Source organism: Adlercreutzia sp. ZJ473, from assembly GCF_013185065.1.
In the GTDB taxonomy this organism is placed as follows: Bacteria; Actinomycetota; Coriobacteriia; order Coriobacteriales; family Eggerthellaceae; genus CAAEEV01.
In genome coordinates, this window is record NZ_JAAVTO010000017.1 from 1 (window position 1) to 43,585 (window position 43,585).

General features: G+C 63.5%; 34 protein-coding genes, 2 tRNA genes and 1 pseudogene. 10 read left to right on the top strand and 27 right to left on the bottom strand.

All coding sequences use genetic code 11. The features are described from left to right. Both HRL41_RS04680 and HRL41_RS04685 read left to right on the top strand, forming a co-directional pair. Positions 1 to 301 (top strand): hypothetical protein (locus HRL41_RS04680; protein ID WP_172135775.1); only part of this gene is annotated, 301 nt, incomplete at its 5' end. Between the two features lie 60 nt (positions 302 to 361). Further along, positions 362 to 2,098, top strand: a complete 1,737-nt coding sequence (locus tag HRL41_RS04685) for a phospho-sugar mutase (protein WP_172135776.1) — start codon at positions 362 to 364, stop codon at positions 2,096 to 2,098. A gap of 788 nt (positions 2,099 to 2,886) precedes the next feature. On the opposite strand, the gene HRL41_RS04690 is transcribed toward HRL41_RS04685, so the two are convergent. The 3 genes from HRL41_RS04690 to tadA form a co-directional block, all read right to left on the bottom strand. Beyond that, positions 2,887 to 3,252: a guanylate cyclase gene (locus HRL41_RS04690; protein WP_253904704.1), complete on the bottom strand. Its 366-nt coding sequence runs from the start codon at positions 3,250 to 3,252 to the stop codon at positions 2,887 to 2,889. A 324-nt stretch (positions 3,253 to 3,576) separates the two neighbouring features. Next, entirely contained in the window at positions 3,577 to 4,629 is a 1,053-nt protein-coding gene (locus HRL41_RS04695) for a 4-(cytidine 5'-diphospho)-2-C-methyl-D-erythritol kinase (protein WP_371808800.1), read from the bottom strand. After that, the gene (gene tadA, locus HRL41_RS04700) at positions 4,626 to 5,153 is read right to left on the bottom strand and encodes a tRNA adenosine(34) deaminase TadA (protein WP_253904705.1); all 528 of its coding nucleotides are present in this window, start codon (positions 5,151 to 5,153) and stop codon (positions 4,626 to 4,628) included. Before tadA ends, HRL41_RS04695 begins: the two co-directional genes overlap by 4 nt. Before the next feature lie 221 nt (positions 5,154 to 5,374). Here tadA and HRL41_RS04705 point away from each other — a divergent pair. Further along, positions 5,375 to 5,462, top strand: a tRNA-Ser gene (locus HRL41_RS04705). A gap of 212 nt (positions 5,463 to 5,674) precedes the next feature. Here the strand turns inward: HRL41_RS04705 and HRL41_RS04710 are convergent. From HRL41_RS04710 to HRL41_RS04725, 4 genes are all read right to left on the bottom strand, one after another. Then, complete coding sequence (locus HRL41_RS04710; protein WP_172135777.1) at positions 5,675 to 6,448, bottom strand: zeta toxin family protein; 774 nt, start codon at positions 6,446 to 6,448, stop codon at positions 5,675 to 5,677. Further along, the gene (locus tag HRL41_RS04715; RefSeq protein WP_165171088.1) at positions 6,448 to 7,017 is read right to left on the bottom strand and encodes a helix-turn-helix domain-containing protein; all 570 of its coding nucleotides are present in this window, start codon (positions 7,015 to 7,017) and stop codon (positions 6,448 to 6,450) included. The genes HRL41_RS04710 and HRL41_RS04715 overlap by 1 nt, the downstream gene beginning before the upstream one ends. A gap of 304 nt (positions 7,018 to 7,321) precedes the next feature. Then, positions 7,322 to 7,570, bottom strand: coding sequence for a hypothetical protein (locus tag HRL41_RS04720; RefSeq protein WP_165171086.1), 249 nt, complete (start codon positions 7,568 to 7,570; stop codon positions 7,322 to 7,324). A gap of 320 nt (positions 7,571 to 7,890) precedes the next feature. After that, the gene (locus HRL41_RS04725) at positions 7,891 to 9,243 is read right to left on the bottom strand and encodes a citrate/2-methylcitrate synthase (protein ID WP_172135801.1); all 1,353 of its coding nucleotides are present in this window, start codon (positions 9,241 to 9,243) and stop codon (positions 7,891 to 7,893) included. A gap of 339 nt (positions 9,244 to 9,582) precedes the next feature. Here HRL41_RS04725 and HRL41_RS04730 point away from each other — a divergent pair. The 3 genes from HRL41_RS04730 (at position 9,583) to HRL41_RS04740 (ending at position 12,640) form a co-directional block, all read left to right on the top strand. Then, positions 9,583 to 9,659: transfer RNA gene (locus HRL41_RS04730), tRNA-Arg, on the top strand. A 226-nt stretch (positions 9,660 to 9,885) separates the two neighbouring features. Next, positions 9,886 to 11,253, top strand: coding sequence for a magnesium transporter (locus HRL41_RS04735; RefSeq protein WP_172135778.1), 1,368 nt, complete (start codon positions 9,886 to 9,888; stop codon positions 11,251 to 11,253). Between the two features lie 4 nt (positions 11,254 to 11,257). Next, positions 11,258 to 12,640, top strand: coding sequence for an NRAMP family divalent metal transporter (locus HRL41_RS04740; RefSeq protein WP_172135779.1), 1,383 nt, complete (start codon positions 11,258 to 11,260; stop codon positions 12,638 to 12,640). Positions 12,641 to 12,744: 104 nt separating this feature from the next. Here the strand turns inward: HRL41_RS04740 and HRL41_RS04745 are convergent, their stop codons facing one another. The 3 genes from HRL41_RS04745 to HRL41_RS04755 all read right to left on the bottom strand — a co-directional run bounded on the left by HRL41_RS04745 (position 12,745) and on the right by HRL41_RS04755 (position 15,197). Then, the gene (locus tag HRL41_RS04745) at positions 12,745 to 13,137 is read right to left on the bottom strand and encodes an Rrf2 family transcriptional regulator (protein WP_165171081.1); all 393 of its coding nucleotides are present in this window, start codon (positions 13,135 to 13,137) and stop codon (positions 12,745 to 12,747) included. A 208-nt stretch (positions 13,138 to 13,345) separates the two neighbouring features. Beyond that, positions 13,346 to 14,896 carry a sodium:solute symporter gene (locus HRL41_RS04750; RefSeq protein WP_172135780.1) on the bottom strand — a complete coding sequence of 517 codons (1,551 nt, stop codon included), beginning with the start codon at positions 14,894 to 14,896 and terminating at the stop codon, positions 13,346 to 13,348. 127 nt (positions 14,897 to 15,023) lie between these two features. Beyond that, complete coding sequence (locus HRL41_RS04755) at positions 15,024 to 15,197, bottom strand: hypothetical protein (RefSeq protein ID WP_172135781.1); 174 nt, start codon at positions 15,195 to 15,197, stop codon at positions 15,024 to 15,026. A gap of 383 nt (positions 15,198 to 15,580) precedes the next feature. Between HRL41_RS04755 and HRL41_RS04760 the strand changes: the two genes are divergently transcribed. Then, complete coding sequence (locus HRL41_RS04760) at positions 15,581 to 16,813, top strand: Fic family protein (protein WP_172135782.1); 1,233 nt, start codon at positions 15,581 to 15,583, stop codon at positions 16,811 to 16,813. Positions 16,814 to 16,941: 128 nt separating this feature from the next. Then, a complete protein-coding gene (locus HRL41_RS04765) occupies positions 16,942 to 17,406 on the top strand; it encodes a hypothetical protein (protein WP_172135783.1) in 465 nt (154 codons plus the stop codon). On the opposite strand, the gene HRL41_RS04770 is transcribed toward HRL41_RS04765, so the two are convergent. The 13 genes from HRL41_RS04770 to HRL41_RS04830 all read right to left on the bottom strand — a co-directional run bounded on the left by HRL41_RS04770 (position 17,403) and on the right by HRL41_RS04830 (position 36,434). After that, complete coding sequence (locus tag HRL41_RS04770) at positions 17,403 to 18,638, bottom strand: phenylacetate--CoA ligase family protein (RefSeq protein ID WP_172135784.1); 1,236 nt, start codon at positions 18,636 to 18,638, stop codon at positions 17,403 to 17,405. The genes HRL41_RS04765 and HRL41_RS04770 overlap by 4 nt on opposite strands. 479 nt (positions 18,639 to 19,117) lie before the next feature. Further along, positions 19,118 to 19,393 carry a helix-turn-helix domain-containing protein gene (locus HRL41_RS04775; protein WP_165171069.1) on the bottom strand — a complete coding sequence of 92 codons (276 nt, stop codon included), beginning with the start codon at positions 19,391 to 19,393 and terminating at the stop codon, positions 19,118 to 19,120. A gap of 489 nt (positions 19,394 to 19,882) precedes the next feature. After that, the gene (locus tag HRL41_RS04780) at positions 19,883 to 20,428 is read right to left on the bottom strand and encodes a signal peptidase I (RefSeq protein ID WP_172135785.1); all 546 of its coding nucleotides are present in this window, start codon (positions 20,426 to 20,428) and stop codon (positions 19,883 to 19,885) included. Between the two features lies 1 nt (position 20,429). Then, complete coding sequence (locus HRL41_RS04785; protein ID WP_172135786.1) at positions 20,430 to 21,416, bottom strand: MucBP domain-containing protein; 987 nt, start codon at positions 21,414 to 21,416, stop codon at positions 20,430 to 20,432. Between the two features lie 73 nt (positions 21,417 to 21,489). Next, positions 21,490 to 22,434, bottom strand: a complete 945-nt coding sequence (locus tag HRL41_RS04790) for an LPXTG cell wall anchor domain-containing protein (protein WP_172135774.1) — start codon at positions 22,432 to 22,434, stop codon at positions 21,490 to 21,492. 13 nt (positions 22,435 to 22,447) lie between these two features. Next, positions 22,448 to 23,281, bottom strand: a complete 834-nt coding sequence (locus HRL41_RS04795) for a hypothetical protein (RefSeq protein WP_172135787.1) — start codon at positions 23,279 to 23,281, stop codon at positions 22,448 to 22,450. Beyond that, positions 23,281 to 23,898: a hypothetical protein gene (locus HRL41_RS04800; protein ID WP_172135788.1), complete on the bottom strand. Its 618-nt coding sequence runs from the start codon at positions 23,896 to 23,898 to the stop codon at positions 23,281 to 23,283. The genes HRL41_RS04795 and HRL41_RS04800 overlap by 1 nt, the downstream gene beginning before the upstream one ends. Before the next feature lie 15 nt (positions 23,899 to 23,913). After that, positions 23,914 to 25,095, bottom strand: a complete 1,182-nt coding sequence (locus tag HRL41_RS04805) for a DUF5979 domain-containing protein (RefSeq protein ID WP_172135789.1) — start codon at positions 25,093 to 25,095, stop codon at positions 23,914 to 23,916. Then, positions 25,085 to 26,050 (bottom strand): class C sortase, encoded by a 966-nt coding sequence (locus tag HRL41_RS04810; RefSeq protein WP_172135790.1) that lies wholly within the window; start codon positions 26,048 to 26,050, stop codon positions 25,085 to 25,087. The genes HRL41_RS04805 and HRL41_RS04810 overlap by 11 nt, the downstream gene beginning before the upstream one ends. A gap of 332 nt (positions 26,051 to 26,382) precedes the next feature. Then, positions 26,383 to 27,933: a SpaH/EbpB family LPXTG-anchored major pilin gene (locus tag HRL41_RS04815; protein WP_172135791.1), complete on the bottom strand. Its 1,551-nt coding sequence runs from the start codon at positions 27,931 to 27,933 to the stop codon at positions 26,383 to 26,385. A gap of 198 nt (positions 27,934 to 28,131) precedes the next feature. Continuing rightward, on the bottom strand, positions 28,132 to 28,746 hold the full coding sequence (lepB, locus tag HRL41_RS04820; RefSeq protein WP_216662514.1) for a signal peptidase I: 615 nt from the start codon (positions 28,744 to 28,746) through the stop codon (positions 28,132 to 28,134). Beyond that, positions 28,743 to 29,894 carry a hypothetical protein gene (locus HRL41_RS04825; protein WP_172135792.1) on the bottom strand — a complete coding sequence of 384 codons (1,152 nt, stop codon included), beginning with the start codon at positions 29,892 to 29,894 and terminating at the stop codon, positions 28,743 to 28,745. Before HRL41_RS04825 ends, lepB begins: the two co-directional genes overlap by 4 nt. 126 nt (positions 29,895 to 30,020) lie before the next feature. After that, positions 30,021 to 36,434, bottom strand: a complete 6,414-nt coding sequence (locus tag HRL41_RS04830; protein ID WP_172135793.1) for a SpaA isopeptide-forming pilin-related protein — start codon at positions 36,432 to 36,434, stop codon at positions 30,021 to 30,023. A gap of 1,019 nt (positions 36,435 to 37,453) precedes the next feature. Between HRL41_RS04830 and HRL41_RS04835 the strand changes: the two genes are divergently transcribed. Both HRL41_RS04835 and HRL41_RS04840 read left to right on the top strand, forming a co-directional pair. Beyond that, positions 37,454 to 37,735 carry a hypothetical protein gene (locus HRL41_RS04835; RefSeq protein WP_165171049.1) on the top strand — a complete coding sequence of 94 codons (282 nt, stop codon included), beginning with the start codon at positions 37,454 to 37,456 and terminating at the stop codon, positions 37,733 to 37,735. Next, positions 37,728 to 38,144, top strand: a complete 417-nt coding sequence (locus HRL41_RS04840) for a PIN domain-containing protein (protein ID WP_172135794.1) — start codon at positions 37,728 to 37,730, stop codon at positions 38,142 to 38,144. Before HRL41_RS04835 ends, HRL41_RS04840 begins: the two co-directional genes overlap by 8 nt. 82 nt (positions 38,145 to 38,226) lie before the next feature. On the opposite strand, the gene HRL41_RS04845 is transcribed toward HRL41_RS04840, so the two are convergent. The 4 genes and pseudogenes from HRL41_RS04845 to HRL41_RS12090 form a co-directional block, all read right to left on the bottom strand. Further along, on the bottom strand, positions 38,227 to 38,832 hold the full coding sequence (locus HRL41_RS04845) for an indolepyruvate oxidoreductase subunit beta (RefSeq protein WP_172135795.1): 606 nt from the start codon (positions 38,830 to 38,832) through the stop codon (positions 38,227 to 38,229). After that, positions 38,829 to 41,138, bottom strand: coding sequence for a thiamine pyrophosphate-dependent enzyme (locus tag HRL41_RS04850; RefSeq protein WP_172135796.1), 2,310 nt, complete (start codon positions 41,136 to 41,138; stop codon positions 38,829 to 38,831). Before HRL41_RS04850 ends, HRL41_RS04845 begins: the two co-directional genes overlap by 4 nt. Positions 41,139 to 41,517: 379 nt before the next feature. Further along, entirely contained in the window at positions 41,518 to 41,988 is a 471-nt protein-coding gene (purE, locus tag HRL41_RS04855) for a 5-(carboxyamino)imidazole ribonucleotide mutase (RefSeq protein WP_172135797.1), read from the bottom strand. A gap of 139 nt (positions 41,989 to 42,127) precedes the next feature. After that, positions 42,128 to 43,468, bottom strand: a pseudogene (locus HRL41_RS12090) (DUF6020 family protein); the annotation flags it as partial. Positions 43,469 to 43,585: the final 117 nt, after the last annotated feature.

Consider the following 43,585-nt stretch of genomic DNA (forward strand, 5'->3'; position numbering starts at 1 on the left):
GCTGGCCGAGCCGGCGGGCGCGACAGCCGGCGGGGCCCCCGAGCCGGCGGGCGCGACGCTGGGCGCGCGCGACCTTTTGAGCGTGGTCGAGGGGCTCGACCCGCTGGCGATCGTGGCCGCCGACGCCGAGGCTGCCGCGCTGCTCGGGCGCGCCTACCGCTGCGAGCTCGCGCTCGACGCCGCCACGCGCGTCATGGGCCGCACGGTGGTGGCCTTTCGCCGCTTCGAAGACCTGCTCGAAACCCCGGATGAGAAGCAGAAAGCGTGGGCTCTGCTGAAAAAGATGCCCAAACTGGGATAATATGGGCTTCACCTGCGGCAGCGCCGCGGCGTGCACGCTCTTGATCGGAAAGGACCCCTCATGGAAGACATGATGAAGCTGCTCGACCTGTGGATCGCCAAGGCGGACGACCCCGTCGTGCAGGAGCAACTCCAGCAGCTCAAAGCCGGTGACGAGACCGCCGTGCGCGACGCCTTCTACCAGGACCTCGCCTTCGGGACGGGCGGGCTGCGCGGCATCGTCGGCGCAGGCCCCAACCGCATGAACGTCTACACGGTCGCGAAGGCCACGCAGGGCCTGGCGAACTACCTCAACGCGAGCTTCGACGCGCCCAGCGTCGCCATCGCGCGCGACAGCCGCAACATGGGCGAGACGTTCGTGCAGGTGGCGGCTGGCGTCTTGGCCGCCAACGGCATCCACTCGCACTTGTACCCGCGCATCGAGCCCACCCCCGCGCTCAGCTTCGCCGTGCGCGACCTGGGCTGCGCGGCGGGCATCTGCATGACCGCGAGCCACAACCCCGCGCCCTACAACGGCTACAAGGCGTACGGCCCCGACGGCTGCCAGATCACCACGCAGGCGGCACACGACATCCAGGCGGCCATCAACGCCGTGGACATCTTCGACGACGTGAAGCGCATGCCGTTCGACCAGGCCCTCGCCGAGGGCTGGGCCAGCTACACCGACGAGGGCACGCTCGACCGCTTCGTCGACGCCGTGTTCGCGCAGTCGCTCGAGGAGCCGGGCGCGAACGCCGACGCCGGCTTCAAGGTGGTCTACACGCCGCTCAACGGCACGGGCCTCGAGTGCGTGACGCGCATCCTCGAGCGCGTGGGCGTGACCGACGTGACGCTCGTGGAGGAGCAGACCGCGCCCGACGGCAACTTCCCCACCTGCCCCTACCCCAACCCCGAGATCCGCGAGGCGCTCGAGCGCGGGCTGGCGCTGTGCGAGGACGTCCGCCCCGACCTGCTGCTGGCCACCGACCCCGACGCCGACCGCGTGGGCGTGGCGGCGCTGCATGACGGCGAGTATCACCTGATCAGCGGCAACGAGATGGGCATCCTGCTGCTCGACTACATCTGCCGCACGCGCGCCGCGCGCGGCGAGGACCTCTCGCGCGCCGTGGCGCTGACCACCATCGTGTCAACCGCCATGGTCGACGCGCTGGCCGCCGAGCACGGCTTCCAGCTGCGCCGCACGCTCACGGGCTTCAAGTACATCGGCGAGCAGATCGGCCTGCTCGAGGCCGCGGGCACGCCCGAGCGCTTCATCTTCGGCTTCGAGGAGAGCTACGGCTACCTCTCCGGCACGCACGTGCGCGACAAGGACGCCGTGAACGCCAGCATGCTCATCTGCCAGATGGCGCGCGACTGGAAGGCGCGCGGCGTTGACCTGGTGGAGGCCATGGACGCGCTCTACCGCAAGCACGGGTACCACCGCAACGCCACCATCAGCCTGGAGTATCCCGGCGCCGCCGGCGCGGAGAAGATGGCGGGCATCATGAGCGGGCTCTCCGCGAACGCGCCGCAGGAGGTGGCGGGGCTGCGCGTGACCGCGTGCGTCGACTACCAGAAGGGCGTGGCCATGCCGTACGTGGGCTCGGCGGGCGCCGACGGCGAGGCCGACGCGCCGCAGACGCTCCCCGCGGCGGGCGTGTTCGAGATGCAGCTCGAGGGCGGCAGCAAGCTCATCGTGCGCCCGAGCGGCACCGAGCCGAAGATCAAGGCGTACCTGTTCGCCGCCTGCCCCACCCCCGAGGAGGCCGCCGACCTGCTGGCGAAGATGGACGAGGCCGCCCGCGCGATCCTGGCATAGGCGCGCTCGGGCAGCGCGCGAACGCCCAGCGCAGAAGAATCCGGCGCACGAGGCTCTGGCTCTTCGTGCTCGTTTCGCGCCCACAACACTGCCCGCGCTTGAGAGCACCGGGCCCCGCGAAGACTCGCATCCCGCGATCTTCGCGGGGCCTTTTCGCAACGGAACGGATTTGTGAAGAACTTGTAAATACAGGCTAACTTTTAATGACAACGTCTTGTGCTGCGCTGAAAGTTACTCTAAGATAACTTTTGTCGAAAGGGAAGGGCGCCGGAGAGCAGAGGCCCGAGCGAGACGTCGCGAAGGGCGCGAAGCTCGAGGGAGCCCGAACCGATCGCAACTCCTCCTCTCTTTGCTTTACAGGGCGGCAAGCATTCCTCGTCTTGCTTCGCCGCAAACAAGGCGAGCCCGCAGGATCCCCCTCCTTGCGGGCTCAACTTGTCTTTGCTTCCGCAACGGCCCCAAGTGGTGGGCTTCATGCAGCGGCCCTCCAAGCGGGAGGCTTCATGCAGCGGCCCTCCAAGCGGTGGACTCTTCCACTTTCCTCGAGGCTGTTTCGCAAAACACGTATTCGGAAAGCGCTCGAAAGGCTCGAGCCCTTCGAGCAAGAACCTCCGTGCTTGTCTATGACCCTCAGCGCTTTCTTCTTGAACTCCGGACTGTGCATGCGTTCTTCCTTTCCACGCAATCACGTGTCCAGGAAATCGTCCAGAACCTCCATAGAGGCAGAGAAGCGCGTCTGCGATTAACCGATTGCGCAAGCGATGCCTCGTGGGCTCGCCTCTCGCCTTCTAGCGCTCCCAGGGCCAGCGAAGCTTGGTGGTCGCCTTCTGCGACTTCTTCTTGTAATGCGGGTTGTGCTTGAGGAACACGTGGTTGCACCAGCGCGTGACCAGAAGGCCCACGACGCCCACCGCCACGCAGCTCGCCGCCAGGTCAAGCACGCCGCTGTTGTTTTCGAAGAGCGCGTAGAGCGACGCCAGGCCGAAGAACACCGTGATCGCGCCGCACAGCCACGTGAACGTCGTGATGAGGGCTTCCTTCGCGCGCGCCGGCGAGTGCCGGTACGTGACCACCAGGTAGATCACCGCCGCGATCACCGCCATGGCCAGGAGAAGCGGAACCATGCGCGACAGCCGCGCCATCAAACCCAGCATCCTCGCCTCTCCTTCCGCGTCTTGCGCGCCCTGCGTGTTTCACGCCCTGCGTCACGCCTCGTACGCTGCGTTCCGCGCGCCCATCTCATGTCGTCGTACTGCGTTTCGCGCGCCCGCGTGATAGCGGCCACGCCACGCCTCACGTGCCGCACCTCACGTTGCCGAGTTGCCCACACCGCGTCTTACGTTGCCGTCCCTGCGCGCCCTGCGGGTCACGTCACGCGCTGCGCTGCGCGTTACCGCTCGAACATATCACACTCTTGCCGCTCGCCGCGTCACGCGGGAGTGTTTCACGTGAAACATTTCCGCCACGCGAGCCGCCCGTTACCGGCGGGGCAGCTTCGCAGAACGCAACGACGAGAACGTCGTGGCACGCGCCCACCATCCGCGCGCCTGCGCGACGGCGGCCACGGCGCAGGCCGCCGCGAAGTCCTCCGTGACGGCGAACGTGGTGGCCCCGCTTCCGCACAGGAGCACCTCGCCTGCGCGCACGCCGGGCTGCGCCTCAAGCCAGGCGCGCACCTCAGCGAGCTCAGGGGAGAGCCCCTCCGAGACGGGCGCCAGGTTGTTCACGAGCGGAACCTCCGCCGCGCTTGCGGCGGCGAGCGCCTGCTCGGAGAGGCGCGCGGGAACGAGCTGCGGGTCCTCGTCAAACGCATGGTACGCCGCCGCCGTGGAGACGCCCGCAGGCGGCTTCACCAGGACGACCGGGTCCTTCCGCGGGGAAAGCGCATGGTCGAACAGCTCGCCTGCGCCCGTGAACAGCGCGCATCCGCCGTGGAGGAAGAACGCCACGTCGGCACCGAGGCTGCGCGCCACGTCGGCCACCGCGGCATCGTCGGGCGCAAGCCCCCAGAGGCAGGCCATCGCCACCAGCGCGGTAGCTGCGTTCGACGAGCCGCCTCCCAGACCGCCCTCGTGGGGGATGTTCTTCTCGAGGCGAACGGAGACCTGCTCGCGCTGCGTGCGGCCGAGCGCGCAGGCCAGCGCGTCGATCGCCTTGAAGATGATGTTCTCGCGCGCGGGGATGCGCAGCGGCTCTGACCCCGCGGCCGCGGTCTTGTCGGTCAGGTCGATGCTCACGAGCACGTTCTGCTCGGGCCCGCCGACGGCGAGGTGGTCCTTCCCCTCCATGTCCTCGAACGCCTCCCCGTCCGCAGGAGCGCAGCGCACGTACATCACGTCGTGCAGGGCCACCGCGTGCATGACGTTCACCACGTCGTGGTAGCCGTCTGGCCGACGCGCGCCCACGCCCAGAAACAGGTTCACCTTCGCAGGCGAGACCAGCTTGATCGACCCCGCTCCCAAAAACGTGTCGGCCGACCACTGGGCGTCGCGGGCAATCGCGAGCATGTCAACTTTCGGCGTTTCGCTCACTTCTTCTTCCTCCTGCTTGCAAAGAAATCACGCAGCATGCCGACGCACTCGTCTCGCAAGACGCCCGGCGTTACCGCGAACTGGTGGTTAAGTCGCTCATCGGCGTGAACGGAGTACAGCGTGCCGAGCGCGCCGGCCTTCTGGTCAGGCGCTCCGTACACGCAGCGGCTGACGCGCGCCTGGTGCATGAGGCCCGCGCACATGATGCACGGCTCGAGCGTCACGTACACCGTGCAGTCCGTGAGCCGCCACGCGTCGAGCACGCGCGCCGCCTCGCGCAGGGCGAGAAGCTCCGCATGGCCGGCGGGATCGCGCGTCGTCTCGCGCAGGTTGTGGGCGCGCGCGATGACGCGCGGCTCGGCGATGGGACGGCGCGTGCCGCGGTCGACGGGCTCGTGCACCACCACCGCGCCGATGGGGACCTCGCCCGCGTCCGCCGCCGCGCGCGCCTCCTCGAGCGCGAGCCGCATGTAAGCCGCGTCCGCCGCGGCGTCGATCCTGCTTGTGTTCTCCTGGTTAGCCATGAGGTGATTATATCCGTTCGCGCGGGGCTTACAGGGCGCAAGCGCGAGCCAGACGCGCGGCGCAGCCGAAGCGCCGCTGTTGCCCGAGGCGCTCTGGCGCAAGCGCGGCAGGCAACGCCCTCGATGGAGTGACGGCACGAAGGGCTTGCGGGCCAAGCGCAAGGCGCAGCGTCCGAGGCATCGCGAGACGTTGCGAGAATGTGGTATCCTGTAACGCGCACGGAGGCGTGGCCGAGTGGTTGAAGGCGGCAGTCTTGAAAACTGTTGTGCCGCGAGGTACCGTGGGTTCGAATCCTACCGCCTCCGCCATGTGCGACCTCAGGGCCCCGACGATGGGGCCCTTCTCGTTGCGAAATACCTCTCAGAGGGTCCTAGACAAGGGCGAGCGCCGTCAAGAACCGCCGCACCCGCTGAGAGAGTAGCGGACGCCCCAGGCAGAAACACCCGCTGAGAGAACAGCGAACGCTCAGGCGGAAGCACCCGGGCACCCCAGGCAGAAGCGCCCGGGCGCCGCGCAAACGTCAGGGACGCTTCTTCAGCTTCGCCAGCTCCTCCTCCAGGTGGGCGTAGTGCTCCTTCTCCTCCCTCGTCCAAGGGCCGAACAGCACCTCCCGCAGCGCCTCGCTGGCCGTGCGCGTCTCGCCCTCCACGGGATACAGGCGCTCACGCGAGCGCGCGTACAGGCAGACCTCGTCGAACAGGCCCGTCTGCTCCAAGGCGCTGAGGTTGCCCACGATGTCGCGAACGATCTTGTCATGGTGCCTCGGATCGGTCGCGCGGGGGACCGTGCCCGCGATGCGCATGAGCTCGTAGCGAACCTGGCAGCTGACCAGCGAGATCTCAGGCTTCACTGCCATGAGCGCCAGCGAGACGCCGTAGCCGCGCGCGCGGAGCAGCGTGGCCGTCCTGACGGGGACCTCCGAGGTGCGCAGCGTCCCCTCGATGATGAGGTTGTACCCCGCAAGCGAGAACTCGTCGATCAGGGCTTCTGTCATCTTTCCCGCCCATGCGGCAGTGTACGCCACTGCCTCAGGACCGTAAGCCTGGTCAAGCTCGCGATAGTGCGGGTGGAAAGACCGATACTCGTCGCCGTTTATGATGATGACGTTCCTCCTGAACGCATCGCGATAGATGCTGTGCAGCGTCGTCTTGCCTGCGCCACTCTGCCCGCCAAGCAAAACTGCACGCGGCCTCTTGGGAATCGACAAGCTGGAAGAGCTGGATCGATCCGCTACCAACGTCTGGAGCTCACCTTCGAACTCTTCTTGCGTGAAGCGCGCGAGAGCGGCGGTCATCAGGCGGCCCTCACGCTGCTCTTCGCGACGAATCGCGCGAGCCCTTCGATCTGCCCGCGAATCTCCGCAAGCTTGACCGGGTTTTCGTTTTCCTTGTCCGTGATAGAGTCCTTCGCGATCCAAAGCTGCCTCGCGACGTCTTCGTAAACCGTTTCACGAACCTCGTCTCCCGCCTCGCGGGCGGCGCGACGAAGCCTCGAGAGATCCCCGAGAATCTCAGCCGCCTGCTCGTTCAGGATCTCCTGCGTGAGGGTGATCTCGTAGATGTCGTTGATGTCCATGACTTCACCGTCCTCGTCAAACATGACCTCGGAATAGATGATCCGCTCGGTCCGCTCGCGCTGGTCCTGCGTGATGCGGCTGCCGTCACGCTCGAGGCAGTCAAGCATGAACGCCGGGATGTTGGCCGCGCGGATGAGGTTGGCGTTCGCGCGCGTGGGCTTCTGCCCGTTCTCGTAGCGCACGATGCTGGCCTCGCCGATGCCGAGAACGCGCGCGAACGCCTGCTGGGTCAGGCCGTACCTGCCGCGAATGCGCTTGATGTCCTGCGGGGTGAGCTCGTCTCCCATGGCTTCCTTCTTTCTATCATTTGATAGGTTACGCTATGTCCTATGATAGCACCTTGGGAAACGAAAAAGGAGCCCGCAGGCTCCTCCTCAAAGTATTTTCGCGCCAGCTTCACATACGGATGGGAGGCAGACGAAACGGCAAACAGAACAGCAAGCGGAACGGCGAGGCGCCGCGCTCGCAGCGCGCCCCGCGCTGCACGATGACGGGCGCCGCCGCGCCCACGGCTCGCCAGCGCCGCGCGGACGACGGGCCTCTCCCTCGCCGCCTCCCGCCCAGCGCCCCGCGCAAAGCCCTCGTCGCGCCCTACAGATCCTCGACCAGCAGCGCGTCCGAGTACTCGATGCCGTCGCGCTCGCACTGGAGCTGCTTGCGCCGGCGCATGCACACCGACGCCACGCCGCCGGCCGGGTTCAGGAAGTAGCTCTTGTAGCCGCAGTTTCCGTAGCCGCTGCACGAAAGGCACTTGATCTCCTTGAGCTCGAAGCCGTCGAGCACCGCATCCGTCAGCGTCCTGACCTTGCCTCCTGCCGGAGTCTTCGGCGCATCTGCCATGTCAATCCCCTCACACTCAGGTTGTTTCTCGCTGCGGGGTATTATAGCGCGCTCGAGGGAGACGAGGGAGAACGTGGCGGCAAATGCGCCCGCCACCGCAGGTCAGACGCCCGCGGAACAGCCGAACGGGAGGCGGCGGGGAGAGCGAAGGCCACGAGAGCGCGGGAAGCGCGCCGACGCCCCAGCGCCCGCCTGACGCACCAAGCGCGCCGCCGCTCCACCGCCCGCTTGGCGGCAGGGCGGCGCGCCAACGCATTCGCACCAGCGCATTCGCACCAGCGCATCCGCGTCGGCGCATCCACTTACCGCTCGCGTTCCGCTTACCGCTCGGCGATGGGCTTGTACTCCCGGCGCGTCGTGTGGGTGTTCTTGTACGCGGGGCGGATGATGCGCTTGCCCGCGCCGATCTCCTCGAAGCGGTGCGCCGCCCAGCCCGCCATGCGCGCGCAGGCGAACAGCGGCGTGTAGAGGTCCTCGGGAATGCCCATCATGGAGTACACGAAGCCCGAGTACATGTCCACGTTCGCGCACATCGTCTTCTTCGTGCCGCGCTCGCGCACGAGCACCTCGGGCGTCAAGCGCTCGATCGCGCACAGAAGCTCGTACTCGGCCTCGTACTCCGTGCCGCGAGCGAGCTGCTCGGCGAAGCGCTTGCAGATCACCGCGCGCGGGTCGGACAGCGTGTACACCGCGTGCCCCATGCCGTACACGAGGCCCGTCTTGTCGTACGCCTGCTTGTTCACGATGCGCGCGAGGTAGGCCGCCACCTCGTCGTCGTTGTCCCAATGCTCGACGTTCTCCTTGATCTCGGCCTGCATGGCGCGCACCTGGTGGTTCGCGCCGCCGTGGCGGTGCCCCTTGAGCGAGCCGATGGCCGCCGCGTACGCCGAGTACGGGTCGGTGTCGGCCGAGGACAGCACGCGCGTGGTGAAGGTGGAGTTGTTGCCGCCGCCGTGCTCCGCGTGCAGGCACAGCATGATGTCGAGCATGCGCGCCTCCTCGCCGGTGAACTGCCGGTCGGAGCGCAGCATGGACAGGATGGTCTCGGCGCTCGACTGCCCCGGGATGAAGCGGTGCATGATCATGGACTCGTGCTCGTAGCGGGCGCGCTTGGAGTAGTACGTGAGCACCATGATGCGTGGCAGGCGGCTGATCAGCGACAGCGCCGTGTGGATCTCGTGGCTGGGCGTGCGGTCCTCGGCGTGCTCGTCGTAGGCGTACAGCTGCAGCACCGAGCGCGCGAGCACGTTCATGATGTCGGGCGGCGTGTCGCGCATGAGCATGGAGCCCGTGAAGCCGTCGGGAAGCTCGCGCTGCGAGTCGATCACCTCGATGAAGCTCTTGAGCTGCGCCTGCGTGGGCAGCTCGCCCATGAGCAGCAGGTAGCACAGCTCTTCGTAGCGGAAGCGCTGGCCGGAGATGTGCTCGCCCAGAAGGTCGTACAGCTCGTAGCCGCGCAGGCGCAGCGAGCCCTCGTCGGGGCGGCGCTCGCCGTCGCTTATCACGTAGCCGTGCACGTTGGAGATGTTCGTCATGCCCACCAGCACGCCCGTGCCGTCGGCGTTGCGCAGGCCGCGCTTGACGTCGTAGCGCTCGTAGAAGCTCGGGTCGATGCGGTTGACGTCGCGGAAGTTGTCGTACAGGCGCACGCGGCGCGCCTCTTCCTCGCTGATCTCGATGGGCTCGACCTCGTCAACGCTCGCAGGGTTCACCACGCGAATGGGCGTCTCGTCAATAAGCAGCGCCACGGCGGCCTCCTTTCGTCTTTTCTCGCAATTCTACCGAAGCACGGGGCGGCCTTGCGCCAACCCATAACTTGCGCAGCAAAAAACCAGCTTGGCGTAACGCGGCCGAAACGTTTCCGCAGACGGGGAGAAGCGGGCGCGCGTAAACCGCCGCCTCCGACCCACGCCCGCCGACACTCAACGGTAACGAATGCGAGGAAATCTTCACAAAATAACGGTTGACTTACCCACAGGGGGATGTTTTAATACTCCTTGCTGTTCGGAAGTGCGCCGTTACCTCAGCTGGATAGAGGGACTGACTACGAATCAGTACGTCGGGGGTTCGAATCCCTCACGGCGCACCACTTTTTCAGCAAGCAGAACCCGCAACGACTGACATTCAGCACGTGCGGTTTTTTTGTATCTGAACGAGAAGGAGTCGTACTTGAAGGTTCGAAAATCGAAGCCTCACAGTATGTAACCTTCCGACTTCCCTCCCTTCGCGTCGGCAGTCGGAAGACGACTGCGGCGACATGACCTGCGCCAGCGCGCGCAAGACTCATGCCATTCAACACGTAAGGGACTTATCACATGCTCTATCTGTCGCAAATGGCGGGAAAGCCCGTCGTTGACCAGTCAGGCGAGAAGATCGGCACGATCTCCGACCTGGCCATCTCAACGGGCGAGGTGTTTCCGCGCATCACGAGCCTAGCCTTCCAGGGGCCGGGCAGAGTGCCGTTCATGATCTCGTGGCGCAAGTACGTCGACAAGTTCGACGAGGACGGCATCACGCTCTCCGTCGACGCGCACGACATCCGCTTCAGCTACCTGCAGCCCAACGAGGTGCTGCTCGCGCGCGACCTGCTCGACCGCCAGATCGTGGACACGCAGGGCATGAAGGTCGTGCGCGTGAACGACCTCAAGCTGTCGCAGTCGGGCACGCAGCTGCGCCTGCTCGGCGCCGAGGTGGGCGTGCGCGGCATCCTGCGCGGCCTGCACCCGCTCATCGAGCGCGGCGTGGTGGCGGTGGCGAAGCTGTTCAAGAAGCGCATCGACGAGCAGATCATCGCGTGGAACTACATGGACCTGCTCGACCGCGACCTCTCCAAGGTGCAGCTGTCCGTCACGCACCGCCGCCTCGACGAGCTGCACCCCGCCGACGTGGCCGACATCCTCGAGCAGCTCGACCCCCAGCAGCGCGCCGCCGTGTTCGAGCACCTCGACGACGCGCGCGCCACCGAGGCCATCTCCGAGATGGAAGACGAGCTGCAGGCCGAGTTCATCGACGACCTGGACGACGCGCGCGCCGCCCGCCTCATCGGCGACATGGACCCCGACGACGCAGCCGACATCGTGCGCGACCTCCCCTATGAGAAGGCCGAGACGCTGCTGCGCCTCATGGGCATGGAGGACGCCACCGAGATCCGCCGCCTGCTCGGCTACAAGGACGGCACCGCCGGCGGCATGATGACCACGCAGTACGTGGCCTGCCCCGTCGACACCACGGTGCGCGGGGCCATCGAGGCGCTGCGCGAGCTGCCCGAGGACCATCCCACCGTGCACTACGTGTACGTGACCGACGACTACGACAAGCTCGTGGGCGTGCTGTCGCTGCGCACGCTGGTGCTCACCGACGACGACACGCCCCTGCGCGACGTCATGTACGACGAGATCATCTCGTGCGGTCCGAGCGAGACCGAGGAGGACGTCGCGGCCGACATCTTCAAGTACGACATCCCGGCCATGCCCGTGGTGGACGAGCGCGGCGCGCTGCTCGGCATCGTCACCACCGAGGACGCGTGGGACGCCATCGAGGACGACGTGTCGAGCGAGAAGACGCAGGCGAGCCTGCTCAAGGGGATGGGCATCGCGCTCGCGGCCCTCCTGTTCCTGACGCTCTACACGCTCACGCTCATCCAGATACTCGACGCGACCGGCTTCCGCGGCTTCGGGGCGTGATCGCATGACGTTCAGCGGGAAGAAGCTCGGGCGCCTCTCCGACATAGCGCGCAAGCCGAAGGCGACGCCGGCCGAGCTCAGCAAGGAGGCGGCCGCGGGCACGGGTGCGGGTGCGAGCAGCGCAGGCGCGGGCGGCGCGGAGCAGGCGCCGGCTGAGAAGTCCAAGAGCAAGCTCTGGCTCGTTCTGGCGGCCATGGGCCCCGGCATCATCACGGCCATGGCCGGCAACGACGCCGGCGGCATCTCCACCTACTCCACGGCCGGCGCCACCTTCGGCTTCGGCACGCTGTGGGTCATCCCCATCATGTGCGTGCTGCTCATCGTGGTGGAGATCACCGCGGGGAAGATGGGCGCCGTCACGGGCAAGGGGTTCGCCGCGCTCATCCGCGAGCGCTTCGGCATCCGCCTGACCGCGCTCGCCATGCTGGCGCTGCTCGTGGGCAACGTGGCCACCACGTTCTCCGAGTTCGCGGGCATCGCAAGCGGCATGGAGATGTTCGGCGTGTCGAAGTACGTCTCGGTGCCGGTGGCGGCGTTCGCCGTGTGGCTCCTGGTGGTGGGCGGCTCGTACAAGCGCGTGCAGAACGTGTTCCTGGCGTTGTCGCTCGTGTTCGTCACCTACATCGTGGCGGCGTTCATGGCGCAGCCGAACTGGGAGGAGGCCGCGCTGGCCACGGTGGTCCCGCACCTGCAGGGCCAGGCGAGCTTCATCTCGCTCGTCATCGCCATGGTCGGCACCACCATCGCACCGTGGATGATGTTCTTCTCGCAGAGCAACGTGGTGGAGAAGGGCCTCACGCCGAAGGACCTGTTCTCGCAGCGCGTCGACGCGGTGTCGGGCACCATCGCAGCGTGCCTGGTGGCGTGGTTCATCATCGTGACCACGGGCGCGGTGCTCTTCCCCGCCGGAATCCAGATCGACAGCGCCGCCGACGCCGCCCGCGCGCTCGCCCCCTTCGCCGGCCAGTACGCCGAGGCGCTGTTCGCCATCGGGCTCGTGGCCGCGTCGTTTCTGGCGGCCTGCGTGCTGCCGCTCACCACGGCGTTCGTGATCTGCGAGGCGTTCGGCTGGGAGGCCGGCGTGTCGTTCAAGTGGAAGGAAGCGCCGCTGTTCAAGAGCATCTTCACGTTCGTGATCGCGTTCTCCGCGCTCGTGGTGCTCATCCCGAACATCAACCTGCTGTCGGTGATGCTCACCGCGCAGTTCGTCAACGGCGTGATCCTGCCGGTGCTGCTGGCGTTCATGGCGATCATCGCCGCCGACAAGCACGTCATGGGCGAGTTCCGCTCGAAGCTGGTGTCGAAGGTGCTGCTGTGGGCCACCGTCGTCGTCGTGGCCGCCCTCACCGTGGCCCTCTTCGTGATGCAGCTTCTGGGGATGGCGTAAGGGGGCGCGAGCAAAAGCTCGCGGGGATAAGTCGCAGGGCGCAGACTTGACGCAGGGCGCAGCGCGAGCGGACGCGCGCGGCAACAGGACGCGCCCCCTCCCCCTTATTCGAACAGCTGGTCGAGGGTCATGCCCTCGAAGTAGGCGACGTAGCTCTCGAGCACGCGCTCGTAGGCGCGGCGCACGTCGGGCGCGATCGCGGCGTTCGCGCGCTGGTCGCGACGCATGCGCGTGGAGTCCTTCGCATCCTCGTCGAGCGCCTCGATCACCTGCAGAAGCGTGATCTCAGAAGGGTCCTTCGCCAGGCGGTAGCCGCCGTTCTTGCCCGGGCGCGCCTCGATGATCCCCGCGTTGCGGAGAAGCTGCGCGAGCTGGATGAGGTAGTCGCGCGGAATGGACATGTCCTGCGCGATGTCGCGCGACGAGCAGGTTCCCCCCTGCGCGGCAAGGTACAGAACGGCGCGCAGCCCGTAGTCTGTCGAGGCCTTGAGTTGCACAGCACCCTCCTAACGTAAGCGTTTGGAAAGACTGTACCTGAGAAGAGCCCCGCAGCCGGCTGCGCGCCGCAGGTGTTTCTAAGTTGTAAGCAAGGGCGCAGTTCGCGAAGGGCAGGCGCGGGCTAGGGCGGGCGCCGCATTCGCGCCTGCCGCCCGAGCCCGCCGCCCGCGGACGCCCACTGCCCGCAGGCTCCCTCTTCGCTTCGCGCTAGCTCGCGGCCGTCTCCGCCTCGAGCTCGCGCTCGTACTCGCGGTCGGTCGCGCCCTTCACGCTCGGCGGCTTCACGTCGAACGGGACGCTCGGCGTCACCAAGCTCACCAGCGGCACCACCGCCAGCGACAGCAGCATGCACAGCGCGCCGCAGTTGATGGGGCTCGCGATGAGCGGCGTGCCTGCGAAGCCCATGCCCATGTTGACGGCCGTGAGGCCCACGCCGATGACGAACGAGCACCACACCGACGCCTTCGAGATGCGCCCGGAGTACAGGCCCCACAGGAAGGGGCCGAGGAACGAGCCGGCCAGCGCGCCCCACGAGTAGCCCATGAGCTGGGCGATGAACACGATGCTCGAGTGGTACTGCAGGAGGGCGATGGCCGCCGACAGCACGATGAACACCACGAGCAGGCCGCGCATGCACACGAGCTGCCTCTTCTCGGACATGTCCTTCACCACGTTGCCCTTGATGAGGTCGATGGTCAGCGTCGAGGACGACGTGAGCACCAGCGACGACAGCGTCGACATGGACGCCGACAGCACGAGCACGATCACCAGGCCGATCAGCACGTCAGGCAGCGTGGAGAGCATGGTGGGGATGATGGAGTCGTAGATGGGCGTGCCGTTGGCGGCGTACTCGATCTGGTCGGCGTACAGGCGCCCGAAGCCGCCGAGGAAGTACGAGCCGCCGGCCACCACGAACGCGAACAGCGTGGAGATGATGGCGCCCTGCTTCACCGCCGGGCCGCTCTTGATGGCGTAGAACTTCTGCACCATCTGCGGCAGGCCCCACGTGCCGAGCGAGGTCAGGATGACCACGCCGATGAGGTTGAACAGGTCTGGCCCGAAGAAGCTGATGAACGCGCCTTGCATGTCGGTTCCCGGCGCCTCGATCTGCGAGAGCGAGATGACCGCCTCGGAGAAGCCGCCGTTGCTCATGATGACCGCCACGATGACCGCCGTGATGCCCAGGAGCATGACGATGCCTTGGATGAAGTCGTTCATGACCGTGGCCATGTAGCCGCCGACCACCACGTACACGCAGGTCACGATGGCCATGCCGATCACGCACACGTCATAGGGCAGGTTGAACGCCATGCCGAACAGACGCGACAGGCCGTTGTACACGCTCGCGGTGTAGGGGATGAGGAAGACGAAGATGATGGCCGCGGCCGCGATGCGCAGGGCCTTCGACTGGTAGCGCTTGCCGAAGAACTCCGGCATGGTCTGCGCGCCGAGGCGGTGCGTCATCTCGCGCGTGCGGGGGCCGAGCACCCACCATGCCAGAAGCGAGCCGAGGATCGCGTTGCCGATGCCCGCCCACGTGGCCGCCAGGCCGTACTTGAAGCCGAACTGCCCCGCGTAGCCGACGAACACGACGGCCGAGAAGTAGCTGGTGCCGTATGCGAACGCGCTCATCCACGGGCCGACGTTGCGCCCGCCGAGCACGAACCCGTCCACCGTCGAGGTGGTCTTGCGGCAATACAGGCCCACGCCCACCGCGATCGCGATAAACACGAGGACCAGGAGGATCTTTACTGCCATTGACTTTCCTTCTTCTTGTGCGCGCCGCGTGGCGGCGCATGGTCGAACAGGTCTTTCTTGGGAAGGCGCACACGACCTCTGCCCCGAAACGAGTGCAAAAAAATAGCACCGGGGCAAAACCCGTGTGCTACCAATATCGATAGTATCGCTGGGAGATCTGGGCGCAGGACGACTTCTGAGCGAAGTGCTCGCTCATGATGGCCTGCTCAGCTTCGCCGGTACACTTCTGCGCGAAGTGCTGCGTCATGATGGCGCATCCGTCGACGCTCGCAATGCCGGTATGTCCTTTCAGGGAAAACATGTCGTTCACTTTACCATATTAAAGCGCTCCGCGGGAGAAGAAAATGCGAAGCGCTGACGTGCTTCGCATCCCCTGTGTCATCCTGAGCGCAGCGCCCGCAGGGCGCGGAGTCGAAGGACCTGGTCGCAAGCCAAGTGGACATGCGGGCGCGCCGCGCCCGGAACCAGATCCTTCGACTCGCTTCGCTCGCTCAGGATGACATGAGAGACGATGCTCTCTCTCGGGATGACACGAGGGAGGGCATCGTAGCGAAGGGGGTCATAGAGAACTATTCGAAATCTCGATCTCCGCGTTCTATTGTTTCTGGTTATCTGATAACCTGAAACAAGCAGGGATCTTCTTTCAGGTTGTCGGCAGAGATGTTGTCGGCGAAGGAGCTCGACATGGGAACCCTTCACGAGGAAATGTGGCTCAGCGAAGGACGCGGGCGGACGCGCGCAGAGCGGCGCAGCGGCGCCTACTCCTACTATGTCCCGACGCCCCTCTCCAAGCTCAAGGTCCTGCTCGAGCCTGACGTCGTGGGTGATGTCAGCCGTGCTGAGATCGCCATCGCAAGGCTCAACGAGCAGGCGCTGGCCCTCCACAGCTCCGAGGGAATAGCCCGGCTGCTCCTCCGAGCCGAAGCGGTGTCCTCGTCTCACATCGAAGGCCTGAGCATCGGGACCCGGCGCCTGCTCAGAGCGGAGATGAAGAGAAGCGGCGTCATGATAAAGAGCGACAGCAACGCCGCCGAGGTGGTGGGCAACATCCACGCGATGGAGAAGGCCATCGCGGCGGCGCAAAGCGAGCAGAAGGTGACCGTCGGCACCATCCTCGACGTCCATCGCAAGCTCTGCGAGAACACGCGCATCGAGAAGTTCGGAGGCATGGTAAGAACCACGCAGAACTGGGTCGGGGGAAACGGGTACAACCCCCTCGACGCCGAGTACGTTCCCCCTGCCCCCGCGCACGTCGAAGCCTTGCTGAAGGACATCGCCTGCTTCTGCAACGACGAGACAACCTCCCCCCTCGTGCAGGCAGCTCTCGTGCACGCCCAGTTCGAGACCGTGCACCCCTTCGTCGACGGCAACGGGAGAACGGGACGAGCGCTCATCCACCTGGTGCTTCGTCGGCGCGGGCTGACGCCGAACCTCGTTCCTCCCCTGTCGCTCGTCATGGCCACGCAGGCGAAAAGCTACGTCAAGGGCCTCACCGACTATCGCTTCTTGGACGATGAGGACCCTGCCGTCGCACAGAGCGGCATCAACGAGTGGGTGTCGTTCTTTGCCGGAGCCTGCCTGACCGCCTGCGAGGAAGCCGAGGCGTTCGAAAAGAGCGCCCGAAGGCTGCAAGACGCGTGGAGGGAAAGGCTCGGATCAGTCAGGAAAGGGTCGGCGCTTGACGCGCTCCTTTCCGAGATGGTGGGAATGCCGCTCTTCACCATCGAAACGGCCAGCACCTCCCTGCACCGTGCGTTTAGCGCAACTTCCGCGGCAGTCGAGCGGTGCGTCGAGGCTGGCATTGTGAAGCCCGTGGGGAGCCAAAAGCGAAACCGCGTTTTCGAAGCGCCCGAGGCCATCGACGAGTTCAACGTGTTCGAGCGGAGGCTCGCGAGCCCTTCAAGTGCGAAGCGCTGACGCGCTTGCTTTTGACGCCATGGGGCTTGGATGCTCCCGTATGCACAGCTCGCTTGCGACCAGATCTTTCGACTGACTCCGCGCCTTTCGGACGCTCCGCCTAGGATGGCATGAGGTGCCTGGCACTCGTGAACTCAAGCGCTTCGCTCAGTGACACGGGGCCTGAGGTGCTCCGCCCGTCGATCGTCGACGACGTTACCGACAACGGTGCTTTTCCATCCACCCCTCAGGTGATCCTGGATGCAAAGAGGCCGTTATCGGCGATTTCCTGGGGAAAGTGGATGCGAAAGCGCCGTTGTCGGTGGTTTTCGGGGCTCGTATCGCCGATAACGAGCATTTTCCATCCAGCTTTCCAGAATGGTGGATGGAAAAGGGGCGTTATCGGTGTGCAGGATGGAAAGAAGGCGTTGTCGCTCGCTCGGGATGACACGAGGAGGGGAGCCTCGCTCGGAATGACGCGAGGGAGGACATCTTGGCGAAGAGGCGCACGAAAGATACGTGAGGAAGGCGTCTGCTCAAAACGCGAAGAAGGCGCCGGGCTTGGCGCCTTCCTCGCGCTCATATCCCTCGCGTTCGACACGATCTTCTTTTAGTAGCGGGAGTCGAAGATTCGCTTGGTCTTCTTCTCTGAGCGCGGGAGCTCGCCCATGGGGACGCCCTTCGCGTCAGGGGTGCAGCCGAGCTTCGCCTTGAAGATCATGGCGAGCTCCTCTTCGCAGCGCGCCTTCTCCTCGCCTTCGAGCGGCGTCTCGAACAGGACCGTGAGCACGTCCTTGCCCGAGATGTTCTCGATCATCACCTGGTACTCGGAGCTGGTGCCGTTGGTGATCTGGATGACCTCCTCCACCTGGGCGGGGAACATGTTGCAGCCCTTGACCTTGAACATGTCGTCGGTGCGGCCCGTCAGCGTGGCGATGCGCGGGTGGCGGCTGCCGCAGGCGCACTCGCCCGGGACGATGTGCGTCAGGTCGTGCGTGCGGTAGCGGATGAGCGGCGCGCCCTCCTTCTGCAGCGTGGTGAGCACGAGCTCGCCTTCCTCGCCGTCAGGCAGGACCTCGCCCGTGTTCGGGTCGACCACCTCGATGTAGACGTAGTCGTCCCAGATGTGCATGCCCGAGTGCTCGTCGCAGCTGATGCCGATGCCGGGGCCATAGATCTCGGTGAGGCCGTAGATGTCGTAGATCTCGATGCCGAGCTCGTTCTGGATGCGGCTGCGCATCTTCTCGCCCCAGCGCTCGGAGCCGATGACGCCCTTGCGCAGCTTCAGGCGGCTGCGGATGCCGCGCTTCTGGATCTCCTCGGCCAGGAGCAGCGCGTATGAGCTGGTGGCGCCGATGACCGTGGAGCCGAGGTCCTCCATCATCTTGAGCTGCTTGTCGGTGTTGCCGGGGCCCATGGGGATGGCCATGGCGCCGAGGCGCTCGGCGCCGAGCTGGAAGCCGATGCCCGCGGTCCACAGGCCGTAACCCGGCGTGATCTGGATGCGGTCGGCGTTGGTGACGCCCGCCATCTCATAGCAGCGCGCGAACTGGATGGCCCAGTCGTCGACGTCCTTCTGGGTGTAGGGGATGATGACCGGCGTGCCCGTGGTGCCCGATGAGCTGTGGATGCGCACCACCTTCTCGTCCGGCACGGCCTGCAGCCCCAGCGGGTAGGCGGCGCGTAGGTCGTCCTTCTCGGAGAAGGGCAGCTTCTCGAAGTCGGCCTGGGTCTTGACGTCGCCCATGTCGATGCCTTCGAACTTCTTGGCGTAGAAGGGGCTGCGCTCCTTCAAGTTGGCGAGCTGCTTCTTCAGCATGTCGAGCTGTGCGGGGGTCATTTCCATGATGGTCTCTTTCTGTGGAGGCCGCGGCGGACATGGGCGCGCGGCGGCTTGACGAACGGAACGCGGCGGCAACGCGGGACGTGCGCTGGAGCGAGCAGATGCGAAGCCGACCGGAGAAATGCGCGGCGCTTCAAACCCGGCGCACGCCGCGCCGAAGCGCAGCCCGCGGGCTTGAAGCTAAAGCCATCGCCCAGCCAACGCGTTGCGCGCGGCGAGCAGAGAAGAGATGTCGTCCATCAGAAGCATGTTCGCTATTGTACGCTAAAGCACCCGCGACGCAACCGGTCGCGAGTGCTTTTTCGGCAAGAAATTGCTGGGAGGATGATCAGCAGGCGCATGCAGAAGCGGAACCGTTTCCCGACGTCGAAGTCTGGGCGTGTTCCGCCTGCAGCTGAATCTTAACACAGAAGCCCTGCCCTGAGAGCGCCCAGACCCCTTCGCAAGAGACGGCCATAACCAGCTCTTCGCGTGCCGTCGCGCTACTGCCCGCCTTGGTGCTGCACGATGCGGTAGGCGTTGCCTACTTGAGCTCCGTTATTGTCGTGGCAGGCTATGACCTCCACGAGGCCCTCCTTGCGAAAACGCACGATGGCGCGATCGACGGTCTTCTCGCTGCAGCCCACAGCATGGGCGATGTCGTTCTTGGTGCACCGCGCCACGCCGTCAAACACCGACAGCTCGGCAATACGTCCGAGGATTCGCTGCTGGGAGTATGTCAGGCGTTTGGCGCATCCTCCCTCGTTCTTTGGAGCCATGCTACCGCAACCCCCTCCGTCGACGGCAAGCGCCAAGGGCGCTCGTCCCGCGGGTCAACGCGAAGAGGCCGGCCTCCTTGCTGTCAACGGCGAACGCCTGCGATGCGGAGATGGGGAAGAGGCGGTCGCACATGCGAGCACAAGGGCCGTTTTTCATTTTGAAGCCCCCCCCCCCGCAGATTTTTCCGACTTTCCAACGGTTCCATCTCCCTGCTCCCATCCTTTCTAGCTAGCTCCAGTAACTCGCTTTTGGGCCAAACCTCGTGCATACTACTGCAAGCAACCGCAAGTGTTTCAATGCTTTTGTAAATGATGTATTTTCTGCGCTAAGCGGAAATTCCCCTTGATTTATTGCACATCCTATGATTTTTTGTCACCCCTCCCCCAAGCCAACCACCTCAGTATGCTGCTTGGCAGCGCGCTACGGGAGGGCTTCACTCCTGCTCTGCTGATGCCTGGAAAAGCCATGCTGCGCAGCCCCGTCAGATCTCAAGCCTGCGCCCGCAGGCGGGCGGCCAGCACGTTGAACAGCACGCCGCACACGGCGAAGGCAAGCAGGTACACCTTGCCCACCGTCGTGGTGAGCACGGCCAGGATGTCGCCCAGGGCGGGAACGGAAAGCACCATGAGCCCCTGGTAGTTGGCGTACGGCACGCGCTCGAGGTCCACGTCGGCGTTGGCGTCGCCCTTGGTCTCAAGAGCGCCTTCCACCACGTTGTTGGAGGTCACGCGATGCACCACCGTGCTGTCCTCGTGGGCGAAGGCGATCACGTCGCCCGCGACCGCGTCAGCGGGATCGCCCGCCGCCACGAACACGGCGCTGCCCACCGGGATGGTCGGCTCCATGGATCCCGACTCGATGCGCATGACCTGGACGCCAACTGTGCGCGGCAAGACGGCGGGCAGCAGCAGCGCTATCACGCTTACCAGTATGAGTATGCCGGCGCAGTTGCACGCGGCAGCCGCAATGCGACGGCCGCGCGCCTTCGACGCCGATGATCGCCCGCTGCGCACCATCGCCTCCGCAGATCGCACGCTATCCCTTGCGATTAGCGTCGCGCGACCGCCTGCGCATGACGACGAAGCGCCACGCGACGACGCCGACGATCGCAAGCACCAGGCAGGCAACTGCGATGCCCACCGGCGAGGCGAGGCCCCACAGCACCTGCGACTTCCCGTCGGCGGCGTTCGCAGCAAGCGGAACGGCGCTGTCATCGATGGAGGCGATCTCGGCGGGCGCGTCGGACAGGGGCACGCCGTCTGAGGGGATGTCGGTCGTGGGAGCCGGGTTCTGCTCGACAGCGCCGTCCTGGCCGTCCTGGCCGGCGGCATCCGTCGCGCCCGTCCCAGCGCCCGCAGCGCCCGCTGCGCCAGCGGCACCAGCCGCACCAGCACCAGCGCCGGCCGCGCCTCCCTCGCCCTCGCCCGCAGCCACAGGTGTGTACACGAACGTAAACGCGTTCTTCGACTCATCTTCCGAGAGGGTGCCGCTCAAGTTGTACGCCTGGGGCCGATAGCCCTCGATGTAGCGGTACGCCACCACCGGGCGGTCACCCACGTTGCCCTCGTAGCGCTGCGCGGGCGCGAGCTCGCGCCCGCTCTCGTCCACGTAGGTCACCGTGTAGTACGTGACCGAGCCCTTCATGCCATAGGCGACCACCAGGTCAACGTCCTCGTCAACGATGAAGGACGACGTGTTCGCCACGGCGAGCGCCGTGTCGTTGTCGCGCCCGGCGAGCTTGATCCCCTTCACATAGTACTTGCTGTTGTCGGAAACGCGCACCATCTCAGGATGGAAGCTCCACCGCGCACCTGCGGGGATGTTCGCGTATATCTTGCAGCCCTCGCCATCGACCATGCCCTGGTTGCCGGCGAACACGCGCACCGTGTACGTGTAGTCCGCCTTGCCGTTCGCAACGCCAGCAGCGTCGACGGCGTCGGCGGCATGGGCGACGCCGGGGCACAGCGCCCCGCACAGAGCCAGCGCCGCGAGGAGGGCGCCCGCCGCAGCCAGCAAGGTCATCCGAGCACCCGCCAAGGCGCCCCCGCGCAGACGGCGCGAAGCCGCGCCTGCTCCGTTAACTCGGTCAGCTCCGCTAACGCCTCGCATGCTCGCCTTCCTTTCCCGCCGTCTCCTGCTCGCGCCTCCAGTATCGCCCGAGCAGCGCCATCACGAACAGCATCGCGCCGACTACGCCCGCAAGGACCAGAAGCAGGATCATGTTCGTGCGATCACCCGTCTGCGGAAGCATCGATCCCAGAGGGCCGCTTGACCCCGGCGGGTCAAGCGACACCGACGGCGAGCCGGGCGTTGCCGGCGAGCCGGGCGTCGCCGCCAGCTCCACCGCGAACTTCATCTTGATGTCGGCCAGCGTGTCCTGGTAGGCGTTGTTGTTCGTCTCCCCGTCAAGGGACACCTGCAGCGTGACCAGGCCCTGCTCGTCCGACTTCAGCGTGTCGAGCATCAGGAAGCCCTCAAGCGAGCTGGTGGCCTCGTGAAGGCCCTCGCCCGAGCTGCCCACGGACTCGCCGCCCACCTGGTCGCTGCTGAACAGCGTCTTCTCCTGGCCGGACGGCCCCTTGTACGTGAGCACGTAGCCGTAGCCGCCGCCGTGCGCCACCGACACGGACGCCTCCAGCGACCTGATGACCTCGTTGGCGAGGTACCAGTCGGTGGTGGCCGCGTGGTCGTTCTTGATGGTCACGGCCACGGTGTTGACGTCACCCGGCTGCATGTCGGACACCGCGTCAGCGAAGTTCATGTTCTCGGGCGCGTGGACCATCTTCTCGTCAGGCGTGAAGGTCACGCTCCAGTCGGTGCGCCCGTTGTACTCGACAGCGTGCGCCGCACCCGTTGGCAGCGCGGCCGTCACGCAAGCAGCGCACAGGGCGAACGTCGCCAGCGCCGCCAGCATCAGGAAGCCCATCGCCGCGCGAGCGCCCTGCCGCACGCCCTGCCGTGCGCGCATGCCAGCGCACGCACATGCCAGCACGCTGCCGCAAGCTCCCGCGCGAGCGCCCTTCTCTCTCCTCAGTCCCATAGTCAAAGCCTCCTTAGCCCAGGCTCAGCCGGTCGCCCGACACGACCACGTCCGCACCCCAGGCGCTCTTCGCGGCATCCTGGGCGTTGTGGTCCTGCACCGCCTCCACGCAGGCTTCCACGCAGAAGGTCAGGCCGTCGTAGTCGTACGTGGTGGTGATGACGGTGCCCTCGCCCGTTGCGCTCTCGGTCTGGGTCACGCGGCTGCTCACCGCCTTGTCGATGGTCAGCGCATCGGCGAACAGCGGCGCCACCTCACCAGGGGCGAGCAGGCGCGAGCAGTACAGCACCGTGCGCTCGGCGGTCGAGGCCGCCTCGTCCACCAGCCACGCGTCGCCGACGTTCACCAGGTTCAGGTCGATCAGGCTGGGAGAGACGTCCGTGCGCTTGGCACCCTGCTCGTCCACCCAGTACCGCGTCACGGTCACGCGCACGAACTGGCTGATCGAGCCCGTGTTCTGCACCGTCAGGCGCTCGTCGTAGGCAACGCCGGGCACGAGGCGGTCGCCAGGCGCGATCATGTGCTCGAGCAGCCGGCCCTCGGCGCCGCGGTACAGGTAGTCGCCCGTCTCGTCAGGCTCGACGAACGGCACCTGGTCGGGCAGCTTCGTGTTGGTCTCGTCCCAGTTGTTCTCGGAGAGGTAGTCGCGCCACGCCACGGGCACATCGTTCTCCAGCAGCGAGACGCCGATGTTCTTCATCTCAACGTGGGTCATGTAGTCCTCGGAGAAGTAGGTGAGCGCCGCCTGCGCCGAGCCCACCCCGGATATGCCGAGCAGCAGCACCGCTGCCACGAACAGCGCCAGGGTCACCTTCTGCTTGGCGAGGACGTCCTTCAAGCGCTCCATCAGCGCTCACCTCCCTCGGATGCGTCGCCCGCGCTTCCGGTCTCGAGCTTCACGGACCAGTCGGCGCGCTCAGGCTCCACCGCGATGCCGTCGGGCTGGTACTGCGCGGGCGTGGTCTCGTAGATCACCACCACGTTGAACGCGTCCCCTGGCTGCGGAGCCGCCCCCGTGCCCATATCCGACGTGGGCACGTCTCGAATCATCAGGTCAAGCGCTGGCGTAGTGGCCCCGGGGTCCAAGATCCCGTTGAAGTAGTAATACCCGTCAGCGGCGAGGCTCCAGTTGGTGGCGCCGCCGGGCTCGCTGTACGTGATGGGGTACTTTTCCGGGCCATAGGCCCTCACGCGCACGTACACCGCCTCGTCAGACGCGGCATCGCTCTGCACGGTGACCGACTTCGTCCAGTTCGCGAACTCCTCCTCCACCGTGGTGGTGTCGCCCAGCTCGAGCGTGTACCCGCCCTTCGCCTGGCAGTACGTGGTGAAGTACGCGCTCGCCGCGCCCACTCCCGCAACCGCGATACACATGACGGCCACGGCGAACAGCGCAGCCACCCCGGCGAAGCGCGCCTTCCCGCAAGCCTGCGCGCTCGGCCTCTCGCACGATAACGCCTTCACAACTCCCCCTTCCCGCTAGTCCTCAGACGCCGGAGCGCCATGACTGTAGGCGGGGGAAAGCTCCCAGCCGCCTTTGCCGTATGCAAAGCTGTTGGTCACCGACCCGCCGTGCACCTTGGTGTTGTCGTTGGTGTTGGCGAAGCTCACCTGCGCCACCTCGTCGGCCGCTATGACCGCCGTTCCCTCGGAAGCGCCCGCCACCTGGTAGGACGCGCCCGAGTACACCTCGCGCACCGTCACGGTGGCACCCACCGGAATCTTGTTCTCGATCAGGGCGCTCTTGCGGCCCGGCTGGTTGAACGTGATGGAAACCACGTCGTCGTAGACCTTCTTGCCGCTGACGTCGACGGCCTGCACGCTGAACACGAACGTGGCCGCGCTGTCGACGCCGGTGCCGTCGGTCTCGAAGCGGTCGAGCGCCTTCACGATCTCAAGCGAGCCCATGCGCGGGCTGACCTGCGGCTTGAGCATCGTATGGGCGCTGTAGCGCCAGTCGGCCCCGCTGGCGGTGGTGAGCGCCTGCCCCGCAGCCGCCTCGCGCGTGGGCAGCGACATGAGCACCGGCTCGAAGGCGCACTCCCTCAGCGCCGAGTACGCCACCGTGGCCGTCTTGCCATCTGGAAGCGTAGTGGCGTAGTCGTCTGCGGAAAGATTGGCCCCGTGCGCTACCAGCAGGTACAGGCCGCTGGGAAGCTGCAGGAAGTCAGCCTCGCACGCTGCGCCCTCGCCGCCCGCCGCGATCATGTCGGCATGAGGCGCGCTTGCGAGCGTGGGCTCAGGCGAGCGCAGGTCGGCGAGCGCGGCGGTCAGAGCCGCTTGCGCGAAGGCCTGCGAAGCCTGCGTGGCCGCGGCGCTGTCCTTCGACTCCATGGCCTTGTTCAGCGCCGCAACGTCAAGGTTTGCGAAAGGCCCGCCCTCGACCGGCGCGTAGGCGTAGGCGTCGTAGCCCTGCACCTGCTCGGCGCGCGCCACCAGGTAGGCGTCCACCTGGATGCCGGCGTCGGAGCCCGTGAAGGATTGGGGATCCTCCAGAGCGGCCGTCACCTTGAGGCTGCTGTCCTTGGACAGGTCGAGACTGGGCTGAGCCGCAGACGCCAGGCCCGCCGCAGCCAGCAGGCACAGCGCAGATGCGGCCGCGGCCGCCAAGCAGGCAAGCCACCTGCCCTTCCACGTGGCAGCAGAAGCGTTACCTTTCATGGTCTTCCCTCCTTGCGTCGGGGTTGTCAGCATTTGGATGCTCGAGTTCGGGCGCGATCGACACCGCGCGCTGGTCTTCCTCGGTCAGGCGCGCGGGCTTGCGGCGACTTGCCACCAAGAGCCCCACGAGCGCCAGAAGCAGGATCGGCACGGCCACGGCAGGCGCCATGATGTGGATGGGTACGCGCCGCGCGTCGCTTTCGCCGACCAGGTCATCGGGAATGCCGTCTACCCGGTGCCCGCGCACCAGCAGCCGGTGCGTATTTATGCCATACGGTGTGCAAGTTTGCAGGGTGACGAACTCGGTGCCATCTTCAGACGCAAGCGCCTCAAGCTGCCCAGGCTCCACGATGAGCACCTGGTCAACCTGGTAGAACATCTCATTTTCCAGAACGGTTATGCTGAAATAGTCGCCTTCGTGAATTTCATCCAAGTAGGTGAACAGCACCGCCGAGGGAAGCCCACGATGCGCAGATACCACCGGGTGCGTGCCTGCATCGCCTGTCGGGAGGTGCGAGCCCTCCAAATGACCCGCCGACGTTTGCAGCGTACCCTCTTCGGTGCCGTGGTAGATGGGCAGCCTCACGTCAATTTTGTCGACCGTTACGTACCCAATCAACCCGTCGCCCGTCACGTTGAGGGCCTGCTCGTATTCCCCGTTGATGCTGGGAGCGCCGCTTAAGCGATCGGGCAGCGCGTCCAGCTGCGCGTTGTAGTCCCGCGCTTGGGCAACTAAAGTTGCCTTTTCTTCCTCAGTGAGTGCAGCCACGACTTCCTGGTATCCTTCGATGGCACGCGTAGCGTGCATTGAGTTCCACCAGTCGCTTACCGCCGGATAGCAGAAAATGCCGATGCCCGCGATGAGCACCAGCGCGATGATGACGCTGGAAAGCGATACGCGCCGCTTCTTCTTGGGAGGCTTGCTGTTTGTAGCAGTAGCAGCATCAGAGATCATATCGTCAGAGGAACTATCAGGCGCCAACGTGCTTTGGCCACCAGCTACATAAGCCGAAGCGGCTGCGCCTTGCGCACTAGGCGCAGAAACAGACACAGGTGCGCCTTCGCTTTCAGATGATATGTTCTTTCGCTTAAACACGGTGAAGAACAGCCGCTCCTTGCGACACGGTGGTTGGTCCTATGCGTATGTTTCGTTGGTTGATTTAGCCGGAGCAATAAGCTCCGTTGCTCGCCGCGCGCCAACGTGAAGGCATCAACCGACGCGGCAAGACGGGAGCGGCAGACCCGCTCCCGTCCGTAGCTTGCGGAGGAACCGCAAAGAGGGAGGTGCTACGCCGTATGCTTAGCAGAACGACGCTTGATGATGAAGGCAGCCAGAGCGCCCACAATCAGAATCCCGCCACCCACATAGAAGATCGTGGTACCGATACCACCAGTGGAGGGAAGCAGGGCGCCTGTATCGTTGGCAACGTTTTCCGTCTTGGTCAGAGGCGTGAGATCCGAACTCGTTACAGCGCTATCACCATTGATAGTTACCTCAACACCTTGATCCAACTTGTTATAGCCATTAGGAGCTTGGGTTTCTTCAAGCGTATACGTGCCATCCTTAAGACCAGGGAATTCAACTTTACCATCGCGTTGGGTTGTCTTGGATGTAGCGTTTTCTAGACTAACCCACTCAACCTTGGCCGGATTGCCACCAGAAGCCGCTGTGTACTTGTAGTATAAATTATTGGAATTCTTCAACACAAACGTGGCATAAGCAAGTGTCTTCCCCGTATTGCCAGTTTCATGCTTGTTCACAACAATCTTGGCAGAATATACCTTCTCTTCGTCAGTCAAAGTTCCGTGTTGGGTGCTATCCGAAGGATCGTTGCTGTAGCTCAACGTTGCATGGTTGTTATCAGTCTTGGCAACAGCATTGTCGTTAACGGTAGCAGAGTAGGTAATGAAGATGTACTCGCCAGCCATACCAGCCGTATTCATTTCCACTGGCTTGAAATTGACTCGAAAAGCAACATCCTCGTTTCCATTAAACGATTTAGCGCCCGTGGTTATTTTCGTATAGTAGCTATCGCCCAACTCGCTGTCGGCTTCAGTCAGCACATCATCTTCAGAAATGTAGATTTTGATACTGCTCTCATTAAACGTGAGACCTTCGGTCATTTTGTCGGTAATCACATAATCGAAAGTATTATATGCAGACGTATTGGGGACTTGACCCTCAATGGTATATTTGACCTCCTGGCCAACCTCTACGCCGTCAGTATCACCTACATTGTCAGTTTTATCAAACGGAATCTCGTTCTTATCTTTTATGACTGCCTTAGGATTAGTGGAGTCAACTGTAATAACTGCGCCACTGTCCGTAGTTACAACATAGTAACCATACTCAAGACCTTCGAAAATTAAAGGAGTGGTTTCGCATTTTACTTTAGGTTGTACCGGAGTCAAGTTAGCTACAGCGTAGGCTTTTATAGCAGCTATGGCATCCGGGCTCAAAGAATTGCTCACCGCACTGATGTTACCTGCGCTGTCTTTCACAAAATAGCTATCCAGAGCCTCCGGAATATCTCCGGTATAGGCGATAGAATCGGACTTACCATCGTCGTTACTATCCGCAGCAACTGTAGCACTAAATAGCTTATACACAGAGTAGGTTTTATCAACTTTTGCGTTCTCGATAGTGATAGACGCCTTGTCGGATGCGGCGATGCCAACCGTCTGCGCTACAGCTGCGGAGGGCACGAGCAGGGCCGCCATGAGCACAGCCAGTGCTAAGCTTGTTAGTTTTTTTAACGCGGATTTCATCTCTTTCCCTTCAATCGTAGTTCGGTGCCGAAGCACCCCTTCCTTCGCCGCTTGCGCGGCTTGTCTCATCTTAGGGAGATGCCCCTTCCTCTCGTTCCCTATAATTCCTCCTTTCGCGTTCGTTTCTTATTCTTCATCTATCTCACGCCAAGGATTTTCACCTGGTCAATTGCTTTCTTTCTGCCCGCGACGTGCGGAATACTCGTCGCAGACCTCCCGCTTTACGCCCGTCGTAACCCTTGTGCGTTGCGCCTGTTGGAGCCTCGCCTAACTCACCGGGCCGAAGCGGTTCAGCGGCCAGACGCGGAGAGCGAGCTTGCCCACCATGTCATCGGGCGACACACACCCGATCTGGCTGCTGCGGCTGTCCACGCTCGTTTGGCGATGGTCGCCCATCACGAAGTGCTTGCCGTCGGGCACCTGGAACGGCAGCTTGATGTCGCACGTTCCGAGCGCCTTGTCGGTCACGTAGGGCTCGTCCAGCTCCTCCCCGTTCACCGACACGTTGCCGTCCTTGTCAATGTCCACCCAGTCGCCCGGGCCCGCGATCACGCGTTTCACCAGCACGTTGTTGTTGTGGTAAAACGCCACCACGTCACCCTGCTGCAGGTCGCTCACGCCCAGCGTCATCACCACGTCGCCGTCTTCCAGCGTGTCGGTCATGGACGAGCCGCTGATCACCAGCGTGGGCAGCATCAGCACCGCCGCGAGCACCGCCACCGCCGCCACCACCACCAGGCCCAGGATCGTGCTGGTCGTGATGCGGCGCTTGGTCTGCCGGCGTCGCTCGCGCTCGAGCTCGGCTTTCACCGATTCGGTGTTCACGAACACCGTCTGGCACGTGATCTCAGCCGGGGTCACCGCCTGTCCGTCATCGCTCACGCATCAGCCGCCTTTAGGTTGTCAGCGGGCGAGACAGGGGACGGTGCGTCCCTGTCCTGGCTGCCGTCAGCCGCTTGCACGGGTGCTTTCGCGGGGGTTTCCGCTTCGTGATCGCTGCTGACCGCGGCCCACGCTGCCGCACCTCGCCCGCCTTCGGACGAGGTGGCCGCTGTCGCACGGGCAGGCTGGCCGTCGAGATCCCCGCACACCTCCTGCAAGCTGGCGATATACCAGTCCGCCGTGGCGTTGAACGCCTCGAGTGCGCTGCGCACGCCCTTGGCCGCGTTCGCGATGATCCGCGCGTGTCTTTGCTCTTCTTCCTTCGACACCTCCAGTTCATCCAGTCGCGCCTGCATCAGCGCGATGCGCTTGTCCTTATCATCAAGGCGCCCCTTCAGGCGCTCGATTTGCTCGTCCTTGGCGTCGAGCTTCTCACGCAGCCGCGCGTTGAGGCTGGTGCAGCGCTCGAACTCGTCCGCAACGTCGCGCAGGTAGTCCTGCAGGCGCTCGGCGTCCTTGCTTTGCGTCAGCAGCAGCTGCAGCAGGTCTTCGCGGCTGAGCCGCGAGAGGTCGCGCGACTTCGTGACGATGACGCTCTCCAGGGAGGGAGCGCTCATGGCCTGCTCGGCTGCGAGATCGGCCGACTGGTTGGCGAGCTGGTTAGCCGGCTGGTCAGCGAGCTGATCGCCGTCCGACCATTCGGCCGCTGGTTGCACCGGCTGATCAACATCAGACCGCTCAGCTGCCGACTGCGCGTCAGATATTGAGAAGTCGCTCGCCTGAGCCTCAGCCACGGGAAGGGCGGCTGAGGACTCCGCGTCGGTCGGCTGCAGCCCAGCCTCTTGCGCGTCAACTACTGACGTATCGTCCGTCTGAACACCGGTTGTCTGCGCATCAGCCTCTCCGGCATCGGGCGAATTGACTCCCGCTGGCTGCGGCTCAGCCTCTTGCGATCCATCTGATCCCTCTCCAGTTGCTTGGGTGTCGGCCGATCTATGTTCAGTCGCCTGCTCTTCAACCACCTGCTGTTCACCTGCTTGTGGCTCAGTTACTTGCAAGTCGATCGTTTGCACATAGTCCGTCTCGGCCTCAGCCGACTGTTGCTCAACCGCTTTGTCCGTCTTACGCTTCCTGTCGAACAAACCCATGAGTTCCTCACCTCCGTTCCCTGTTTTCCGTGCTTTTGCCTGTGCGTTTTGCCGAAATCGGCATGGCTATCGCTGGCACCCGAGTTTCGAGTGCATACGTTTGTATGCTTTTTCATTGGATTTGCGCTAGACGCGCACGCCTCGTCGTCGCTTCGCCGCCAACCCCGCGCCCGCGCACGTCATAAGCGCCGCGCCGACACCAAGAAAGGCGCCTACGCCCCCGCCACCAGTTTCGGGCAGCTCGAAGCCTCTCGTGTTCACGACCTTCAACAAGGGCACTGTCTTTTCGACGCCATTAGCTTCTTCGATGGTGGCCTTTCCATCTAAAACCTTTGCAAGTTTTTCGTTTGAGTCCTTAAAAGTTTCGCAGTCGACAATCTTACAGGTAGTACCCATGATCTCACCGTTACTACCAGTGCCATGCTTGAGCTCAATAGAAATTGGTTGGGTCAGCATTGTGTATCCAGCAGGTGCCTGTTTCTCAATCAGCCAATATTTTCCGGCAGGAAGCATATCGGTGGGAACCAAGTCTTTAAACTCGATTCGCCCAGTATTAGAGTCAGAAACCATATCTTCTATGTTCACCTTCACATACTTCTTAAGCTCAGACAGACCCGCGACTGAATCGCCCGTCTCGCCTTCCAAAGCTTCCCGATACAGATCAAACGCGGCACCCGGAAGCACGGAAGGTTTCTCCTTGCTGTCATCCGTCTTCTCTAGCACGAAGTCACAACTTGTCGCCTGGATGACAGGGTTATCGTATTCAACCGTTGTCAAATCGACGTCATCACTCTTTTTGTATTTCAGCGTTGCTTTGGCGTTTGAATAGAAGCCGGACTGTTCAGAACTGGTATTGTTGTCACGATAATCTGTCCCTTTATCACCTTTCACTTCAGCACCGTTTTTGAGATACTTATCACCGCTGTCGGCAAACTCGATATACGCCTTATCGCTAGCCTTCACATTAAAGGAAAGCGTGTATGTGCAACTCGGATCCAATTGGTATTCACTATTAAACGTAGCGGTTACTCTCTTTGTCCGGTTTCCCTTACTATCCGTTACGTCTTCGGCCTTGACGCTTTCTACAATAGGAACCCCTTTGCTCAATTGGGCAGAATTGGTATATTCACCCTGCTCACTCACTTCGCAAGGCCAAAGGGTAATGGGTTCTTGATCCGCCTTGCTCATGGTCACCTTAATGTCTGGCTGATCCATGTAATAGTCCACATAAGTACTCAAGGTGTCCTCTATTATCAGATTGCTCACCTTGGAGCATTTGACAAACTTTCTCAGAGCACTTTCTAGCTCGCTTGCATTACTAGCGGGGAGATAGGCTCCGTGACCGTTTGTCGCCATATATTGCAATGTTGCAGGATCAAGGGACTCCAAACCCTGTAGTAATCCACTGTCGGGAATAATGCCGATGGTATAAGCGTGAACGTCTTTAGTAGCATCATCTTTTAGAAACACATCTCTGATGTACTTTTGGGTATTTGTTTTACTAGGTTCTGTGACTTCTGAACTCGCGTATCCCCAACCGCCTCCTTGCCTAATTCCTTCATTATCGTAATAGATTGTCGGAACCCCATCGGAAAGGAAGATCATCACTTTCTCGTTACTTGATGTGCTAGAGAACAAATCTTTTGCTTTCATCAGAGCGGCACAATAGTTGGTATAACCCGCTGGATAAAGGCCCTTTGCTTTCACATTCACGAATCCAAGATCATCAGAGTTGCCCTTACCAGAGAACCATCCGTCTGGATCGCAGTTGGCACCAAGAGGCTCTACGTTATCTAGGTATTGGTAGTCATTCCCGCCCGTAGATCCAAAGAAGCCCACTACTGCAACCCTGTTCTCTTCATTCATCTTCAAAAAGTTATAGATGAGACCCCCTTCCTTGAGTTGAGGGTTTGCTTCGTAAGCTCCTTTATCAGAGGTCCCGTTTAGTATTTCTCGAACTACCTCATCGCGACATCGTATTTTCAGTCGCTTATTTTCTCGTAATACTTCCAGCGGTTTACCCATACTATCCGATTCGTCCACCACAATTACGAGATCAACAGCGCTTTCTTTGCCTTTTACAGCCGCGTCAAGATAGAGACGGTAAAGGTCAGTTTTATCGATAGGATTCCCTTTGTCGTCTTTTGCGTCATCCAATTCGGTGTCGTTATTCCCCTTGCCATCTCGGAAAGCGTCAATGGTCTTATGGTACGAAACTGCAGCGTCAGGATCAGGATCTAAACTTGGAGAATCACTGCCCGAATTAACCTGCACTACGGGGTGGGGATACGCCACGGTCTGTTCTTCTCCACCTTTCGTGTAGGTAAGCGTTGCCGTCTTGTTTGAATCGAAACCAGGCTGGCCAGAGCTGGTGACATTTCCTTCATAGTCTGTGTTACTGTCGCCAACGCTAGGATCCACATTCGGCTCTACAGATTCGTCGCCGTATTTATTCTCCGCTTTGGGGTGCGTTTCTGCATAGGCTTTATATGCGGCGTAGGCGTGTTGGGTTGTCTTCACGTTGAAAGACAGAGTGACAGTCGCTCCGGGCCGTGGCGCATACGCAGAGTCAAAGTTGGCCGTGACGGTTTTGCCTGAGATTACCAACGGTTGCCTTGAGTCCAAAATACCGGCACCTTCTGGTGTAATTTGACCATCATCGTAAAGTGTCTTCTTGACGCCACCGGCTTCCGTCAAGGTAATTTTGAAATCAGGGGCTGTCGAATGAAACTCGACGTAGTCACTTAAAGTATCCGCAACTGTCAGATCAGAGTACACAGTGTCGAACATCACCTCGTTAAGATCTTTCTTCAAGTCCGCTGTGGTAGTAGTGTTGTAGGATTTCCCACCACCGGAGGTCGCCATTCCTTCCAAACGGCTAATTGCATTAGCGATTGCTTCATCTGAATCCTTTTTTGAACTATCGAGAATACCTATCGTATTAATGATGACATCAGGATGATGCTCTCTGAGTTTATCGAAATACTCATCGGTAATATTACTCGTATTGAACGTATCATCGTATTGTCCATCACCACCCCGAAAATAGGCATCCTCCCATAAGTTTGTACCTTTCGTGATATTGCACGTAGGCTGGCCATCGGATATGAAGAGAACAACTTGCTTATGAGCGCTATCTGCACTGTCCAATAACTTATCTGCTTGCAAGAAACCTGCGCTGTAGTTTGTTGCATTTGCATATATTCCCTTTATGCCAACATATTGCGGCTCTTTCGTCCAAGGCACAAGGATTTCAGCATCATGCTGCCCGTTATCACCAACCACCGCATTTGCTGTCGGGGAGGTAATTGAGTTTTCGTCAAAACCGGCTTCCTCGTTATAGTTTTCACTGGTTACATTTTTGACATCACTATATGCAAAGGGCTTGCTTCCCTGAAAACCTATCACTGCTACTCGGTTCTCGTTGTTCGCTTGCAAAAATTGATAAATCAAGCCGAACTGCTGGTTATCCGACCAGAGAGCCTCGTCGCTAGATAAATCCTGCTCATGGGAATCCCATGTATAATTGCGTTCTTCGGCATAAGCACCATTTAAGATAAGACGAACCGCTTCATCACGATAAATCATTTCGCCTTCGTAATTCTCCATGTCTTTCCCATCTGGTGAGCCATAGTTATAATGCATACTGCCTGACTGATCCACGACAATCAGAAGATCGACGGGCGTTGCTTCTGCGCTCAATTGCGCATCAAGATAGAGACGATAGAGATCTTTTTTCTGATTCTCGTTAGCTATGTTGTCCAAATTTGTATCGGGGTTGTCCACACCATCGCGGAATGCATCAATGGTCTTAAGCGCAGTTATCGACGGCTCACTGCCAGAAACATCGCGTGCATTAATCTGCGTTCGGTTCGCATCGCCCGCATTCAAGACTTGCGGCTTCATGAACACTTCGGAGAAGCTATCCAAAGTAAAGCTAACGTCTTGTCCATTGTCGTTGTTGGTAGTTTCTGCCTGCACCGTTTCCAGCTCGTCGCCAAAATGGACGATTTCATAGGTTATATCCTGCTGCTGACCATCGCAGCTGATGGTCACCTTAACCGGCGCAGCGGGTTCCACTTCCTTATCGCCCACATAGAAGCCCACGTCAAACAGACGAATTCCATCAGCGGGGCCAGCTTCCCAACCGTATTGCGCGGCCGCCTCGGCGTAGCGATCCTGATAGTGCTGGGAATCTTTTGCGTATTCAGTAGCCCGCAGCTCGGCGTTTTCGGGAAGCTGCGCCTCGGGGCCGTAGACCGCCTTCACGGTGTAGCCTTCACCCTCGAAGGTTTGGGTGATTTGGTTATCGTTCTGGCCTTGAGTTTCGCCTGCAGCCATTCGGGCTTCTACTATCTTTTGCAGGGCTTCCGCGTTTTCTGGGACTTCTGCATAACCCAGGATGCTCGCATCGGCGCGCTCGTATTCGATGCTTTGCACCTTGTCGGCGTGGCTTTCCGCATCTTCCACATCGCCCTGGATCACGCGGATGCGATCGGGGTTGTTCTGGTCGGCGGGCAGCAGTTCTTCCACAATGCCCACGTGGTCGGCCAAGGCCGTAACTTCCGCATAGGCGGCCGCCACCTTATCCGCATCCTCTTCCTTGGCGAAGAACACCACGTCGCCCGGTTTGGGCGTGTATTCGCTCTCTACGGGATGATACAGCCCATACTCTTCGCTCTGCAGCGCCTCCAGCCATTCGGAGCACGTCAACTCGACCGGATACTCATCCGCGCCGGCATAGTGCAGGCAGAAGGCCACGAACGGCACGCTCCAGTCTGCATAGGGGTCCCCAGCCCACTCGCCATAGCGGGTGTAGCCCTTGGTGACGCCGCTCTCGTCCGCAACGCAGTTTTGCTGGCTCTCGGCGTAGTCGACCTGCGACTGCGCGACGGCCACCACGTCATTCGGCCAGCTGTTCGTCAGCTCGCTCGGCAGGGTCTTCTTCCAGTCCTCCTCCGTCTCGACGTCGGCATTGGCGTCGGCGACGGCATCGGGCTGGCTGGAGCCCTCGGAGCTCGCGGCATCAGCGCTGGGAGCGGAATCGGGGTCGGGAGCGTCAGCCTGGACCGCGGGCTGACTTTCAGCTTCGCTTGCAGCCAGGCGGGCGGCGTCCATGAGGTCCTGCAGCGCCTGCTTGCTCTCCGGGACTTCCGCATAGCCCAGGATGTGCTTGTCGGCGCGATCGTAGTTAGCGCGCTGCACCTTGTCAGCGTGCTTCGTCTTGTCTTCGAGGTCGCCTTGTATCACGCGGATGCGCGCGGGGTTGCCCTTGTCGTCGGCGGGCAGCACTTCTTCCACGATGCCCACGCTGCTGGCCAGGGCCGATACGCCGGCATAGGCGTCCTCGGCCTGCGCTTGCGCCTGCGCCGCTTGCGTCGCTTGCTCGTCCTGCGCGGCGGCTTCCGCGCCTTGCGACGCCTCCGCATCCTGCGCCGCCGCAGCGTCGGCCTGCGCCTGCGCCTGTGCCTGCACTTGCGCCAGAGCCTCGGCGGCCTGCGTGCGCGCAGTCGCCACCTTTTCCGCATCCTTGTCCGAACCCAGAAACACCAGGTCGCCTGGCTTCGGCTCATATCCGCCCTCCACAGGATGGTACAGCCCGTACTCATTCCCTTGGAGCTTCTTCGCCCATTCGGGGCACGTCATCTCAACCGGGTAGCCGTCCGCCTTGGCATAGTGCAGGCAGAAGGCCGCGAACGGCGCGCTCCAGTCAGCGTAGGGGGTGTCGGCCCACGCGCCGTAGCGGGTGTAGCCCTGCGGGTCGCCGTTCGCGCCCGCGACGCGGTTGAGCTGGCTCTCGGTGTAGTCGAGCTGAGACTGCGCGACGGCCACCACGTCCTTCGACCAGTCGCCGGTCAGGTTGCTGGGCAGGGTTGCCTCCCAGTCTTTCGCCGTCTCGACGTCGGCGTCGGCGTTGTCATAGCAGCTTTGGCTGTGAGTGTGCTCGGGGGTGGTGCAGGTGAGGGTCTTCTCGTAGCACGCGTCGGTATGGGTGTGGCCTGGGGTTTCGGGCTTTTCGCAGACGAGGGTCTGCGTGGACTGGGCAGGCTGGGTCGACTGGGCGGCGGGCTGGGCCGACGCTCCCTGCGCAGCTCCAGAGGCAGCCGCAGACGACTTCGCCTGCTCGGCTGCTTGCGCTGACGCCTGGGCCTGGGGCTTTTCGGATTGAGGCTTCTCGCCCTGCGCAGCCGCAGAGGCTTTGTCCTTGGACGCTGCCGAAGACGCCTGCGCGGCGCTCGAGGCCGCTGCGTCTTTGGCCGCCGGCGCGGGCGTCGACGACACCGCGTAGCAGCCGTTCGCTATCGAGTGCGTGTGAGCTTCCAGCTCTTCCTGCCCGCACTTCAGCGTCTTCTCGTAGCAGGCGTCGGCGTGGGCGTGATCGACGAACCCGCAAGTGGGGTCCCCCGTCATGGCAATGCCCGTGTTCTTCAGCGCCCAGAACACGCCCAAGACGACAAAGACCGCAGCGAACACCGCCACGGTAAGCGCGATTCTCTGCAGTTTTCTATTCTCGCGAGCAGCCTCCAGATAAGCCCGCATAGTACCCAACCACCTTCGTACTCCGTGCCAGCGCACCTGCGACCAAGGAGTACAGATGCACTTGCGCGCTGTCTCGCATGCGCAACGCGGCTCGGTTCGCCGCGAAACGCTGCTTGACCAGCATGTCCAGTGTTATCAGCACAGATGATTGTAAATTAGACGTTACTCCAAGTCCACATGTGGGGAGTAATTGTACCCCCTCCCCCATTATGGGGATTATTTTGTCACCCCTCCCCCAAGAGGAGGAGCGGAGACCCGGATTGAAGACGCGGCTGAGGGCGTGAGGGACGGAGGATGCGGGCGGATGGGAGGCAGGGACTAGATCCTTCGACTCCGTGCCCTGCGGGTGCTCCGCTTAGGATGACATGAGGGAGATTGCTCGCCGGGGTGGCAGAGAGACTTGCTTGCCTGGGACGACATAGGGGTCGTTCGCTCAGCATGACATAGGGGGGTCTGACCGTATTCCCGCCGCGTTTTGCGCGTGCTAGAATCGCTCGTGTACCAGCAAAGTCCGCGCGGGCGGCGCTTCCGAGAAAGGAGCGTTGCCATGGTGAAAATTCTTCATGCCGCTGCTGCGGTCGCCACAATAGCGAACTTCCTCTTGGAAGCTCGGCAAGAAGTTAGAGCCACGCGAACGGATGGCGAGGGAAGAATGTGTGGGGCCAGGGCTAACCGACCCCGCCATTTCAACAGAACCTGCGCCGCCCGGCCCCTTTAGACATGACGGGCTTTGCTGGTACGCCTCTATTATAGCAGCGCTGAGCCTCCGTGGGAATGCGTCGCGGCCCTGTCTTTTCGCGTGTTGCCTTCGACTGCGAGAGCGAGGTGAGCAAAACTAGAGCCAATCCCAGCAGGATCGGCCCTTACAAAACCTCTTCGGTTTTTCACGTGCAATTATGCTCGCAAGCTCAGCTCATCTTGCCAACGACATTCGCCAGAAACGGCAGGTCTTTCGCATAGTTTTTGTTTACATGTTTACATTTCTGATATACACTGCTGGCAGGCGGAAAGGAGGGCGCATGGCGAGCAGGACGTTCTCAAGTCGCGTCGAGGAGGACAAGCTGCGCTTTGCCGACTCCGTCGCGCGGCGCGAGCACGGCATGTCCTTCGGGCAATACTGCGGGACGCTGGTGGTGGACTACATCTGCGAGACGGGCGAGCTGCCGCCCACGCCGCGGGCGCCGAAGCCCCGGCGGGGGATCGAGACCATGAAGGCGCTCACCGCCAAGCACGGCGAGAGCGAGGTGAGCCGCATGAGCGATGCCCAGATCAAGGAGCTGCTGGCGGCGCGCTATGAGTGACAAGCTCCTCATGGACACGAACGTCATGCTCGACCTGGCCATGGCGCGCCATCCCAACTTCGACGCAGCCGTCGCCATCGCCGAGGCCGTCGCCGACTGCGAGGTGTCCGCCTGCGTGTGCGCCACCTCGCTCAAGGACCTCTACTACGTCCTCACGAAGCACATGGGGGAGGCCGACGCGCGCCTCTACGTCCAAGCCGTCATGGAGGACTTCGAGGTGTGCCCCGTTGACCTTGTGACATGTCAGACCGCCATAGCCTCGAACGAGCCCGACTTCGAGGACGGCATCGTGCGCGCCTGCGCCGAGGCCGCCCAAGTCGACTTCATCATCTCGCGCGACGAGAAGGCGTTCGCCCGCTCCCGCATCAAGCGCCTCAGCGCCCAGGAGTACGTGGAGCATTTCCTCTAGGCTGGCAGCCTGTTTGCATCCTCCGCAATCTGGCGAGCAGCTTTCAGCTGCGCGATTATGACGTTGGCGGCACGCCCGCTCGTTAACGTACGGAAAGAGTTGCGAGGGTCTTGTCCACAGCTTGCAGGTTCATCTCCACGAAGCGCGGCTTCACGCAGGCGGCGAGCGCGCCTTTCAGCTCCTCGACCGTGACGGGGATGTGGTCCTGCGCGATGGCGCAGGTCAGAAGCACGGTGTTGAGCGCCTTGCGGTTGCCCGCCTGCTCCGTGAGGGCTGCGTCGTCAACGGGCACGAGCACCTGGCGCGCGCCGAGGGCGCCTTTGATGCCGCGCAGCACGTCCGCCGCTCGATAGGGCTCCTTCGACAGCGCCGCCGTCACCGGCTGCACCGGCGTGGTGGCCGTGACCAGCACGCCGTCAGGCGCGAGGAAGGGCAGCACGCGGGCCGCCTCGCCGGGCTCGAACGCGATCACGAGGTCAGCCGTGCCGCGCGTGAGCAGCGGCGCGTGCACCTGCTCGCCGTCGCTGCCCATGCGCACGTGCGAGATCACGCTGCCGCCGCGCTGCGCCATGCCGATCGTCTCGGCCGTGCGCACCTGCCAGCCCTTGCTCTGCGCCGCCTGCGCGAGCACCTTGGCGGCGAGCACCGTGCCCTGGCCGCCCACGCCCGTCAGCAACACGTTGATCATCGGGCGCCTCCTTCCGCTACCGCGCTTGGCGCGCCCTGCGATCCTGCCGACGCCTTCGCGCCTTCTGTTGCCGCCAGCTCCTTCGCGCCTTCCGTTGTCGCCGGCGTCGCTTCCTCATTCGCCCCGTTCGCCGCCGCCACCGTAATCGCCTCGAAGGGGCACACCTGCGTGCACAGCGCGCAGCCGTTGCAGAGGCTCGCGTCCACGAACGCCTGACCGCGGCCCTTGCTGCGCGGACCCTGCGCGTCGGCGTCGAACCCGATGCCCGGGCAGCCGATCTCGGTGATGCACTTCTTGCAGCCCGTGCACGCATCGGCGCTGATGAGCACCGCGGACTCGGGCTTCTTCAGCTGGATGCACGGCGAGCGGAAGATGATGGCCGACGGCCCCTCGAAGTCGATGGCCTCGCGCGCCGCGCCGAGCGACTCCTCCAAGTTCAGCGGGTCGGCGAACGTGATGCACTCCACGCCCATGGCCCGCAGCATGCCCTCGATGCTCACCGGCTTGCGCTTGGGGCCCATGAGCGTGACGCCCGTGCCGGGGTGCGGCTGCGAGCCGGTCATGGCCGTGGTGGCGTTGTCGAGCACCGCCACCGTGATGTCGTGGCCGTTGTACACCGCGTTCACGATGCCCGTGAGCCCGCTCGCGAAGAACGTGGAGTCGCCCACGAACGCCACCTGCTTCTTGTGCGGCTCGGCCACGGCGAAGCCCTGCGCCATGGTGATGCCCGCGCCCATGCACAGGCAGGTGTCCACGGCGTCGAGCGGCTTGGCGTTGCCGAGCGTGTAGCAGCCGATGTCGCCGCACAGCACCGCGTCGCGCTTGCCGAGCGCGCGCTTCACCGCGTAGAAGCTGCCGCGATGCGGGCAGCCCGCGCACAGCACGGGCGGGCGCACCGGCAGCGGCCCCTCGTAGCGCGAGGACGCAACCTCCGCGCACGCCTTCTCGACCAAAGGCGCGAGAAATGCGCGCTCTGATACCGCGCATGCGCCGTTTTTCCCCTCCGAGGCGGAAGACGCATCCTCGCCCAAATTCTGACCTGCGGTTTTGCCGAGCGTCGTGCCCGTCGCGACGCCGCTGCGCGCCTCTCCGGTATCAGATCGCGTGTTTCTCGACGCTTCGCCCAAGAAACCGCGCATGTCGAAGAAGCGCGCGATGCGCAGGGCGACGTCCTCGGTGGTGTTCTCGCCGCGGCCGCGCGCGTCGCCCGTGAGCTTGCCGAGCACGCGCACCGGCAGCCGGCGCGCGCCCGCGAGCCTGAGCAGCTCGTCCTCGAGCACGTAGTCGAGCTCCTCGAGCACGAGCACGACGTCAAGCCCCTCGGCGAAGCGCGCCACGGCGTCGGCCGGGAAGGGGTAGGGCGTGCCCACCTGCATGAAGCGGTACGCGGGGACGACGGCGCCGGCGGCGCGCGCCTCGCGCTCGATGATCGCGAGCGCCTCGCGCGCGTACGCCGCCGACACGCCGCCTGCGAGGATGCCGAGCCGCGGGGCGGGGGCGGGGGCCGCAGGTGAGCCGCTGGCGGGAGCCTGCGAGCCGCTAGTGGCCGCGGCCCCAGCCGCGGCCACGCCGTCTCCCGCGCTCACGCCGCCCCCCTCGACCACGACGTTGAACGCCGCGAACGTCGGATCCTCCGCGAAGTCGCGGGCGATCTCGCGCAAGCGCTCGTTGATCTCGCCGTGCGCCTCGAAGCTGCGCCGCGGGAAGATGACCCACTTCGGGTCCTTCGCAAAGCCGTCCTCAGGAACGGGGCGCGCCTCGGTCTCGTCGGCTACGTCGAAGAACGTCGACGCATGGCAGATGCGCGTGGTGGGACGCACGATCACCGGCGTGTGGTAGCGCTCGGACAGCTCGAAGGCCGCCTTCATCATGGCGAAGCCCTCGTCGGGCGTGGAGGGGTCGAGCACCGGCACCTTCGCGAAGGCGGCGAAGCGACGCGTGTCCTGCTCGGTCTGCGAGGAGATGGGGCCGGGGTCGTCGGCCACGAACAGCACCGTGCCGCCGCGCACGCCCACGTAGTTGAGCGACATGAGCGCGTCGCTCGCCACGTTGAGGCCCACCTGCTTGCACGTGAACAGCACGCGCGCGCCGCAGTACGCCGCGCCCGCCGCCACCTCGAGGGCCGCCTTCTCGTTGGTCGACCACTCCACGTGCACGCCGCGCGCCGCGCCCGCCGCGCGCCGCTTCGCCACCGTCTCGATGACCTCCGACGACGGCGTTCCCGGATAGCCCGCCACCACGCGCACGCCCGCCTCGAGCGCCGCGTGGGCGAACGCTTCGTTCCCCATCAACAGCTTCTTCGTCATTCCGCTTTCCTTCGCATCTTGCGCGACCCCTCGCGCCCTTTCGCACCGTTTGCCAAGCCGCCGGGCCGAGCGTCGACGGCCTACCAGGCCCCGACAGCTCCATCAACAACCCCGTGCAAAATAATCTCGGCAAATTGGCAGAAATCTTCAGATCTTTGTCGATTTCCGGCAACCAGACAGGGGTCTTTCTGCCTGTTCGCACGTCAGCCGCATGTGCCTATGGTTCTGACCTGCCTTTTTGCATTTTCTCATAATCAAGAGCTCGCGCAGAAGCTCCCAAAGGACCTCAATATTGACAAATATCTGAAGATTTCTGCCAAAATCGCCTCGGAAATCTGCACGGCCTGCCTCTGTGGTTGAAAATGCCTTCTTGGCGCCCTTACGCCTCGGCCATGGCGCGCTTGAAGTCGATGATCTTCTGCTGCATGGCCGCGTCGCCCGCGCCCATCATCTGCACGGCCAGGATGGCGGCGTTCTTCGCGCCGTTGATGGCCACGGTGGCCACCGGCACGCCCGAGGGCATCTGCACCATGGAGAGCAGCGAGTCGAGTCCGCCCAGGTCAGAGGTCTTCATGGGCACGGCGATCACCGGCAGCGGCGTGAACGCGGCCACCACGCCGCCGAGGTGCGCGGCCTTGCCCGCCGCCGCCACGATCACCTTCATGCCGCGCTCGTGCGCGCCGGACGCCCACGCGTGCACGACCTCGGGCTTGCGGTGCGCGCTCGCCACCTTCACCTCGTACGGCACGCCGAACGCCTTGAGCTGCTCCATGCACGGCTCCATCGCGGCCATGTCCGACTGCGACCCCATGATGATGCCGACCAGCGGCGTCTCCTGAACCTCCGACATCGTTCCTCCTTCGCGCGTCTGCCGGCGACCCCGCCGGCGAATTTGCCATCGGAGACCATGGTAGCGCATTTGCGGGCGCAGGCGCGGCGGGGCGGGGCCTGCGCGCCACGTCAGCCCGCAAAAGCACCGCCATCATGCACACGAGGAGCGGCGCGCCGTCGAAGAGGGGCACGCAGTAGCGCGCGTCGAACACGGGCGCGATCACGCAGAACCCCAGCAGCACGATCGCCGGGACGAGCAGCACGCCGCAGCGCAGGCGCCGGCGCCACATGACGAACAGCAGCGCCGCCGGCAGCCAGAGCACGTACACCACCACCAGAAGCGGCAGGTCGAGCACGGGCACGTGGGCGATGGCGTCGTAGGCGTCGGCCATGCCGTTGCGCAGCCAGTCGAGCTCGTCGGGATTCCACAGCATGTAGCGGTCGTCGGGGCCCATGTGCGTGTCCACCGTGACCATGCGGATGTTGGCCGGCGCGACCGGCGCGGTGTAGAACCCCGCGAGCGACATGAGCGCGCCCAGATACGCATCGGGGTGGCGCATCCCCTGGGCCGCCCACGTCTGCAGGTAGCGCACGATGTCGGCCGTCGACGCGTCCAGGTTGTAGCGGTACTTCACCTCATCTTGGAAGTCGAACGTGAACTGACTGGGGAGGTTGTCGTACTCGAGCAGCGCGTCGATGGCCTCGCGCTCCTCGTCGGTCACGTCGTAGCCGTAGTAGGTCACGTAGTACGCCGTCTGCTGGAAGAGCGGCCCGAGCACCTCCTGCTTGCCGCCCGGCGCCACGTTGAGCAGCGGAAACACCAGCATCGGCAGCAGCGCGCCCATGACCGCCACGCAGAGGAGCGCCTGCGCGACGAGCGGCTGCCAATGCGCGCGGTACACCCACGCCGCCGCGAGCGCCGTGGGCACCACCACGTACAGGCCCGTCTTCTTCGTGAGGCACAGCAGCAGCGCCACGAGCGCGAACAGCACCACGGTCCGCGTGCGCTCGAGCGCCTCGCCGCGCGTGCGCACCACCTCGAACAGCGTGATGAGGTACGGGATGTAGAACAGCCCGAACAGGCTGTCCTTCACCATGCACAGCGCCCACGTGGACACGAACGGCATCAGGCAGAGAAACGCGTACGCCGCGAAGCACAGCGCGAGCGGGCAGCGCCGCGCGCGCAGGTAGGCCACCGCCGCGGTGAACGCCACCACGTGCGCGGCGCCCTGCAGGCACACGAACGTGAACACGCCCGCCATCCAGTTGCCCGTGAGCGCGTCGGAGGCCATGCCGAACGCGCCGTAGATCAGCGTGTCGAAGAGGGGATGGTGATCGCAGAAGTAAGCGTCGGTAAGCGTGTTGTCGTAGCACTCCGCATACGGGATGATGGCGATGGGGTGGTTCTCGGGGTAGCACTGGAAGATCTGGTAGTAGGTGTCCCAGTAGGTGCCGCCCGGGTAGTTCGCGATGAGCCAGGGAAGCCAGAACAGCGCCATGACCAGCGAGAACAGCGCGATGCTGCGCGGGCGCCACGCGGGGGTGAGCCGCGCGAGGAGCGGCGAGCGCGGGGGCGCGGGGGCGGCGGGGGCTGCTGCCGGCTCGGGGGCGGGGGC

Excerpts from the sequence above, each read along its gene's own strand:
- HRL41_RS04685 (WP_172135776.1), top strand. The coding sequence starts at position 362 with ATGGAAGACATGATGAAGCTGCTCGACCTGTGGATCGCCAAGGCGGAC.
- HRL41_RS04690 (WP_253904704.1), bottom strand. The coding sequence starts at position 3,252 with ATGCTGGGTTTGATGGCGCGGCTGTCGCGCATGGTTCCGCTTCTCCTG.
- tadA (WP_253904705.1), bottom strand. The coding sequence starts at position 5,153 with ATGGCTAACCAGGAGAACACAAGCAGGATCGACGCCGCGGCGGACGCG.
- HRL41_RS04710 (WP_172135777.1), bottom strand. The coding sequence starts at position 6,448 with ATGACCGCCGCTCTCGCGCGCTTCACGCAAGAAGAGTTCGAAGGTGAG.
- HRL41_RS04715 (WP_165171088.1), bottom strand. The coding sequence starts at position 7,017 with ATGGGAGACGAGCTCACCCCGCAGGACATCAAGCGCATTCGCGGCAGG.
- HRL41_RS04720 (WP_165171086.1), bottom strand. The coding sequence starts at position 7,570 with ATGGCAGATGCGCCGAAGACTCCGGCAGGAGGCAAGGTCAGGACGCTG.
- HRL41_RS04735 (WP_172135778.1), top strand. The coding sequence starts at position 9,886 with ATGCTCTATCTGTCGCAAATGGCGGGAAAGCCCGTCGTTGACCAGTCA.
- HRL41_RS04740 (WP_172135779.1), top strand. The coding sequence starts at position 11,258 with ATGACGTTCAGCGGGAAGAAGCTCGGGCGCCTCTCCGACATAGCGCGC.
- HRL41_RS04750 (WP_172135780.1), bottom strand. The coding sequence starts at position 14,896 with ATGGCAGTAAAGATCCTCCTGGTCCTCGTGTTTATCGCGATCGCGGTG.
- HRL41_RS04755 (WP_172135781.1), bottom strand. The coding sequence starts at position 15,197 with ATGTTTTCCCTGAAAGGACATACCGGCATTGCGAGCGTCGACGGATGC.
- HRL41_RS04760 (WP_172135782.1), top strand. The coding sequence starts at position 15,581 with ATGGGAACCCTTCACGAGGAAATGTGGCTCAGCGAAGGACGCGGGCGG.
- HRL41_RS04770 (WP_172135784.1), bottom strand. The coding sequence starts at position 18,638 with ATGGAAATGACCCCCGCACAGCTCGACATGCTGAAGAAGCAGCTCGCC.
- HRL41_RS04775 (WP_165171069.1), bottom strand. The coding sequence starts at position 19,393 with ATGGCTCCAAAGAACGAGGGAGGATGCGCCAAACGCCTGACATACTCC.
- HRL41_RS04785 (WP_172135786.1), bottom strand. The coding sequence starts at position 21,416 with ATGACCTTGCTGGCTGCGGCGGGCGCCCTCCTCGCGGCGCTGGCTCTG.
- HRL41_RS04790 (WP_172135774.1), bottom strand. The coding sequence starts at position 22,434 with ATGGGACTGAGGAGAGAGAAGGGCGCTCGCGCGGGAGCTTGCGGCAGC.
- HRL41_RS04795 (WP_172135787.1), bottom strand. The coding sequence starts at position 23,281 with ATGGAGCGCTTGAAGGACGTCCTCGCCAAGCAGAAGGTGACCCTGGCG.
- HRL41_RS04805 (WP_172135789.1), bottom strand. The coding sequence starts at position 25,095 with ATGAAAGGTAACGCTTCTGCTGCCACGTGGAAGGGCAGGTGGCTTGCC.
- HRL41_RS04810 (WP_172135790.1), bottom strand. The coding sequence starts at position 26,050 with ATGATCTCTGATGCTGCTACTGCTACAAACAGCAAGCCTCCCAAGAAG.
- HRL41_RS04815 (WP_172135791.1), bottom strand. The coding sequence starts at position 27,933 with ATGAGACAAGCCGCGCAAGCGGCGAAGGAAGGGGTGCTTCGGCACCGA.
- HRL41_RS04825 (WP_172135792.1), bottom strand. The coding sequence starts at position 29,894 with ATGGGTTTGTTCGACAGGAAGCGTAAGACGGACAAAGCGGTTGAGCAA.
- HRL41_RS04830 (WP_172135793.1), bottom strand. The coding sequence starts at position 36,434 with ATGCGGGCTTATCTGGAGGCTGCTCGCGAGAATAGAAAACTGCAGAGA.
- HRL41_RS04835 (WP_165171049.1), top strand. The coding sequence starts at position 37,454 with ATGGCGAGCAGGACGTTCTCAAGTCGCGTCGAGGAGGACAAGCTGCGC.
- HRL41_RS04840 (WP_172135794.1), top strand. The coding sequence starts at position 37,728 with ATGAGTGACAAGCTCCTCATGGACACGAACGTCATGCTCGACCTGGCC.
- HRL41_RS04845 (WP_172135795.1), bottom strand. The coding sequence starts at position 38,832 with ATGATCAACGTGTTGCTGACGGGCGTGGGCGGCCAGGGCACGGTGCTC.
- HRL41_RS04850 (WP_172135796.1), bottom strand. The coding sequence starts at position 41,138 with ATGACGAAGAAGCTGTTGATGGGGAACGAAGCGTTCGCCCACGCGGCG.
- purE (WP_172135797.1), bottom strand. The coding sequence starts at position 41,988 with ATGTCGGAGGTTCAGGAGACGCCGCTGGTCGGCATCATCATGGGGTCG.